Origin of the sequence: Pseudomonas sp. FSL R10-1350 (genome assembly GCF_009600525.1) — a bacterium.
Taxonomy (GTDB): Bacteria; Pseudomonadota; Gammaproteobacteria; order Pseudomonadales; family Pseudomonadaceae; genus Aquipseudomonas; species Aquipseudomonas helleri.
Window position 1 is genome coordinate 1 of sequence record NZ_WIVR01000029.1, and the last position, 56912, is coordinate 56912.

A 56912-nucleotide genomic window follows, 5' to 3' on the forward strand; every position below is an offset into this window, starting at 1 on the left:
GTGCTTGAGTTGCGGCAGGGGCGAGCCGTGGCCGGTAGACTCTGCCGCCGATTCACGATCAAGCACCAGTAAACGGCCGTGCCAGGCTGCCGCCACCGGGATGGCCTTGGCCGCAATGTGCGGGTCTTTGGTGATCAAACTGGCCACCAGGCTGCCTTTGCCGCGTGCGGCCAGTGCCAGTGCTTCGTCGAGATCGTCGTAGGCCATCAAGGTGCTGACCGGGCCGAACGCTTCGATGTCATGGGCGCCGCCTTCGGCATGCGGATCACGGGCTTGCAGCAAGGTTGGAGCAAAGAACGCACCCTGGCTGACGTTTGTACCGCGTGGCTCAAAACCGTCGCGGGCACCGAACAGCAGGTCGCTGCTTTGCAGCAGGCTTTCAAGGCGTTCGCTGACGTCTTTATGTTGATCGTGGGAAGCCAGTGCGCCCATGCGCACGCCTTCGACCGACGGGTCGCCGACCACGACTTTACGCAATCGATCACGCAAGCGGCAGGCTACCGCATCGATGTGCTTGGCCGGGACGATGGCGCGGCGGATGGCGGTGCATTTTTGCCCGGCCTTGGTGGTCATCTCGCGGGCTACTTCTTTGATGAACAGTTCGAACTCTTCATCGTCCGGGCTCACGTCCGGGGCCAAAATTGCGCAGTTCAGCGAGTCAGCTTCGGCGTTGAACGGCACCGAGTGGCGGATCAGGTTGGGGTTGACCCGCAGCTTGGCGGCGGTGTCGGCAGAGCCGGTAAAGGTCACCACATCCTGGCCTTGCAGGCGGTCGAGCAAGTCACCGGTGCTGCCAATGATCAGTTGCAGGCTGCCCGCAGGCAGCAAGCCCGATTCGTCCATCAGACGTACCACGGCTTCGGTCAGGTAGCTGGTGGCGCTGGCCGGCTTGACGATGCACGGCATGCCCGCCAGAAAGCTGGGGGCAAATTTTTCCAACATGCCCCAGATCGGGAAGTTGAAGGCGTTGATGTGCACCACAAGGCCGCCACGGGGCACCAGAATGTGCGTGCCCGCGAACGTGCCCAGCTTGCTCAGTGGCATCGCCGGGCCCTCGTGCACGATGTTGCCCGACGGCAGTTCGCGCGAGCCGAGGCTGGCATAGGTGAACAGCGTGCTGTTGCCGCCCTCGATATCAATCCAGCTGTCGGCTCGGGTCGCGCCACTGTGGTGGGACAGCGCGTAGAGCTGCTCTTTGCGCTCGCTCAGGTACAGCGCCAATGCCTTGAGACGCTGGGCGCGCTGTTGAAAATCGAGGGCCTGCAGGGCGCTGATGCCTTGATGGCGACCGTGCTCGATGGCTTCGGCAAAGTCCAGGCGCTCCTCGTGGGTGCGCGCCAATTCGTGGCCGTCGATGGCACTGCGCAGCACTTGAGCGCCGTGTTGGCCGATCCAGCGGCCAGCGATAAAACTTTGCAGGGTAGGGGCGTGAGGTATCACGGTTCCTCCGGGTTTAAAAGATGGGATTAGTGTTTGCTGGCGCCCGCAGCGCCAATGCCGGTCATGGAACGAATGAACTGCGCCAGGTATCGGCCGCGCTCAAGGACCGCGCGGGGCGAACGGTCGGTCACGGAAAAGAACCACGCGCTGAAAAACGCCAAGCTCATGGAAAACAACGCGGGGTTGGAATACGGGAACAGCGCCTTGTCGTGCTGCAACACGTTGACCCACACCGCCGGGCTGAGCACCAGCAGCACAATCGCCGAGACCAGTCCCGACAGGCTGCCGAGTACGGCGCCGCGGGTGGTCAAACCCTTCCAGTACATGGAAAGGAACAGCACCGGGAAATTCACCGAAGCGGCAATTGCCAGCACCAGGCCGGAAAGGAAGGCAATGTTCTGAGATTCAAACAACAGGCCGAGGATGATCGCCAGCACGCCAATGCACAGGGTGGCGATGCGCGACACGCGAATTTCCTGTTGTTCGCTGACCTGGCCCTTGCGGATGACGCAGGCATACACGTCATGGGACACCGCTGAGGCACCCGACAGTGCGAGCCCGGCCACCACCGCCAGGATCGTGGCGAAGGCCACCGCCGAAATGAACCCCAGAAACAGATTGCCACCCACCGCCTGCGCCAGGTGCACGGCGATCATGTTGCTGCCGCCGATGATTGCGCCGCTGGCGTCACGGAACTCCGGGGCCGTGCCGACCATGACGATGGCGCCAAAGCCGACGATGATCAGCAGCAGGTAGAAGTAGCCGATAAAGCCGGTGGCGTAGAACACGCTCTTGCGGGCTTCCTTGGCATCGCTGACGGTGAAAAAACGCATAAGAATATGCGGCAGGCCAGCGGTGCCGAAAATCAAGCCAAGGCCCAGGGAAATGGCCTCGACAGGGTTGGCCAGCAAGCCGCCCGGCGCCATGATCGCGGTGCCCTTGGCATGGACTGCACTCGCCTGGGCGAACATCGCTTCGGTGCTGAAACCAAAGTGCTTGAGCACCATAAAGGCCATGAAACTAGTGCCGAACAGCAGCATCACGGCCTTGATGATCTGTACCCACGTGGTGGCCAGCATGCCGCCAAAGGTCACGTAGAACACCATCAGCACGCCAACCAGGATCACCGCGTAGAGGTAGTCGATGCCAAACAGCAGCTCAATGAGTTTGCCCGCCCCGACCATCTGCGCAACCAGGTACATCAATGCCACGGTCAGGGTGCCGAACGCTGAAGTCAGGCGTACCGGCGTTTGTTCAAGGCGATACGAGACCACGTCGGCAAACGTGTATTTGCCCAGGTTGCGCAGGCGCTCGGCAATCAGGAACAGGATGATCGGCCAGCCGGCCAATACGCCCAACGCGTACAAAAGCCCGTCATAGCCGTTGAGAAACATCATCGCCGAGATGCCCAGAAACGACGCCGCCGAGATCATGTCACCGGCAATCGCCAGGCCGTTTTGAAAACCGCTCATGCCACCGCCAGCGGTGTAGAAGTCACTGGCCGAGCGTGTGCGCAGGGCGGCCCAGCGCGTGACGCCGAGGGTAAACAGCACAAACACCATGAACATGCCGATGGCGTTCCAGTTCAATGGCCGTGATGTTTCCTCGGCGGCAAGCGCCAGGTCCGCGACCATCACCAAAGGCAAAACATATCCAGCATTGAGGCGGCTCACAGGGCGCACTCCTGCTTGAGTTTATCGTTGAGCGGGTCGATGACCCGGTTGGCCCGGTATACGTAAAAGCCGGTCAGGGCGAAGGCCGCTAACACCACCAGGACACCGACCAGCATGCCCACCGAGGTCACGCCGTCACTCAGGGGCCGGCCCAGGGTGGCCGGGGAGAACGCCACCAGCAGCACAAAGCCGAAATAGATCACCAGCATGATCAGCGACAGCGACCAATAGAGGTTTTTCTTGCGGCGTACCAACTGAATGAAATCGGGGTTTTGGCAAATACGTTGGATGTCGTCGGGGGACATGGTGGTGTGCTCCTTCTTATTGTTGTAGTGGGGCGAGACGGTGTTACAGCTGGTCGAAGTCCAATACCACCTTGTCGCTGACCGGGAATGCCTGGCACGACAGCACATATCCGGCAGCCACTTCGTAGTCTTCGAGGGCGTGGTTGCTGTCCATCTCCACTTCGCCTTCGATCACCTTGCACTTGCAGGTCGAGCACACCCCGGCCTTGCACGAATACGGCAGCTCGGCACCCTGCGCGTTGCCTGCATCGAGGATGCTCTGGCTGTTACGCGGCAGGTCGAATGCCAGAGCGCGACCGTCGCTGATCACGGTGATCTGGCTGATCGCCGCGTCTACTTGGCGGGCCGCTTCGCGGGCCTCGCGTTTTTGCTGGCTGCCAGCCGCGGCAAAGAGTTCGAAATGAATGTTCTCAGGCGCCATGCCCTCAGCCTTGAGGCAGTCGCGCACGGTTTCGGTCATCTCTTGCGGGCCGCAGATAAACGCGGCGTCGAGTTGCTTGACATCGAGCCAGCGGGTGAACAGCTGGGTGCATTTTTCGGCGTTGATCCGGCCGTTATAAAGGTCGACGTCCTGCTGCTCACGGCTGAACACGAAGATCAGGTTCAAGCGCTGCAAATAGCGGTTTTTCAAGTCCTCGAGCTGCTCGCGAAACAGCGCGCCGGAGCTGGAACGGTTGCCGTACAGCAACGTCACGCGGCTGTGCGGTTCAGTCTGCAAGGTGGTCTTGATGATCGAGAGAATCGGCGTAATGCCGCTGCCTGCCGCCACCCCCAGGTAATTGCCATGGCGCGCCGGGTCCAGCTCTACGTGAAAATGCCCGGCGGGCGGCATCACCTCCAGGCTGTGCCCGGCCTTTAACTGCTCGTTGGCAAAGGCCGAAAAACGCCCGCCTGCGACACGTTTGACGGCAATTCGCAGCTCGCCGTCATTGACCCCGGTGCAGATCGAATAAGAGCGGCGCACTTCTTCGCCGTCCAGCAGGGTGCGCATGACCAGATGCTGGCCTTGGGTGAAGTGAAAACTGTCTTGCAGGTGCTGTGGAATGTCGAAGGCGATGGACACCGCATCACGGGTCTCGGTGCGCACATCCTTGATGGTCAGGCTGTGAAACTTACTCATGGTTATTCTCCAACCAAGACGTCCGAGGGCGCCTCAGATGCATTTGAAATAATCGAACGGTTCCAGGCAGTCGCGGCAGCGGTACAGTGCCTTGCAGGCGGTGGAGCCGAATTCGCTGAGCACTTCGGTGTGGGTGCTGGCGCATTGCGGGCAGGCGATCACCGGGCTTTCGCCGAGCAACGTGCGCTTGCTCGCGCTGCCCTGTGGCGGTGCGATGCCATAGGCGCGCAGGCGCTCGCGGCCACTGTGGGTGATCCAGTCGGTGGACCAGGCCGGGGTCAACTTGCGCTCCAGTTGCGGTGCGCGAAAACCGGCCAGCTCCAATGCCTCACGAATGTCGCTCTCGATCACTTCTGTGGCGGGGCAACCGGAATAGGTGGGCGTGACCACCACATGCAAGTGCCCGGCTTGCCAGGCCAGATCGCGGACAATACCCAGGTTGACCACGCTGACCACCGGCACTTCCGGGTCCATGACCTGCGCAAGGATGGCCCACGCCGCCGCCAGGTCCGTGGGTTGCGCCGGGCGCGCGCCGAGGTCGCTGGCGATCAGCTCACCAGGTTGCATCGGGGTACGCTCGGGGCAAAAACTGCATTTCGGCCAGCAATATGCCCAAGTGTTCGGTGTGCAGGCCGCGTCGCGCATTCAGGTAGAAATAGCTCGGTGCCGCGGGCACGGGCAGGGTGGCGCGGGTAAACGTGTCGCTGACGGTGGCCTGCCATATGGCGGCGACTTGGGCTGCATCTGGCGTGATGGCGGCCTCGCACAGGCGCTGTTCGCTGTCATCAGCGCTGGTCAGTTCCACGGTAAAGCGCCACACCTCGGGGAGGGCGGCGAGCATGCGCGCGTGGCTTTCGTCGGTGCCGTCACCGAGCCGCTCCACCCATTCGCTGGAGCGGCGCAGGTGGTAGGTGACTTCTTTGACCGCTTTGGCGGCGATACCGGCGATGCGCTCGTCGCTGGACTGGCTCAATCCTTCGAGGATCGGCAGGTGCCAGGCGTCATACAAAAATTGCTTCAGAATGGTGACCGCGTAGTCGCCATTGGGTTGCTCCACCAACAGCAAATTACGATAGGCCCGCTCATCCCGGCGAAAGGCCAGGTGGTCTGCATCGCGGCCGTCATCCAACAGTTCGGCGGCGTATTCCAGCCAGTTGCGCGCCTGGCCGACCAGGTCGAGGCCGACGTTCATTAGCGCCAGTTCTTCTTCCAGTGCGGGCGCATGGCCGCACCATTGGCACAGGCGCTGGCCCTGGATCAGGGCGCTGTCGCCGAGGCGCAGGAGGTATTCGATCAGATCAGTGTTTGGCTTCATGGTTGACCTCACATGTGCCCGACTTCGGCCGGCAACTCGTAGAAGCTGGCGTGGCGGTAGACCTTGTCGTCTGCCGGGTCAAACAACGGGTCTTTTTCATCCGGCGACGAGGCGGTAATCAACATGGAGGGCACCACCCACAGGCTGACGCCTTCGCTGCGGCGGGTGTACAGCTCGCGGGCGTTCTCGATGGCCATGGTGGTGTCGGCGGCGTGAACGCTGCCAACGTGTTTGTGGTTGAGGCCGTGCTTGCTGCGCACAAAGACTTCAAAGAGGGTCCATTCAGACATAACGGTAACTCCGGATCAGGCAGCGTTCTTATTGTGTTTTTTACGGGCATGGGCGACGGCGGCTTCGCGCACCCAGGCGCCGTCTTCAATGGCTTTGCGGCGGGTGGCGACGCGCTCCTGGTTGCATGGGCCGTTGCCCTTGAGCACTTCGTAGAATTCGTTCCACTGGATTTCGCCAAAGTCGTAATGACCGCGTTCGGCGTTCCACTTCAGGTCCGGGTCGGGGCAGCTGCAGCCCAGCAGTTCAAGCTGTGGAATGGTTTGGTCGATGAAACGCTGGCGCAATTCGTCGTTGCTCTGGCGCTTGATCTTCCAGGCCATGGACTGGGCGCTGTTGGGGGAGTGTTCATCGCTGGGGCCGAACATCATCAGCGACGGCCACCAGAGGCGGTTGATCGCGTCCTGGACCATGTCTTTTTGTGCCTGATTGCCTTCGCGCATCATGGTCAGGAGGATTTCGTAGCCCTGGCGCTGATGAAAGCTCTCTTCCTTGCAGATACGCACCATGGCCCGTGAATAAGGCCCGTAAGAGGTGCGCTGCAGCACCACCTGGTTGACGATGGCCGCGCCATCCACCAGCCAGCCGACGGCGCCCATGTCGGCCCAGTTCAGGGTCGGGTAATTGAAGATGCTCGAGTACTTGGCCTTGCCGCTGTGCAGCTTGGCGATTTCTTCGTCGCGGTCGGCACCCAGGGTTTCCATCGCGCTGTACAGGTATAGGCCGTGGCCGGCTTCATCCTGGATCTTGGCCATCAATTGCAGTTTGCGTTTGAGCGATGGCGCGCGGGTGACCCAGTTGCCTTCCGGCAGCATGCCGACGATTTCCGAGTGGGCGTGTTGAGAGATCTGGCGGATCAGGGTTTGCCGATAGGCATCGGGCATCCAGTTTTTCGCTTCGATCTTGATTTCGGCGTCGATTTTTTCCTGGAAGGCGCGTTCCTGATCGGACATCTCGGCCAGGTCCTTGATGCGCTTAACGCCGGTTTCTACAAGCTGTGCGTACATGGGGCTCTCCCGCCTTGCATGTGTTCATAGGCATGGAGAACTTTATAAGCGATACAAAAATTAATATCAAACACAAAATACTGTGTTCTATTTATTTGTGTATCGCTTTCGGCGAATTCGGGTTTTTGCCAGGCGAAAAAAAAGCCCCGCAAAAGCGGGGCTGTACGTCAATCATCTGTAGGAGCGAGCTTGCCTCGCGATCTTTTGATGCTGAAAAGATCGCGAGACAAGCTCGCTCCTACGGGCCGGTGGTCAGGCTTTAGGGCGTTTGTCGATCACGTGGCAGGCTTTGCCTTCCGAGCGCTTGAGCGAATGCAGCGGCTGCAAAACGATACGCGAGCTGATGCCGATATGGGTTTTGATATGTCGGCTCAGCTCGTTGGTCACGGCGCTCTGTTGTTCGCTGCTGAGGTGTTGATGCTCGGCTTTAAGCTCTACATGTACGTCCACGCTGTCGAGATTGCCGTTGCGATACAAATGGATCTCATAGCTCTCGCAAAGTTGTTTTACTTTTAGTACTTGCTCCTCGACCTGGGTCGGGAACACGTTGACCCCGCGAATGATCAGCATGTCATCGCTGCGCCCGGTGATTTTGTCGATGCGCCGCATGGGCCGTGCCGTGCCTGGCAGCAGGCGCGTGAGGTCGCGGGTGCGGTAGCGGATCATGGGCAGCGCCTCCTTGCTCAGGGAGGTGAACACCAGTTCGCCCATTTGCCCGTCTGGCAGCACCTCGCCGGTGACCGGGTCGATGATTTCGGGGTAGAAGTGGTCTTCCCAAATGGTCGGGCCGTCTTTGCTTTCTGCGCACTCCATGGCAACGCCGGGGCCCATGATTTCCGAGAGGCCGTAGATGTCCAGTGCGGTGATGCCCAGTCGCGCTTCGATGGCGCTGCGCAGTTCGCCGGTCCACGGCTCGGCGCCGAAGATCCCCAGGCGCAAGGCCAGCTTGTGCGGGTCGATGCCCTGGCGTTCCAGCTCATCGGCAATATTGAGCATGTACGAGGGGGTGACCATGATGATGTCCGGCTGGAAATCCTTGATCAGTTGCACTTGCTTTTCGGTTTGTCCGCCGGACATCGGGATCACCGTGCAACCCAGACGTTCAGCTCCGTAGTGGGCGCCCAGACCGCCGGTAAACAGGCCGTAACCATAGGAAATATGCACCTTGTCGCCTCGTTGGCCGCCAGCGGCGCGAATCGAGCGGGCAACCACATTGGCCCAGGTGTCGATGTCGTTCTGGGTATAGCCCACCACCGTTGGTTTGCCGGTGGTGCCGCTGGAGGCGTGCAGGCGTACGACCTCATTCATGGGCACGGCAAACATGCCGTACGGGTAACTGTCGCGCAGGTCGTTCTTGGTGGTGAAGGGGAACTTGGCCAGATCCGCCAGAGACGTGACGTCGTTGGGGTGAATGCCCAGTGCATCGAAGCGCTGACGGTACAGCGGCACGTTGTTGTAGGCGTGGCCCAGGCTCCAGCGCAGGCGTTCGAGCTGGTGTTCACGCAATTGATCGACGCTGGCAGTTTCCATCGGGTCCAGCAGCGGGTTAAGCACGGTCGTTGACATTGGCATGTTCATGAGTTCACTCGAATTATTTTTGTCTATCAGCCCGGCTTACATGCCGGGCCTTGAGTGCATGCCCCAAGGATACCGCTCGGCTCCCCGGGAATCGCGAATCTTTTAGTCGCCCAAGCGTTCGATGATCAGCGCTATGCCCTGGCCGACGCCAATACACATGGTGCACAGGGCGTAGCGGCCACGACGTTCTTCCAGTTCATGCAGGGCGGTGGTGACCAGTCGCGCGCCACTCATGCCCAGCGGGTGGCCCAGGGCAATGGCGCCGCCATTGGGGTTTACCCGTGGGTCGTTGTCGGCCAGGCCCAGCTCGCGTAGAACCGCCAGGCCTTGTGCGGCAAAGGCTTCGTTGAGTTCGATTACATCCATGTCGGCCAGGCTCAGGTTGGCCAGCTCCAGCACCTTGTGGGTGGCGGGTACCGGACCAATGCCCATGATGCGCGGTTCGACACCGGCGGCGGCCATTGCCACCACCCGGCCGCGGGCGACCAAACCGAAGCGCTTGGCCACTGCGGGGCTGGCCAGCAACAGCGCGCAAGCACCGTCATTGACCCCCGAGGCGTTGCCTGCGGTGATGCTGCCGCCTGCACGGAATGGCGTGCCGAGTTTTTGCAGTTGTTCGAGGGTGGTATCACCGCGGGGGTGTTCGTCGTGCTCGACCACTTTGGCCGGGCCTTTGCGCTGGGCAATCTGTACCGCGACGATTTCTTTGGCCAGGCGCCCGCTGGCTTGGGCAGCCGCGGCGCGTTGCTGGCTGCGTAAAGCAAAGGCGTCCTGATCGGCTCGGGAGATAGCAAACTGCTCTGCGACGTTTTCAGCGGTTTCGGGCATCGAATCGACGCCGTGAGCCTGCTTCATCAGCGGGTTGATAAAGCGCCAGCCGATGGTGGTGTCGTACAGCTGTGCCTCGCGTGAAAACGCCTGCTCGGCCTTGCCCATGACCATGGGCGCGCGGGACATCGACTCAACGCCACCGGCCAGCAGCAAACCGGCTTCACCACAGCGAATGGCGCGGGCGGCGTTGCCGATGGCGTCCAGCCCGGAACCACACAAACGATTGAGGGTGGTGCCCGGCACACTCACTGGCAGCCCGGCGAGCAAGGCCGACATGCGCGCGACGTTGCGGTTGTCTTCGCCGGCCTGGTTGGCGCAGCCGTAGATCACGTCGTCGACGCTGTTCCAGTCTACTTGCGGGTGACGGCGCAGCAGCTCACGCAGCGGCACCGCGCCAAGGTCGTCGGTGCGCACGCTGCTCAAGGCACCGGCATAACGGCCAATCGGGGTGCGTACCGCGTCGATGATCAAGGCGTCATTCATTGGGGGTCTCCTGCGCCAGCACCGTGCCGCGCACTTTGTAGGATTTGCCATGGAACAGCGCAATCAGCTGGCCCAGTTGGTTGGTAATGCGCACGTCGTAGTTGCCGGTACGCCCGGCGCGGCTTTGCTCGCGGCATTCGGCGCTCAAGGTGTCACCCAGGTGGGCCGGAGCAACGTAGTCGATGCTGCAACCGAGGCCGACGGTGGCGTCGTTGTAACTGTTGCAGGCCAGGGCGAATGCCGAGTCAGCCAAAGCAAACAGGTAGCCGCCGTGGCAGGTGCCGTGCCCCTGGATCATGTCTGCGCGCACGCTCATGCTCACGTGCGCGCAACCGGGTGCTGCTGCCAATAAATGCATGCCCATGGCCTGGCTGGCCGCGTCACGCATGAGCATTGCCTGGGCGCATTGATTGGCCAGGTTCATGGCTTGAAGGTCAGTCATGCAGTGTTCTCCCTTCAGCGACCCGGCGGCGCAGCAGTAACGACGGCCGATAGCGGTCTTCTCCGTACGTGGCTTGCAGGTTGTGCAGCACCCGCAGCACATAGGCCGGGCCGATGGCGTCAGCCCAGGCCAGCGGACCTTGGGGGTAGTTGACGCCAGCGCGCATCGCCAGATCGATGTCAGCGGCTGAGGCCACACCTTGCAGCAGCGCGTCGGCGGCCTCGTTGGCCAGCATGGCCACGGTGCGCAACACCGCCAGCGCAGGGCTGTCACTGAGCAGGCTGACGTGCAGCCCGGCCCGTTGCAGCAGCCCCACGCCTTGTTCAAAAGCCTGCGGATCGATACCGGCGGCGCAACTGATACCAATGCGTGTGGCCTGGCGGTAATCGGAGGCGAGGTCGAGCAGTATCAGATTGCGCAGGCTGTCTTCCTGCGCCCGTTGGCACGCCATGCGCCCGTCACTCAGGGCCAGCACCGCATCGCCAACTCGCAGCAGGCCGCTCCCGTCACGGCGGATGACCTTTACGCCGTGGTCTTGCAAACGGCTGAGCAGCGGTTGCGCAGCGCCCAGGTCGCCTTCGACCACGCAGGTTTGCGGAGCTGGAGCATCGGGCAGGGTGCTGGGGCCGGGGCGTTCGGCCTGCTCGCTGTAGCAGTAGAAACCCTGACCGCTTTTGCGCCCCAAGCGGCCTGCGTCGACCAGCGCTTTTTGCACCAGTGATGGCTGAAAGCGCGGGTCGCCGTAATAGGCGTCGAACACCGAGCAGGTGACTGCGTAGTTGACGTCATGGCCGATCAGGTCGGTCAATTCAAAAGCGCCCATGGCGAAGCCACCGGTCTCACGCAGCAGCGCATCAAGCGTTGGGCAATCGGCTGCGCCTTCTTGCAGCAGGCGCAGGCTTTCGGCGTAAAACGGCCGGGCGACACGGTTAACAATAAATCCGGGCGTGGAGCGCGTGTGCACCGGTTTTTTGCCCCAGGCCTTGGCGGTGTCGTACAAGCAGTCGGCGAGCGCCGGGTCGCTGGCCACGCCACACACCACTTCCACCAGCGGCATGACCGGCGCCGGGTTGAAAAAATGCAGGCCGAGCAGGCGTTGCGGGTGCTTGAGTGGCGCGGCGATGGCGGTGATCGACAGTGACGAGGTGTTACTGGCGAACACGCACTGCGCACTGCACACGCTCTCCAGCTGCACAAACAGCGCGCGCTTGGCCTCGAGGTTCTCGGCAATGGCTTCGATGACCAATGCGCAGTCAGCCAGCGCTTGTGCGCTTTCGACCGGGTGCAGGCGGGCGAGGGTGGCATCTCGGACTTCGGCGGCGAGCTTGCCGTTTTCGACGCGTTTGCCCAGTTGCCGATCGATGTTGTCAATGGCCTGGGCAGCAGCGCCCGCACGGTTGTCCAGTAACAGCACCTGATGGCCGGCCTGCGCTGCGACCTGGGCGATCCCGGCGCCCATGGCCCCGGCGCCAATCACGCCGATGCGGGCAGTGAGGTTGAGTGCGCTCATGGCTAGCACCCCTTGAAACGCGGGCTGCGTTTTTCCATGAAGGCGCTGACGCCTTCACGGTAATCGTCGCTGCGCCCGGCCAGGCGTTGCAGGTCTTTTTCCAGCTCCAATTGTTCATCGAAAGTGTTGCTCAGGCTGGCATTGAGGCTGCGCTTGATCAGTGCCAGGCCGTAGGTCGGTTGCGTGGCCAGGTGGCGGGCGAGGATCAGGGCTTCGTTGCGCAGTTCAGCATCGTCTACACAGCGGTAAATCAGGCCCCATTGTTCCGCTTGTTCGGCGCTCAGTTTATTGCCCAGCAGGGCCAGGGCCTTGGCCCGGGCCATGCCGACCAGACGAGGTAAGGTCCAGGTGCCGCCGGAATCCGGGATCAGGCCGATTTTGCAGAAGGCTTGGATAAAGCTGGCCGAGCGCGCCGCCAGCACCAGGTCGCAGGCCAGCGGGATATTGGCCCCGGCCCCGGCCGCCACGCCATTTACGGCGCAAATCACCGGCATGGGCAGGTCGCGCAGTTGGCGGATCAACGGATTGTAGAATTTCTCGATGGACAGCCCCAGGTCCGGCACTTCGCTGCCGGGCGCCACATTGCGGTCGCTGAGGTCTTGCCCGGCGCAAAAGCCGCGGCCTTCACCGGTCAGCAGCAATACCCGTACTTCGGGGTTTTGCCGCACCTGTTTCAGGGCTTCCTTGACCTCGCCGTGCATCTGCGTGTTGAAGCTGTTGAGCTGCTCGGGGCGGTTGAGGCTGAGCAGCGCAACGCCGGCCTCAATGGAAAACACAATGTGTTCGAAAGTCATGGTCTTGATGCTCGCTTGAGAAGTCGTTCGAGTGCGCGGTTTATTCGCCGGTGAAGGCCGGTCGGCGCTTTTCCTGAAAGGCGCGGATGCCTTCGTCGCGGTCACGGGTGCCGGCCAGCAGGGTGAAAGCATGGCGCTCCAGGCGCAGGCCGCTGGCAAGGTCAGTGTCCATTGCCTTGAGCAGCGCCTCTTTGGCCAGACGCACGGCCAGCGGCGCCTTGGTGGCGATGCTGTGGGCGATGTGCAGGGCGCGTTCAACAGTGAATTCGGGTTGGGTCACTTCACTCACCAATCCTGAACGCAGGGCCTGGCGGGCGTTGATCGGCTCGCCCGTGAGGACCATTTGCATGGCCATCGACTTGCCCACGGCGCGCAGCAGACGCTGGGTGCCACCCGCGCCGGGCATGATCCCCAGGTTGATTTCCGGCTGGCCGAAGCGTGCGTCTTCACCCGCGATGATGATGTCGGCATGCATTGCCAGCTCGCAGCCACCGCCCAGGGCAAACCCGTTAACCGCTGCAATCAACGGCTTGCTGAAACGAGTGAGGGTCTGCCAGGACGCCTGGCGCGGGTCGTCGAGGATGCCGACCAGATTGCGTTCGGCCATTTCGTTGATATCGGCGCCTGCGGCAAAGGCCTTGGCGCTGCCGGTGATGACCACCGCGTGGGTGTTGTGGTCGCTTTGCGCAGCGTTCAGTTCGTCGGCCAGTTCGCCAAGCAATTGGGTGGTCAGGGCGTTCAAGGCTTGCGGGCGCTGCAAGGTAATCAAACGCACGCCGGGCTCGATGAACTCGACGGCAAGGGTTAGTGGCATGGCGGATGCCCTCACGGTGCACGCTCGGCGGTCAGCCGGCTCATTATTGGATCGGCCTGAGGGGCCGGTTTTGCCCAAGTATAGCTTTGACGTGATACACAAATGCAACGATAAAATTAATTTAACGTGTCTTATTCTGTTGGTTTGAGTTTTTGTGTAGCGCTTTTTAATGAGGGTTTATGACCTGAGAGCCGCGATTTTATGCGCTTTAAAGGCGTTATATGGCCGATTTTACGGGGTTGCTGGTGAGAGGTTTTTAAGTGATACGCTTTTTTGTAAATTGTGATTACAAAAGTGATGTGATACAAAATGCCCGAACATTGGCATCGCTTTGCGAATACGCCAGGCACTGAGTCAAAAGGAAGCGTTCATGACCTGTTACAGCCTCGATGGCCTGACCCCGGTGGTCGATCCCACCGCCTATGTCCACCCTTCAGCGGTGCTGATCGGCGATGTGATCATTGGCCCGCATTGCTACGTGGGCCCGCTGGCGAGTTTGCGCGGTGATTTCGGGCGGATCGTGCTCGAAGAGGGCGCCAATCTTCAGGACACCTGCGTCATGCATGGTTTTCCGGACAGCGACACAGTCGTGGAGCGCAACGGCCACATCGGCCATGGCGCGGTTTTGCACGGCTGTCGGGTGGGCGCTGATGCGCTGGTGGGGATGAATGCCGTGGTGATGGACCATGCGCGCATCGGTGAGCGCTCATTTGTGTCGGCGGCGGCGTTCGTTAAAGCCGGTTTCGAGTGCCCGCCGCAGTCATTGGTCATGGGCACACCGGCCAGCGTCAAACGCACACTCAGTGATGAAGAAGTGGCCTGGAAGCGCACGGGCACCCTTGAATATCAGCGCCTGGCCCAGCGTTGCCTGACGCAGATGCAAGAATGCGCGCCGCTTGGCGAAGCGGAGCCCGACCGGCCGCGTATCAGCGACAGCGGTTTGCGCCCCAAGCGCAGCGCCCAGTGAACTCTGGCGCCGAATTTTTCGGTATATTCCTTTCTTTTTTCAGCCCGGTACGTCCATGTCGTCCCTGACCCCCTTGAATCAACTGATTACGCGCTTTCAGGAGCAAACGCCGATTCGCGCCAGCTCCCTGATCATCACCTTGTACGGGGATGCCATTGAGCCCCATGGCGGAACGGTCTGGTTGGGGAGTTTGATTCAACTGCTCGAGCCTGTCGGGATCAATGAACGGCTGATCCGCACGTCGATCTTCCGCCTGACCAAGGAAGGCTGGCTGAGCGCCGAAAAAGTCGGCCGACGCAGTTACTACAGCCTCACCGGTGCCGGGCGTCGGCGTTTCGACAAGGCGTTCAAGCGGGTCTACAGCTCAACCGTTCCCGCTTGGGATGGCTCGTGGTGCCTGGTGATGCTCACGCAACTGGCTCAGGACAAGCGCAAACAAGTGCGCGAAGAGCTGGAGTGGCAAGGTTTTGGTGCAATTTCTCCGGTGCTGCTGGCCTGCCCGCGCAGTGATCGTGCCGACGTTAACGCGACCTTGGCCGACCTTGATGCCCAGGAAGACACCATTGTCTTCGAGACCACCGCGCAGGATGTAATGGCCTCCAAGGCCTTGCGTCTGCAGGTGCGTGAAAGCTGGAATATCGAGGAGCTGGCAACCCATTACAGCGAGTTCATCAAGTTGTTCCGACCGCTCTGGCAAGCCCTGCGCGAGCAGGACAATTTGCTGCCATGCGACTGCTTCCTGGCACGTCTTCTGCTAGTGCATGAGTACCGTAAATTGCTGCTGCGTGACCCGCAGTTGCCAGACGAACTGCTGCCCGGCGACTGGGAGGGCCGGGCTGCACGACAGCTGTGCCGAAATATCTACCGTTTGATCTTCGCCAAGGCGGAGGAGTGGTTGAACAGTGCACTGGAAACGGCCGATGGGCCGTTGCCGGATGTCGGAGAGAGTTTCTATCGGCGTTTTGGCGGGCTTAAATAAGCCGCCAACATCCCAGGAGAGTCGCTGTTCGTTTTAGCGTGGATCAACGTAGATAAAAACAATAAACCTGCGTGAGGCCTCACATGAATTCTTCAATTGCACAGCGCCGTGACGGCTTCGATCAATGGATCCATCAGGTCAACCGCATCTGCGGCGCCTTCAGTGCGCAAACCTTGGGCGATGAGTTTTCCGGTCACATCCGTGAATACCAGAGCGGTGCACTCAAACTCAGCTTTGTCGATGCTTGTCAGGCGCGGCTGTACCGCACGCCGAAGGAAGTCGCAGCGAGCGAAGGCGGCAAGTACTTTGCGGTGTTCCAGCTTGACGGCAGCGCCTGCATGGCGCAGGGCGACAACCGGGTGTCGCTGTGCGCCGGTGACATCACCTTGATCGATGCCTCCCAGCCCAGCGATTTCACCTATCACGAAAACTCCCGCCAGTTGTCATTGATCCTGCCGCACCGGCTGATCGAGCAGTCCTTGCGTTATACCCCGGTCAAGTGCGGCCACTTGATCGGCGCGAAGTCACCCATTGCCACGTTGTCGCACCACTTAATACTGGACGCTGCGCGCCAGACCAACTTGAGCCAGCAGGAAAGCGAAGCGACCCTGGATGCCGTGATCAGCCTGCTGCGCCCGGCCATCAGCCAGAGTGAAGGCGTCGACGATGTGCATGAGCGTATTTTTCGCAAGACCCTCGGCTATATCGATGAGCATATTCGCTCGGAAGACCTCTGCCCCGAACTGCTGGCGCGGGAGGTGGGGGTGTCGATGCGCGGGTTGTACCGGATGTTTGCCCGCAAGGGCCTGGTGGTGGCGCGCTATATCAAAAATCGCCGCCTTGACCTGTGTGCCGAATCCCTTCGTCAGTCGCGTACCGAACAGAAGTTGTCGGCACTGGGTTACTCGTGGGGGTTTTCCGATTCGAGCTACTTCTCTACCGCGTTCAAGTCGCGCTTTGGTATTTCGCCTGGTGAATACCGCAAGCAGTACGCCTGAAACAACAATGCCCCCGTCACCACGGTGACAGGGGCATGGCTTATACAGGTTATTTTGCCGTGTTGAGGTTCAGCGTCGGAGTCTCATCGAAGAAGTTCCACGGTTTCAACAGCACGTGTACCCACTCGGTCGGCATGATCGGCCATTCCTCGGCCCTGGCGATGTGGGTTGTACCGGTGGTGAGCCACACCACATTGTCGGTGTTGTCGATGGACTGGTTATCATGGGTGAACTGCCCCAGCCCAGTGTCGGTTTGCGAGCGGTTCGGGTATTTGCCTTCCGGGTACTTTTCGTCCGGGTTGTAGCGCGTCACCCAGAGTTGTTTGTCCATGAAGCTCAAGCGGTGGTAGAGCCATTCGTCCTTGCCGAAGTTGGCGCCCTTGGCCACCGGGTGAGTGCCACCGGCATACGGGATCAGTTGGTAGGACACGGGGTTGCCGACTTTGTTTTCCTTATTAAGGTTGCTCAGCAGGCGCACGGTCGACGGGTCGAATTTTTGTGCAGCTTGCTGTTCGGTGCTGACCACACGCTGTTCGGTCTGCATGGTGCTGGTGCGTGGGCCGCCACGGTCGTTTGGCGCGATGACCGGGTTTATTTCGACCAGTGAGTTGTTTTCCCCGTCTATGTCCATGTCCAGGCGAAAGTTATAGATGTGCTGGTGGGTGGTGCCGACGATGTTGTGGTCGATCAGGGTGCCGTAGCGAGTGTCTTCCTTGGCGGTTGCTTCATGCATGGTTTTACTTTTCACGCCCTTGACCGCTTCGATACCCGTAGCGCCTACGTCGATGCCAATGGTGCCGTTCTGCTGCAAGACCCAGTCGAAGATGTAGTCGTAGTTGCCCACGGTGCTGATCCAGCGGATCACCAATTCACGCCGCTCGGCGCTCAGGTTGGGCTGGCCCATTTCCTGGTGTTTGTATTCTGGACCGGCGTAGCGTTCGAACACAGCGAGGGCGTGAGGGATTGTGGTGGGTGCACCGGTGTAATCAGCAATGGTTGCATCCAGCAGCACGGCATTTTGCGGAGCGTCTTTACCACGGGCAATCGGCGAGGTGAGCGTGCCCATGCCGTAGTCGCCCGAATCCAGATACGCCTTGAAATACCAGCCTGCGTCCGGGTCCCCGTACGGCACGATCATGCCGCCCAGGTTGCCCTCGTACATGATCTTGCGTTTATTGCCTTTGTCGTCATAAGTGACGGTAGACAGGATCGGCCCGACCCGTGAGTCGAGACGCACGTGCAAGTCCCAGTTCTGCCAGTGAATGCTGTTGCCGGTAATGGTGTAGTTCTTGCCCTCCGGCTCGATGATCTCCAGCGGCTTTAGCGCGACGCTCTTGCGATCGCGACCATCGTAGGGGGTGGCTTTTATGGGGACCGGAATCACTCCTCCATCCTCGACCTTGATGAGTTTCTTTTGCTCCAGGTCGACCACCGCGACCAGCCCCTCGATCGGATGGGCCCAGTAGTTGCCGTCACCAACATCGAGGTAGCTGACGATTTTCAGCAGGCGCTTGTCTTGGGTCAGACCGTCCTTGCCGTCGAAATAGCCCACGGTGAGGGGTGTCGTCACCACTTTTTTAATGTCAGTGATGCCACGTTTAGCCAGCGCCTGGGCGTATTCGGGGCTGGTATCGATCACGGATTGCACGGTGGCAAAGTCGTCCAGCAGCACCATGCCGTGAGCGCCTTCAACGGGCTTCCACGACAGCAGGGTTTTGCTGTCCAGATCGACCTGGCCTTCAATCACGTGCTTTCCGTCCAGCACCACGATATTGGCCTGACGCGGCTGCGCAGGTTTTTGCCCGGTGTAGATGAAATTCCACACCTGGTCCTTGGGCGGGGTATGCACCGAGATTTCGGTGAATCGCAAACCCGGTTTGTAGTGCCCGGATGTCTTGATGATCTCGACCGCAGTGTTGATCTCATCCGCGCTCAGCGGGTTGAGCGGGCTGGGGCGGGTTTCGATGACAAATGTTTTGTCCAGACCGGACTGGAACACCTGGTTGATGAAGTCTTTGGACATGAACGCCGTCTTGCCCTTGAACACCACCGGCACCGTCAACTCCATGCGCTTGCCATTGAGCACGGCGACTTTGCTGTCGGGTTTCACCTTGAGGTAGGCGCCGTCCTTGGCAATCACAAACACATCGGCGTAATCGTCCCATTTGACGGTGGCGCCAAACGCTTCGAGGGTTGACTGCAACGGCACCATTTCGGCGGCGCCGCCATGGGCGTGGGCGTTGGACTGCAAGCCGGGCAGGCCTAATGTGCCCAGGGCAATGGCCAGTGCGAATCGGGCCAGGGGCGTTCGTTTGAGCAAAGCGGCGGGCGAAAGCATTTCTGATTTCCTTGAGGTAAACCGAGGACAGTGTCAGGCAGCACTTTGCTACAGCGCGTGGAGGGATGCTTTTGGATTCTCGCCAAAATCCTTGTGCTGCGTGCCTGAATTGTCAGGCCGCCTTATTCGCAACCGTTGTTATGCCTGCGATCCAGGTTGCGCAACGTTTGGCAAATCAGCCAATACAACTGGCACGCAGGGAAAACCCGGCTTGGCGTCGAGCATCGACAATCGCGTCAACCTTGCCGGTCACAGTGAGCGGCTTGCAACTCAATTGAAAGAAAGGTGCTTTATGAGCAACGTTGAAATCCTGCCACAGGTTGCTGCATTCCTCGATCGTCGCCATGGCTGCTTTATTGACGGCCAATGGGTATTGGCAGATGGGCAAACCATTGCAGTGCTCAACCCGGCGACCGGCCAAGTGCTGTGCGAAACCCTGGATGCACCGCCGCACCTGGTTGAACAGGCTGTACAGTCGTCTCGCGCTGCTTTCAAGTCGGGTGTGTGGTCCGGTTTGCGTCCGGCCGATCGGGAACGGATCCTGCTGAATTTCACTCGCCTGGTTGAAGAACACGCTGAAGAACTGGCGCAGCTTGAAACGCTGAGTCAGGGCAAGTCGATCAATATGGCGCGGGCGCTGGACCTCAATGCCACCGTTGAATTCATGCGTTACATGTCCGGTTGGGCGACGAAAATTGAAGGCCAGACCTTTGATGTGTCGATTCCGCTTCCGCAGGGGGCGAAGTTCACCACGTTCACCAAGCGTGAGCCGGTCGGTGTGGTGGTGGGTATCGTGCCGTGGAACTTCCCGCTGATGATCGCCGCCTGGAAACTGATGCCAGCGCTGGCCAGCGGTTGCACGGTGATCATTAAACCGGCGATGGAAACCCCGCTGACCGCCATGCGCCTCGCTGAACTGGCGGTTGAGGCGGGTATTCCGGCTGGCGTATTCAACGTGGTGACCGGCGGTGGCGCCTCAGTCGGCGGTAGGTTGACCAGCCATCCACTGGTGAGCAAGGTGTCGTTCACCGGCTCCACCCTTGTGGGCAAAAGTGTCGGCGTGGCTTGCATGGAGAATATGACGCGGTTTGCCCTGGAACTGGGCGGCAAGAACCCGATGATCATCCTGGCCGATGCTGACGTCGAAAAAGCCATCCAGGGCGCGATCCTCGGCGGTCTGTTGAACAATGGCCAGGTGTGTGCTGCGGCATCGCGCTTCTATGTGCACCGCTCGATTCACGATCGTTTTGTCGAAGGGCTCGCCGCTGCAGTCTCGGCCCTGCCGATGGGCGCGGGCATGAACTGCGATGCGGCGATCAATCCTTTGGTGTCGCGTAAACAGCAACAGAGCGTGCTCAAGCACATCGAACTGGCGCGCGAGCAAGGTGCGCGCGTGGTGTTGGGGGGTGAATCGCAGGAAGGTGAGGGGTTCTATGTGCAGCCGACCATCCTCGCAGACATTGACCACAGCATGGCGGTGGCCCGCGAGGAAGTGTTTGGTCCAGTGCTGGCTGTCATGCCGTTTGACGATGAGGACACCGCTATTGAGCTGGCCAACGACAACCGCTATGGCCTGGCTGCCAGCCTCTGGACCAACGACCTGACCAAAGCGCTTAACCTGGTACCACGCATCGAAGCTGGCACCGTGTGGGTCAACGCCCATGTCCTGCTGGACCCGGCGATGCCATTTGGGGGTGTTAAACAATCGGGCATGGGGCGTGAATTTGGCCGTTCGGTGATTGAGGCGTGTACTGAGCTTAAATCGGTGTGCATTGCCCACTGATTGCTCGTCGCCCAATTTGATTGCCTTCTCACGCTTCACTGCAAACGGCGCAGGCATGGCTGCGCCGCCGGGTAATCAGGACTCCAGTGGCCACCACCAAAATGCCCACGTAGGTGGTCCAGTGCAGGGCGTCGCCAAACATCAGGGCGGCCCACAGCAAGGTGACCGGCGGCTCCAGATAGACCAGCGCCGACACGCGAGTAGCGGACATTCGCTTGAGCAGGGTCCACAGGCTGAGGTAAGCAATAAACGTTGAGAACAGCGTCAACCAGCCGACGGCCACCCAGACATTGGCCTGGGTGGGCACCTGGAGGTCATTCAGTGCCAAACCGGCAGCAAACAGCAGGACCAGCGTGGTGGCCGATTGTAGAAACAGTGGCATTAGCTGGCCGTCCTTGCTGTGTCCGGTTGCCAATACCGATTGCTGGCGCTGATACAACGTGGCGATAGACAGGGTGATCGCCGCGATCAATGGCAGGGCATACAGGCCAATGCCGATGTTGTTGTCGGACAGGGCATACTCGCCGCAGATCACGATGCCGACCCCGCTGAATCCGATCACCAGCCCAAGCCATTCCTGCAAGCCGCTGCGCTCATGGTTGCCCCGTGCGGCCAGGGCGGCGGTGATCAGTGGTTGCAGTGCGCAGATAATCGCCGCTATCCCGGCGGGCAGGCCGCCACGTATGGCGATATAGACACTGACCAGGTAAGCGAACTGAGACAGGAAGCCAATAATGGCGTTATAGCGCAACTGTGCCCGGGACAATGCCCACAGTCGCTGCCAGACAAACGGTAGCAAACACGCAGTGACCAGCAGGAACCGCCAGAACAGCAGGTTGATGGCGCCAGCATCTTCAGTGCCCAAGCGCGCGCCGATAAAGCCCGAACTCCAGGACAGGACGAAGACGGCTTGCAGTGAAAACAGATACAGCGTGCTGCGTGACATAGTCAATTCTCTGGATAGCGCAGTTCTTCGAAGGTAATGGGGGCGATACCGATACGTGCGAATTGTCTGGCGGCTGAGCGCTGTAAGGCCCAGCGCAGTTTTAACCAGTTGGGAATGGTCGCGGGGATGCCATCGTCTGAGGCGAGGTGCCAGAACTGGTTGGAATCTTCACGGGCGTAAGGGCAGTGGAAGGACAGCACCAACGACATGCGTCGGCCGGTGCTTACTGGCCGAACGCCATGAAACAATCGACTGCCATAAATGAATAGCGCATCACCGGGTTCGATCAGCGGGGCGGTTTCGAACGTACGGTGATTAAGGGCGTCGAAAGACTCGACAGTGCTGTTATGAAAGACGAATTCTCCGCCGGTGTAGTCGGACGAGCGCGTCAGCACAATGTTCAGCACATAGTTGGTGCCGTCGGTATGCCACATACCGAGTTGCTGCTGTTCATGCTCAGGCTTGGGATAGAAATAATTGATCTGCGACCGGGCATTGAGCATGGGGTAGGGCACCAAGGGGACGCCCGCAATGCGCGAGATGGCTAACAGGAAGCGGCGACTGTTCATCATGGCGTTGATGAACGGCGATAGCGTGGTGACTGCACGTGTGCGCCGGGAAATGATCCAGTCGCTGTTATCTGCACATTCTTCCAGACGCGTGCAGATGTCTTGAAGAATCGCCACGGCTTCGGGCGTGAACAACCGGTGTGCGCAAGCCACTGCGGTGATGGTTTCGGCCGGTATGTCGGGGTGCGGGCTCAAGGCGTAGCCCAGGTCGGCAAGTGTTCGCGCATCGCTGATCGTAAGGTTTGCCTGGCAGAGCAGGTCGTCACGCCAGGGCGCTTGCTCGTCGGCAGCGGGCGAGGCACTGCGCGAGCTTTTTCTCAACGTGGATTTCAGCGCCAGTTTTACTCGCCCGACGCCGCGTTCAAACAGGGGTAGCGGGTCTGTGTGATCCATGGTTCATGGCTCCCTGTGGTGTTGCTATTGGAGGTATTTGGCAATCTGATAGCGCACCGAGCCATCACCGCTGGCGAATTCATCCAGCACGCTGCAGTTGCAGTGTCGGGCCCTGATGCGACGGAACTGTTCTGGGGTGTATTTGAGGCAGATATTGGTCAGCAGGCAGCCTTGTTGGCGTCCCTTCTCAACGGGTTGCAGGGTGACTGCCACATGGATCAGCTCATCCAGCAGTTTGAATCTCACGAGGGTGACAGCATGCTCATCCAGCGGGATGAAGCCTTGCTGCATTGCAACGACCTGCGAAAACCTGATCATGTGCGGGTTGGCATAAAAAGCGTGGATGTTGCTTTGCAGCCCTTCTTCGTAGATCTGCATCTCCGAAATGATGTATGTGGCGTCGCTCGCGAGGCTACGAATGAGTCGTCCGGTGGTCACCGGCAACTCGTTGCCTTCTTGAAAGCCAAGCAAGGTAATCAGGGTAATGTCCTGCTCATGATGCAGGTCGGCACGTTCAACGGTTCGATAGTCGGCGGCGATGTAATTGAAGCTTCCATGCTGTTCCACGATTGGAAACACCGCGTCACGCATTACGCTTTCTGAGGTCTGATTGATGTCGATGGCGGTATAGCGCAGGGAGGTGCAAGCCTCAGTGATCCGCCCCAGCAAGTGCGCGGTCTTGATCGGTTCAGGGCCTAATTCAACATAGTGCACATGGCGATTCTCGCTCAGCAGGGCCAGACGCTCGGCAAGCGTGCCGAGAATGTCTTTGAGTGCGCCCTGGCCTTGGGCGTCGGCACATAGCCCATCCTCGGCCATGCCTTGCTGATTCAAGGCGCACATGAGCTGAAATATTTGCAAGTTGAAGCGCGAAGGGTTGCCAGAACTGGCCAGGGGGGCGGTCAGGGTCGAGTATTTGGCGTGGTTCTCAACGGTCCATAGTCGGGTGTTCTTATAGCGTTCGGTGCGTATGAGGGCATCTACAACAAAGTCATTCAGGCTCATCGGTGTCACTCCATACGGTGGTTTGAGTGGTCTTGTTTGCTCCGGTTGAGGTTACGCGTGCAGTGGCTGGCATGTGTTGACCCCACCATAGGAGTGGGTGTAAACCCTGTACAGTTGAATAAATCGAATCGCTGGTTCGACATAACGAAATCAGGTGACCTCATGGGCAGAGCCCTCGACATTGATGTGCTCAGAACCTTCCAGGCCGTGGCCAGGTTCAGGCGCTTCAAGGATGCGGCCGATTACGTCCATCGCAGCCCTTCGGCAGTGACAACGCAGATCCAGAAACTTGAGGCAAAGGTTGGGCATCTACTTTTGGTCCGCAACAATCAACTCGTTGAGTTGACGCCTGCGGGGCGGCAACTGTTGGGCGAAACCACGCGCTTTTTGATGGCCCATGACCGGCTGTTGGCAACGTTGTCGCCACAACTAATGACGGGCAAGGTTCGTATGGGAGTGCCGGATGGTTATGCCGAGCAATTGATGGCGGACTTTTTACCGCTGTTCGTCGCGGGCAATCCGGCTCTGGAGCTTGAAGTGGTGGTCAAATCCAGTACTGAACTGCTCGACCTGTTTGCACGCAAGCAACTGGACCTGACCATCGCTGTCAGTCATGAGCAGTTGAGCCATGCTGAGCGGCTGCGTTCTACACAGCCGTGCTGGGCGGCGGCTGCTGGCTTCAAGTACTATCCAGATCAGCCTTTGCCCATTGCCCTGCAATTGAGTGGCTGCCCGTACCGGGAGTCAGCGCTGGCGATCTTGAAAGCCGCCGGGATCCGTTACCGGATCCTGCTGGAGAGTGCAAATTCCCACGCTGTATTGGCGTGTGTGAGAAGCGGTTTGGCGTTGGGCATTGTGGAGGCCCAGGGGGCGGCCGATGACGGTTCGCTGATTCTTCAGATGGCGTTGCCTGGCTTGCCTGAGCATCACGTTTATCTGCTGACGGATACGTCCCATCATGCGGCAGTGCATCTGCACGAAATGCTCAGGTCATCCTTTCTGATTCAGTGATGAAACGCAGGCCCGTTGGGCTTTAAGCGGATGCCTTCACGCAACCTTGTCCACGGGATGTCCGCCGGGTCTGCGGTCATCGGACCGGGTGCTTTGGCCACCAGGATGTGCTCGGCGATGGGTTGGAAGTCGGCGCGAAAATGCACGGAGCTTTTGTTGACCAGTACGCTCATTTTTTCAGGGTCGATGCCGGCCAGCCGGTACAGGGTACGGTCCAGCATCTGGCATTTGCTTGAACTGACGGCAATGCTCACATCGTCGATTTTCAGACCCGCCACCGGGCCGACATCAACGTCCATGCCATTCATCATGGGGCCTTCGAAGCGGCAGCGGCCGTCAGACAGGTGGGTGACTTCAAAGCGGCCTTTTAATGGCTCATCCCCCGGCACGCCGGATTGCCCGCCCAGCGCGATGTCAATAAAACCACCCAGCCCGGCGGCAATCGCGGCCTGAACGGCCGCAGGATCATAGATCAAACCGATGGCAGCGTTACGCGCCTGGTGGCTTAACAGGGCTTTGAGCATGCCCATGGTATTGCCGTCGCCACCTGCGCCGGGGTTGTCCTGGGTGTCTGCAATCACGATGGGGCGTTGGGCCGACGCTGCCAATGCCATGGCCTGGCGCACGGCATCGTCTGGAAGCAGAAGCGGCACTTCCCACTGATCTTCTTCGCTGACCAGCTTGTCATACAGGGCGCCGACGGCGGCTTGCAGCGCCTGCGGATCCAGCCCATAGCCCCAGATGACCGGCCCGCACTCTTCGAAATCGGCGGCCGGAAAGCCGGGGGTGAAGGACAGCGACAGGCTTTCTGATTCAAGGTGCTCCAGTTGCTGGTAAAGGCTGCGCGCGGGCTCCAGCAGGGTGCACATGCCATTGACCGGAATCAGGAAGGGCAGTCGCAGACTGGCGTGCTGCAGTTTCCCGCAACGCAGTCGCAGATCAAGCAGTTGCGCGGCTTTTATGCCGGTTTCAGCCATGTCCACGTGGGGATAGGTTCGAAAGGCAACCATGGCATCGGCCTGTTCGAGCATCAAATCGGTCACGTTGGCGTGCAGGTCCAGTGAGACCACGATCGGTATGTCCGGCCCCACCACGGCACGCAGCCGGCTCAGCAGTGTGCCTTCACCGTCATGGGTATGTTCGGCAACCATGGCGCCATGCAGGTCCAGATAGAGGCCGTCCAGTGTCTGGCTGGCAGCCGCCTGGATGATTTCGTTGGCAATGCGTTCGTAGGCCGCTTGGGTGACATGGGCTGACGGGCTGGCCCCGGCCCAGATCACTGGAACCACCTCATAGCCCAGTCGTTCGGCCTCAATCAGAAAGCCGCCTGCGGGGATGTTGACCTCGCGTAATTTCAGCACGTCCGCGCCCCTGACCATTTGCGGGAAACCTTCGCCTCTGACGAAGTTTTCGTATTCTGCTTTGGAGGGCGCGAAGGTATTGGTTTCATGCTGGAAACCAGCCACCAGGATTCGATAGGCCATGACAGTAAACACACCTTTTTATTATGGGTTTAAACGGTTTGGGTAGACGTTGCTCTTTGCTGAGCGTGTTCAGGTTTATTCGCGGCCAGCAGCACGGCCCCCAGCAGCAGAATCACCGAGATGAACACCAGGCCCGAGTCAGAGTTGCCCGTGGCCGTTTTGACATAGCCCATCAGCGTCGGGCTGAGGAAACCACCGGTAAGCCCGATGGTGTTGATGACGGCAATGCCGCCTGCGGCCGCGTCACCTTTTAAGTGCTGCGAAGGGATGGCCCAAAACACTGTGTAGGCTGACCACATCATGGTGGTGGCCAAGGTCAGGAACAGCAGTGATAACCCGAAGTGAGTCTTGTAGATCACCGACGCGGTCAGGCAGATCGCACCTATCAATGCCGGAAGAGCTGTGTGCCAGCGCCGTTCATAGAAACTGTCGGAGGTCCGGGCAAAGATCAGCATGCCCGCCATCGCGCCTATATAAGGAATGGCCGAGTACCAGCCGATCTGCATGGTGTCGTGGATACCTGACTCTTTGATGATGGTCGGCAGCCAGAAACTCATGGCATAGATGCCGCAGATCAAGCAGAAATACCCCGCAGCCATCAGGTAAACCCGTGGGTCTTTCAATACCTGTTTGAACGAATGGTGGTCGCCCCGACCTGTGCCGATGTGCGCCGCCAGTACCTGTTTTTCAGGTTCACTCAACCAGGGCGCGGTGGCCGGTTTGTCACTCAGCACTTTTAGCGCAAGCACGCCCAGCAGCACAGCGGGGATGGCTTCCAGAAAGAACATCCATTGCCAGCCGGACAAACCGTGTACGCCTTCGAACGCAGTCATTAGCCATACCGAGAGCGGCGCGCCAAAGATCCCGCCCAGCGGCGCTGCCAGCATGACGATTGCCAGCACTTGCCCCAGCCGTTCGCGGCCGTACCAATAGGTTAAATAGAACAACATGCCCGGCGCGAAACCAGCCTCAAACACCCCGAGGAAAAAGCGCAAGACGTAAAACGCCCGCTCCGTTTCGACGAACATCATGCAGGCCGATGTGGTGCCCCATAAGATCATCACTCGACTGAGGGTCTTGCGAGCGCCGATCTTGGGCAGCAGCAGGTTGCTCGGTGTCTCGAACAAGGCGTAGCCGATAAAAAAGATACCGGCGCCCAGCCCATAAGCGGCATCGGACAAGTTCAGGTCGCTTTGCATTTGCAACTTGGCAAAGCCCACATTGACCCGGTCCAGATACGCCACGAAGTAACACACGAGCAAAAAAGGTAATAACCGCCAGTCAATCTTTCGATAGATGGCTGAAAGCTCACTCGCTGGCTTGCTGCTGTGCATACGGCTCTCCACGGGATCTTTTTATTGTTCGATCGATATTCAAGTGGAAACCTTGCGTGAGCAAGAGCAACTTTTTAATGCTAGCGTTGCTCTGTAAGCAACAGTCATTGAGCAGCAGGTTTATCGTGAGAGATCTGAATCAACGTCGAATGCGCTATTTCTATGAAGTCCTCTCCAGCGGCTCTATTCGCGGGGCGGCGGAGAATCTGAACACCGCGCCTTCTGTGATTACCCGGCAAATTCAATTGCTGGAGGAAGAGGTCGGCAGCGTCTTGTTTGAACGCCAGGCCCGCGGTGTGGTGCCGACCGAAGCGGCGCAGTTTCTTCTGGAGTTCTGGCGTGGCTGCCAGGCGCAGCAAGAACACCTCGAAGACCGCTTGCGCGGGCTCAAAGGCTTGAGGGAAGGGGATATCCGGATTGTTATCAGTGAGGGCTTTATCGACTTGCTGATCGATAAGGTCTTGAGTGAATTCACCGACACCTATCCCGGCATTCGCATCACGCTAGACGTGTTGCCGGTCAACAGCGTGCTTGAAGAAGTCGCGCAAAGCGCCGCGAGCATTGGCTTGGCCTACAACCCCCCGGCGCACCCTGACGTGACCTATCGCGCGTCGTCCTTGCAGCCGGTTCGTTTACTCATGCGCTCGGGCCATCCGTTGGCGCAGCTCAGCGAGCCGTTGAAGCTGGAAGACATCTTGCGTTACCCGCTGGCAGTGATGCCGTCGGAATACGGCCTGGGGCAAATCATTCAGCTCGTGCTGCATACCGAAAACCTGTCCATTCGCCCGGCAATGGTCACCAACTCCCTGACGGCCCTCAGGCGGTATGTGATGAGCGGTGATGCGGTGACCATGATGAGCGAGTTCTCGGCCTTCAACGACCGGGTCAGCGGCGCGCTGGTGACCCGCTCAATCGATCACCCGCTGTTTCAGAATGTGCATGCCCGGCTGTTGGTCAAGCTCAACAAGCCGCAATCGGTGGGGGCCGAAGAGTTGCTCAAGTGGATCGAGCATCGAACGTCTATTTTCGGTCAGTGAGCGTGTGGCTCAGGCGTAGACGAGCCCAGCCGTTCGCTGATGAACCTGACAAAGGCATTGAGCTTGGGCAGTGATTTTTTTGAGCGCAAATAGACCATTTGCACCGGCTTGGGCTCCGGTGCACAGGCACTCATCAGCGGCACCAACTCACCACTGGCCAATGCCGCGGCTACCAGAAAATCGGGCTGCATCAAGATCCCGCAACCGGCAATGGCCGCTTCAAGCAGCACCTTGCCATCGTTACTTTTGAGGACCGCCCGCTCGGGCCACGGAACGTCTTTGTTGCCTTGGCGTAAGGGCCAGGCAAAGCGATTGTTCCACGAGGTGTGGGTCAAAATCCGGTGTGTAGAAAGGTCCTCCGGGGTCTGCGGCGCCTGCCAGGTGGCGAGGTATTTGGGTGCCGCGCAGATCACCATCCGGTAGGGCGGCAGTGGCCGGCAGACGAGGTTGACGTCCACCCGCTCGGAAATCCTGAAGCCCAGATCAAATGAGCTTTCGTAGAGGTCCACGACCTTATTGCTCAAGATCAGCTCAATCTGAATCTCGGGATACAGCTGCATGAACTCGGTGACGAGTGGACCAATCAACGCACTGCCCAGGGTCATCGGCGCGGTCACCCGCAGCAGGCCGCTGGGTCTGTCGGTGGAGGCTTCGACGCGCTTGAAGGCGTACTCGATCTGCTCAAGGGCGGTTTTGGCTTCGGCGTAAAACAACCGGCCTTCACCGGTGACGGACTGGCGGCGCGTTGTTCGCTGAATCAGCCGGGTGTTCAAGGCCGTTTCAAGGCTCTGAATATGCCGCCCGACCATGACCGCCGACATGCCCACCTGAACCGCAGCCTCAGCAAAACTTCCCGCCTCGACGACCGCCACAAAGACTTCCATTTGCCTGAGCTTGCTCATAAAAAATGCCTTCTGGCTGTACAGATAAAAACTCAAAAACCCTTATAGCGCAGTTTGCGGCCTGAACAGCAGGCAACATTGATTGCGAACCTCAGGTTGTACAAGTACTAACTTTCAGTGCGTTTATTACCCGCTGGTTTGTTCCTATATTAATTAAGAATAAACATCAGCGATGAGGTCACAGAACATGCAAACCAGACTGGACAAGGCTTTGGCGGCCTTTCCCCGGGCAGATGTGTTGCAGGGCGCCACCCGCATTCAACGCGCCGAGCGGCTTGAACAGCAGTTGGGCTTGCGCGAGCAAGGCGTCGGCCTTTACCTCAAGCGTGATGATCACATGCACATCGGCGGTGGTGGCAACAAGCTGCGCAAGCTTGAGTTTCATCTCGGTGCCGCGCTGAAAAACGGTGTTGATACGCTGATTACGGTTGGTGGTATTCAGTCCAACCATGCGCGTTTGACGGCGGCGGTGTGTGCGCGACTGGGCATGGCCTGCGAGCTGATTCTGACCCGCTCGGTGCCCAAGGCCGACACCGATTACGAATTCAACGGCAACGTCCTGCTGGATCAGCTTTTTGGTGCCCGGATACAGGTGCTGGCCAAGGGGGCCGACTCTCTGGCCGCCGCCGAGCACCGGGCCAATGAATTGAGAGCAGCGGGGCGCAACGTCATGGTTATTCCTACTGGCGGCTCGACGCCATTGGGTAGCCTGGGCTACGCCCGTTGCGCGGCAGAAATCGCGCAGCAAGAGATCGAGTTGGGCGTTCATTTCAGCGAAGTGGTGATCCCCAATGGCAGTGCGGGCACCCATGCCGGGCTCGCGGCGGGCTTTGAGCTGCTGGGGCGTGGGGCCTCGACCGTGAAGTCCTGGTCGGTGCTGGCCGATCAGCAAACCTCTGCAAGCAGGACGCGGCAGCTGACTCAAGAGGCGCTGGCGCTGCTCGGTCATGCAGCCACCCTTGCGCCGCAGGCTATCCATATCGATGGCAGCCAACTGGGGGAAGGCTACGGGCTGCCGACACCGGCGATGATCGAAGCCGTGCACCTGATGGCCCGTTGCGAAGGGCTGCTGGTTGACCCGGTGTACTCCGGTAAAGCCTTCGCGGGCCTGCTGGCCGACCTTCGCCAAGGCCGCTACCGCGCTGGCGATAACGTGTTGTTCGCTATGACCGGCGGCACCCCGGGCCTTTACGCCTACCGCGACACCTTCACCCAAAGCCTGTAGTCGCTGAAAGGCACGAGGCTACGAGAGATTAATCGGCGGTCCTGCGGCCCGCATCGCAGCCTTCGTCCCTCGACAGCGACTACAGCTGCGCCCTCAAATAATAATCAAGGAGGCCACCATGGGTGTGCCAAACGAACGTGTGCCGGTTGACAGTGATCGCGATGAAACCCTGGAGTGGCTGGAGTCGCTGGAGGCCGTGGTTCGGGAGGCTGGCTGCGAGCGCGGCCAGTTTTTACTCAAACAACTGGAGCAACACGCAAGAGCACTTGGCATCACCGCGCAGGTGCATCCGTACTCGGCCTATCGAAATACCCTTTCGATTGAACGCCAAGGGCCTTACCCGGGCGACCTGGCCGTCGAGGAACGGATTACCGCAATCATTCGCTGGAATGCATTGGCCATGGTGGTGCGCGCCAATCAGGCCTACGGCGAACTGGGCGGGCATATCGCCAGTTACGCCTCTGCCGCTGAAATTTTCGAGGTGGGGTTCAACCATTTTTTCCGTGCCCGTGATGAGCAGCATGGAGGCGATCTGGTGTTTTTCCAGCCGCACTCGGCGCCTGGGGTCTATGCCCGTGCGTTCCTTGAGGGGCGCTTGTCTGAAGAACAACTGGCGAACTATCGTCAGGAAGTCGGCGGCAACGGCCTGAGTTCATATCCGCACCCATGGTTGATGCCGGACTTCTGGCAATTCCCGACCGGCTCGATGGGCATCGGTCCGATCAGTGCGATCTATCAGGCGCGTTACATGCGTTACCTCGAACACCGCCACTTGGCCGACACCGCCGAGCGTCATGTCTGGGGCGTTTTTGGTGACGGTGAAATGGATGAGCCCGAGTCGATTGCCGGGCTCACGCTTGCGGCGCGGGAGAAGCTCGACAACCTGACCTTTATCGTCAACTGCAACTTGCAGCGTCTGGATGGCCCGGTGCGCGGTAACGGCCAGGTCATTCAAGAACTTGAAGCGCTGTTTACCGGTGCTGGCTGGAATGTGATCAAGGTGATCTGGGGCTCGGACTGGGACCCGCTGTTTGCCCGGGACACCCACAACGCCTTGTTGCAACGCTTCGCCCAGACGGTCGATGGCCAGTACCAGACGTTGGGTTCCAAGGATGGCGCCTACAATTTGCTGCACTTCTTCCAGCAGGATCCGGAGATCCAGGCACTGGTCTCGCATATGTCGGATGCCGAGATTGATGCCCTCAAGCGTGGCGGGCATGACTTGCGCAAGCTGTACGCCGCGTTTGCCGCCGCCAAGGCGCACAAAGGCCAGCCGACGGTCATCCTCGCCAAGACCAAAAAAGGCTACGGCATGGGCGGCGCGGGGGAGTCACGCATGACCTCGCACCAGGCCAAGAAGCTGGATATCGATGCGCTCAAGGCGTTTCGGGATCGCTTCGCCTTGCCGCTGTCGGATGATGATGTAGCGCAGTTGCGCTTTTATCGCCCGGCTGAAGACAGCCAGGAAATGCGCTATTTGCGCGAACGCCGCAGTGCATTGGGCGGGTATCTGCCTGCGCGTAACAAGGGGAGTGAGCACATCGCCATACCGGCCATGGCGGACTACGCGCGTTTCGCCTTTGAAGCCGATGGCAAAGAAATGTCCACCACCATGGCCGTGGTCCGCATGCTGGGCGGTTTGCTCAAGGACAAAGAACTGGGGCCGCGAATCGTGCCGATTGTGGCGGATGAAGCGCGCACCTTTGGCATGGCCAATCTGTTTCGCCAGATCGGCATTTACTCGCCGCTGGGCCAGCTGTACGAGCCAGAAGACGCGGGTTCCATGCTCTATTACCGCGAAGCCCGAGATGGTCAGTTGCTGGAGGAGGGCATCACCGAAGCCGGGGCGATTTCTTCGTGGGTGGCGGCTGCGACCTCGTACAGTGCCCATGGCAAGCCGATGCTGGCGTTCTACATCTATTACTCCATGTTTGGTTTTCAGCGGGTTGCGGACTTGATTTGGGCTGCGGCGGACCAACGTGCACGGGGCTTTTTACTCGGCGCCACCGCCGGGCGAACCACCTTGGGCGGTGAAGGGCTGCAGCATCAGGACGGCAGTAGCCACGTGGTGGCGGCCACCGTACCCAACTGCCGCGCCTACGACCCGGCGTTCGCAGGTGAACTGGCGGTGATTGTCGACCATGGCATGCGCCAGATGATGGAGCGCGATGTCGATGAGTTCTATTACATCACCGTGATGAACGAAAACTACGCCCAGCCGTCATTGCCGAGTGGCGTTGAAGCCCAGGTTATCCGCGGTATGTATCGCTATGCACAAACAGAGGCTGATGCGCCCCGTGGTTCGGTTCGGCTGCTGGGCAGCGGGACTATTTTGCGCGAAGTGATCGCCGCGTCTGAAATGCTCGCAACCGACTGGCAGGTTGCGAGTGAGGTGTGGAGTGTCACCAGTTTCAGCGAGCTGGCGCGTGAAGCCCGTGAGGTCGAGCGGCACAACCGCCTCAACCCGGCCGAGCCTGAGCAGGTCAGCCATCTGTGCGCGTCGCTGGCTGGCGACGCGCCGGTGATTGCCGCCTCTGACTATGTTCGCGCCTGGCCGCAACTGATCGCCAGTTATGTCGATGCGCGCTTTATTGCGCTGGGCACCGATGGCTTTGGCCGCAGTGATACCCGCGCCGCCTTGCGTGACTTCTTTGAAGTGGACCGTCAGCAGATCGTTTTGGCGGCATTGGACGGCCTGGTGCGCGACGGCCGTTTACCGCGACAGGTGTTGGCTGAGGCCGTTGAGCGTTATGGGCTGGGCGTTAATCGTCCCGCGCCCTGGACGCGCTAACGGTTGTCTTCCCTTTTTTATGCGGCGGTAAGTCATGAGTGAAATCAGAGAGATTCATGTCCCGGACATTGGGGACTTCAAAGACCTCCCGGTGATTGAGGTGTTGGTCAAACCGGGCGACACAGTGGCAATCGATGAGCCCTTGCTGACCCTGGAGTCGGACAAGGCCTCGATGGATGTACCCAGCCCCGAGGCCGGGGTTGTGGTGGCGGTGACGGTCAAAGAGGGGGATCGGGTTTCCAGGGGCAGCCCCATGCTGACCTTGCAGGTGGCGGTGAGTGCCGAGCCTGCGCCCGAACCGGTAGTCAGCAGCCCTGCGCAGGTCAGTGTTGCGCCTGTGGCTGTCACTGCGCCGTCGGCTCCTGCGGCTGTTGCGGCGGTGAACCCATCGGCGGCCAAGCCGCACGCCAGCCCCTGCGTGCGCAGTTATGCGCGCAAATTGGGGGTGGATGTTTCGCGCGTGGTGCCCACCGGCAAGGGCGGACGCATGCTGCGCGAGGATGTCGAGCGCTTCGTCAAGGACGCCATGGTGCGTCTGGATAGCCCTGGGCAAAGCGCCGGGCTCAATCTGCTGCCGTGGCCGGAGGTGGATTTTGCCCGGTTCGGTCCGGTTGAAAAAGTGGCGCTGTCACGCATCAAGAAAATCTCGGGGGCCAACCTGTCGCGAAACTGGGTGATGATTCCCCATGTCACCAATAACGAGGAGGTAGACATCACCGACCTGGAGGCATTCAGGGTTCAACTCAATCAGGAGGGCAACAAGGAGGCGATCAAGTACACCTTGCTGGCATTTCTGATCAAGGCGGCGGCAGCGACGCTGAAGGCTTTCCCGGCGTTCAACAGTTCACTGGGCCACGAAGATGGCGAGCCGATCCTGATTATGAAGCAGTACTGCCACATCGGTTTTGCTGCGGACACGCCTAATGGGCTGGTGGTACCGGTGATTCGCGATGTCGAGCACAAAGGCATCGGCCAGATCGCCACAGAGTGCGCAGAACTCGCGAAGAAGGCCCGGGACGGCAAATTGGGGCCTGCTGACATGAGCGGAGGGACCTTCACCGTTTCCAGTCTGGGCGGGATTGGCGGTACCGGCTTTAACCCGATTATCAACGCCCCGGAAGTAGCCATTCTGGGGGTGACCCGGGCACAGATCAGGCCCCTGTGGGATGGCCAGGCGTTTGCCCCGCGCCTGGTTCTGCCGTTGGCGCTTTCGTGGGATCACCGCGTGGTCGATGGCGCGGCTGCGGCGCGTTTCCTTCAGCATCTGGCAGCGCTGTTGGCTGACTTTCGTCGAATTACCCTGTGAGGAGGGCGCACATGAGTCAGGTGAACGATGTGAGTGTTGAGTGCGATGTGCTGGTGCTGGGTGGTGGCCCCGGCGGCTATTCGGCGGCCTTTCGCTCGGCCGATCTGGGCCAGAAAACCCTGTTGGTTGAGCGCTACGCCACCTTGGGCGGCGTGTGCCTGAATGTCGGCTGCATCCCCTCCAAAGCGTTGCTGCATATCGCTGCGGTGATGGAGGAAGTGCCGCACTTGGCCGCCATGGGCATTGAGTTTGGTGTTGGTCAGGTTGATCTGGGTGCGTTGCGCCGACATAAAGAGGCGGTGGTCAACACACTGACCAGCGGGCTGGCGGGGATGGCCAAGGGGCGAAAGGTTGAGGTTGTACGCGGGGTCGGGCGTTTTCTGGACGCGCATCACCTTGAGGTCTCGCTGTGCTCGGGCACAGGTCTTGAGCTGACGGGTGAAAAGCAGGTGATCCGGTTCAAGCAGTGCGTGATTGCTGCCGGTAGCCAACCGGTGATGTTGCCGTTCATGCCGGATGATCCACGCATCGTGGACTCCACCGGCGCCCTTGAACTCAAGACGGTGCCCAAGCGCATGCTGGTGGTGGGCGGCGGGATTATCGGCCTGGAAATGGCCACCGTCTATTCGGCCCTTGGTGCACGCATCGACGTGGTCGAAAGGCTGGATGGCCTGATGCAGGGGCCTGATCGCGACTTGGTCAAGGTCTGGGAGCAGTACAACCACCCGCGTTTTGATCGGGTGATGGTCAATACCCGCACGGTGAGCGCCGAGGCCAGCGAGCAGGGCATCCGGGTGACCTTTGACGGTGAGCAAGCACCTGCCGAGCCGCAGTGTTATGACCTGGTGCTGGTTGCGGTCGGGCGCAAACCCAATGGCGACCGGATCGGCGCTGACAAGGCCGGTGTCCATGTGGATGAGCGCGGGTTTATCCGCGTCGACAAGCAGATGCGCAGCACTGTGCCGCACATCTTCGCGATCGGTGACATTGTTGGCCAGCCCATGCTGGCGCACAAAGCCGTGCACGAAGGCCATGTCGCCGCCGAAGTGGCGGCGGGTGAGGCCCTGAATAACCCTGAGCTGGCGTGCAGCCATTTTGATGCGTTGCAGATCCCCGGGGTTGCCTACACCAACCCGGAGGTGGCGTGGGCCGGGCTGACTCAGCAAGAAGCCAAAGCCCAAGGCATCAAGGTAGAGGTGGCGGTGTTCCCGTGGGCCGCATCAGGCCGCGCGATTGCCAACGGCCGCGATGAAGGCCTGACCAAACTGGTGTTCGATGCCGACACGCGGCGTGTGATCGGCGGCGGCATTGTCGGCACCGGGGCGGGTGATTTGATCAGTGAAGTCTGCCTGGCCATCGAAATGGGGGCCGACGTTCTGGACATCGGCAAGACCATTCACCCGCACCCCACCTTGGGTGAGACGGTCGGCATGGCTGCCGAGGTTGCCCTCGGCAGTTGCACCGACTTGCCTGCGCGCAGGCGTTAGAGCGCCGCCTCAGGCTTGCCTCCTGCTACCAGCCAAGGAGGCAAGCGTGTCGCGATGACTGTTGCATGTTTAACCCTTGGGCCAGCCACCGCCCAACGCCCGGTACAGGTGTACACGGTCAATGGCGGCATCGGTCGCGCTGTCTACCAGATCGTTTTGAGTTGCCAGCAAGGCCTGCTGTACGGTCAAAACGTTCAGGAAGTCTGCGGCGCCCTGGGCATAACGTTCTTTGGCAGTACGCAAGGCAAGGGTATTTTCGTTGACGGCTTTTTCCAGCGCGGCGTGGTGTTTCTGCTCGGCCGCGTAATCGGTCATGGCATTGTCGACTTCATGCCAGGCGCTCAATACCACGCGCTGGTAGTTCAATGCGGCTTCCTGCTCCTGACGTTTACGCAATTGCAGTGTGCCGGTAAGGCGACCGCCCTGAAAAATTGGCAGGTACACAGTGGGCCCATACGACCACTCCCGCGAGCCCCATGTTCCCAGATTTGAGCCATTGAGGGCTTGATAGCCCATGCTTGCGCCCAGGCTGACACGCGGGTAGAAATCCGCTTGTGCAACGCCAATGGCTGCAGTAGCCCGGTGTAATGCGGCTTCGCTTTGCAAGATGTCGGGACGCCGACGGGCCAGCTCCGAGGGCAGGCCCAGCGGCACATCGGGAGCTGGATGGGGGATGGCTTTGGGCTCAATCAGTTCTGCATGCAGCGTGCGTGGCGGGGTGGCGAGTAAAAAGCTGAGAGCGTTGATCAAGCGGCTTTGCGCCGCTTCAAGCGATGGCAATACGGCTTCAATCGTTGCCACCTGTGCGGCCGAGTTGGCGGTGTCCAGGTTTGTAGTCACACCATTGTCATAGCGTGCGCGGGTCAGTTGTTGGCTTTGCCGGGCAATGTCCAGGTTCAATCGCGCGACCGCCAGTTTGGCTTGCACACCCCGCAAACGAATGTAATCAGTGGCGGTTTCAGCCGCGATACTCAAGCGTATACCTTCGCGTTGCGCCTGGTTGAGTTCGACGTCGGCATCTGCGGCCTCGATACTGCGGCGCACATGCCCCCAGAGATCAATTTCCCAACTGGCGTCGAGGGCACTGGTCCACAGTTCAAAAGGTGCCTTGCCATTGAGGTTGGACTCGTCCAGCACCCCTTCGGAACTGTTTCGCGCTCGTTTATAAGCAGCGTTGGCACTGACCTCGGGCAGCCTTTCACTGCCGGTGACCTGACGCAGCAAGCGGCTTTGCTCCAGGCGAATACTGGCCGTGCGCACATCAAAATTGGCGCTGGCAGAACGATCGATTAACTGTGTCAGCAGCGGGTCGCCCAAGCGCTGCCACCACAGGTTATCTACCTTGGTGTCCAGGCTTGATCCGGAAGTAACAGCGGTTTGCCAAGTTGCCGGTAGTTGAGCTTCAGGCTTTTGGAAGTCCGGCCCTACGGTGCAAGCGCCAAGGCTTGCTATGGATATAAACAGAAGCGTGCGTTTCATTTCAGCGCTCCTGGGTGACATCGACGCTGGCAACCACCGACATCCCAACGCGCAGTCGATCCAGATCCGGTTGGTGCTCATCAAACATGATTTTCACCGGGATTCTCTGCACGACTTTGGTGAAGTTGCCTGTCGCGTTGTCCGGAGCGATAGCCGAAAAGGACAGGCCGGTTGCCGGTGCCAAACTCTCTATCCAGCCTTTGAAACTGTGCTCCGGAAAACTGTCGACACGCAGTTCCACGGCTTGGCGGGTATGCATTTGCGCCAGTTGTGTCTCGCGAAAATTAGCGATCACGAAGGCTTTGTCCACCGGGACCACCGCCATGAGGGGTTGCCCTTGGCCTACATACGCGCCGACGCGCACGGAGCGCTGGCCGATCATGCCATCCTGAGGCGCGGTTATTTTGCTGTAAGACAGGTTGAGGTCCGCCTGTTCCAGGGCCGCGTTAGCCTTGGCCAATGCAGCTTTGGCAACATCCACCCGGGCTTTCAGGACGCTCAGGGTTTTGACCGCTGCAATGCGGATTGCTTCATCTCGGTCGCGGGTGGCTTGCCAGCCCAGCAACTCGGCCTCGGCCTTTTGTTGTTCTTGCTGAGTACCGGCACCGGCGTTGGAGAGGTTCAGGTAGCGCTGTGCATTGGCCTGGGAGAACTTGAGCGACGCGGCCGTGGCCCTGGTCGTCGCGGTGGCCTGATCAATGATTGCCGATTGGCGTTCAATGCTGGCGCTCAGGTTCTCCAATTCAGCCTTGGCTGCTTGCACGCTGGAGGCTGCGGCAGCCTGGGCAACCAGAAGGTCCCGGTCATCCAGTTCGGCCAGCAGCTGGCCGGCCTTCACTTGCTGGTTATCTTCGACCGCAACCCTGGCAATTTGTCCAGACAGGCGCGGTGATACGAAAACAGAGTCGGCCCTGATGTAAGCGTCGTCTGTACTTTGGACGGAGCTTCCACCCACCAGTCTGTAGCCGATGTAGACGACGCAAATGACGACGGCGGTAGTGACTAAGCCAATAGCAGTTCTGTGTTGTTTCATGGTGATACCGGAGGTTGCGGTGGAAAGGCGCGTTTAGGCAGGGTCAGCAGCACGACAAACATCACCGCGATAATGACCAGCAAGGCGAGGTAGGCATCGCTGAAGCTCAAGACGAAGGCTTGTTCTCGTACCCGCTCGGCCAATGCGTGGGCAGAGGGGGCATGCAGCAGGTCGGGCAAGGACGGTTGTGCTGAGGCCAGCCCGTCCAGAAGCGTATTTGAATGCACATGTTCGCGATGAGTTATGAAGTTTTCGACGGTGCAAGCGGCCACCACCGAGAACAGGCCGCGCATCGTGTTGACCATCGAAGACGCAAAGGGGCCTTCCATGGGATGAATCACCCCCGTTGCATTCATCAGCAAGGGCACGACTACCATCGGTTGGCCGAAGGTGTGCAGTATCTGCAGCACATAGAAATCGTCACGAATCCATTCGCTGGTGATCAGCGAACCGCCTGCGCAGGCGATGGCAATTAGCGCCAGACCGGTTGCCATCACATAACGTGAGTCAACCCAGTTTCGATTGATGACGGTCGCGACCAGCGGTGCGAGCAACAATTGAGGCAGCGCAATCAACAGGGCCGTTGGCATGGTTTGCAGCGGTCGATAGCCTTTGACTTCAGTCAGGTAGGCGGCGGGGATGAAGCCACTGGCCATGGTCAGGAACAAAAACAGGCACAGGGTGATAATCCCGTAGGCAAAATTGCGCCGTTCCAGCAGTTGCAGCTTGAACAGCGGCAGCGGGTGGAACCATTCGTTCAGCAAAAACAGTGGCAGGCAAATGATCGCGCCTGCGATCAGCGTGCTGATCAGCGATGAATTGAACCAGTCGAGCCGCTCGCCCTGAGTCAAGGCAATTACCAGCATTGAAATGCCCGCGACACCCAGCAGTGCACCTCTCCAGTCGAGTTGCTTGAACCGCTCCAGCCGCAGCGGATCTTGCGGCAGGCCGTAAGCAATAAGCGCTGCCCCCATCAGGCACGTAGGTACGATCTGCCAGAAGACCATTCGCCAGTCACCGCCTTCGGTCCAGAGCGCCGCCAGTGGCATGGCCAGGTTAGGGCCGAAGGTAGCGGTGAGCGCGTACGCCGAGAGCCCGTAAAGCTTTACGTGCCAAGGTAAAAAACGCAGTGCTGCGGTCATTAGCAGGGGAGGTAATGCGCCGCCGGCCAAGCCTTGTAGTACGCGCAGCAGCACCAGGCTTTCAACGTTGGGTGCAAACGGGATAATGACGGCCAGGACAGCAAAGGAAAATGTCACCACAATGGCAAAACGGCGAAGTGAAAAGGTGGCTGCCAGCCACGGCGACAGCAGCATGGCACTCACTTCGGCAGCGGCGTATGCGGAGCTGATCCAGGTCCCTTCATCATGACCAAGGCCGTAAATACCGAGAATGTCGACCAACGTGATATCGGTGACGCGGTCATTGATGCCTGACGTGAGTGCGGCAACGAGCACGCCGATAAGCCCAAGGGCAATTCGCCAGCCAAATGGAGCCGGCGCCGAGGGGGGAAGGGGAGCGGACAAGGGGAAGGTTCCTGCTGTTGAAATCATTTAACCTGACATGCGGTGCAATGTACCACTAGGCAATACTAAGGACAATCTTATGACTATTCAGGAAACTGACCGTGGCGGTGTTCAGGTCATCTCACGTGCGGCAGCGATCCTTCGCTGTCTGGAGGATGAGCCTTCGGGCCTGAGCCTGGGTGCCATCGCCAAGCGTAGCGGCCTGCCGCGCTCAACCGTCCAGCGGCTGGTAGACGCACTTGCACAGGAAGAACTGCTGGAGGTGCACGGTCGTGGTGGCGTTTGCCTGGGGCCGGCGTTGATGCGTTTGGCCTCCCACAGCCACGTTGATATCACCCAAAAAGCCAGGCCCTACCTTGAGGAGCTGTCTCGTGTGACGGGTGAGACAGCAAGCCTGGTCAGTGCCAGTGGTGCGCAAATGATGATTCTTCAATCTGTGGTCTCTCCTCATGCACTGCGGGTTGCGCCGGTCGCCGGTAGTTTTCTGAGCATTTACGCTACGGCCGGAGGGAAAATCCTGTTGTCCACGATGCCTGATCAAGCCATTGGGCAATTGCTAGGCAAGGCACTCAAACCGCTCACCGAGAAAACCCCGTCGCTGTCTCAGTTGCTGGAGCAACTTGAGACGATCCGCGAGGATGGATTCGCTCTGGATTTTGATGAACATACGCTGGGTGTGGGTGCAATAGCTGTAGGGCTGCAAACACCGCAGGGCCGCTATGCGATCGATGTGGTTGGCCCGGTATGGCGTATTGATCAGGCCAAAGACGCGGTGAAAGCAGCTCTCCTGAAATGCCGGGACGATATGGTCAATGGGCTGCGCAGCATTGACTAGCCTGTTCCCGGCTCTTGGGTTTACTGGACATACGCTTGGCCGGGGAATAATGCGTCGTAGTATTTTTTGCCGTCATGCAGGTGCTGGCCGAACCCAAAGCCGTGCTCCAGCATTGTTTGCATATCGGCTTCGGTGATGCGCATCACGTAACTGTTCTCTGTAGTGACCAGGGCACACTTGCGGCCTTTTGCTTCGCGGATGCTGAACCATTTGCCAGGGTCGGCATGTTGGCTGGGGTAGACCTGGCCGTCATGCTCGACTTGCCATGCGCCATCGAGCAGGATCCAGTAATCCGCGGCTGAAGTTGCTTGCTGATCGGCTTTGGCGATCACGGCACCCGGCTCGGCCGCCCACTCCATTGAGTGATCGATCACCCACTGCAGTTGTTCCGTCGACAGTGCGGTGAAAAAAGGCGTATGCCGCAGTAAATGCAAATAGGTAATAGAGGGTTTCATCGTCATCTCTTGCATGGCATCGGGTGTGCGCTTGCCTGTACACAGGCTCAGTCCCCACGCGACCAACAGCGCAAGGAGGGTGCCGTACAGATAATTGAGTCGCCGCGGATGCGCTGTATTGACCGGAAAATTCATCGTGGTCTTGGTTGCAGGTGGTTGGCGTGAGCAGTGAAAAAAAGGTCGGCCTTTTGGCCGACCTGACCGTCATCAATGGCTCAAATAATCCCGCCGTTGGCGCGCAGGGTCTGGCCGTTTATCCAGGCACCGTCCGGGCCCGAGAGGAACGACACAACTGCTGCGATATCCGCAGGTTCGCCCAGGCGTTCCAGCGGCGCCAGTTTGGCCAGGCGGTCGATTACCTCCTGAGGTTTGCCGTTAAGGAACAGGTCGGTTGCCGTCGGGCCTGGAGCCACGGCGTTGATGGTGATATTGCGACCGCGCAGCTCTTTGGCCAGGACGCTGGTCATGGCTTCTACTGCGGCTTTGGTGGCGGCATAGATTGAGTATGTCGGTTGCAGCAGGGCGGTCACGCTGGACGAAAAGTTGACGATCCGCCCGCCATCACGCAGGTGCTTGGTGGCTTCGCGCAGGGTATTGAAGGTGCCTTTGAAGTTGATCGCCAGCAGTCGGTCGAAGGTCGCGTCGTCGGTATCGCCCAAGGGGGCCAGCGCCATGATCCCGGCATTGTTGACCAGCACATCGACACCGCCAAAGGTTGTGATGGTGGTTTCGAACAGTTGCTTGACCGCTGCACTGTCGCTGATATCGGCCTGGACCGCGATTGCGCTGCCCCCTTGCTGGGTGATTTTATTGACCAGGGCGTGGGCCGGTTCAGCGCTTCCCGAATAATTGACCACGACTGCGAAACCATCGTGGGCGAGGCGCTCAGCGATGGCTGCGCCGATTCCACGTGAGGACCCGGTAACAATGGCGACTTTTTTGCTGGACGTGTTCATGAGTTAAAACCCTTAAGAAAATAACTTGGCCCCCGGCACGTCTGCACAGTCGTGCGGGTGAGCTTAATCGTGCTCTGTCTAAAGGTTTGCATGTTCGGTTGCGGTGAATAAAGATGGGTTTTCTGCAATCTCTATTCGTAAAATCACAATAATGTTGCGCGCTGCTCAGATCGAAAATGAAGAATAAGTCATGTTTTTTAATTTGCTGAACAACGGTAGCTCAATTACTTTCCGCTGACTTTGAATCCGACTGCGCGTTAGCGCGTGGCCGGTTCAAACGGCGCAACACCCCAGCACAACTGCTGCTCGACACGGTTGATAAACCGCCTGTGTATGGGCGCCCAGGCCTTGGCCATCTGATCCGCTGTATTGACCCCGAATTCATCGCCCCCGTGTGCAACGTTCGGTAGCCGCAGTTACCGGCTGTGATGCCGCCTGCCGAACGTGTCGGGATCACACTCCAGAGATAAAAATAAAGTCGAGGATTCAAGAAGTGTTAGACAGGATAGTAGGGCCTCTTTTGCCTGTTGCATGCGTCATCTTCCTCGGCTTCATCGCCGGTAAGCGCGGGAAGTTAACCCACTCGGACAGCTTGTTGATCAGCAGCCTGGTACTTGGCTGGATCATGCCGGCCTTGCTCTTCGTGGGCATGGCGAACACGCCGCGAGCGCAACTTTTGGACTTCAAGTACATTTTCGCGACGGTGATTGGCATTATCGGCATGTTCCTGCTGGCGCTGGGCATTGGCTGGCTGCGCCTTCGCGACCTCAAGGCGGCGACCCTCAAAGGGCTGGTCAACGGTTTTCCGGATGCCGAGTTTATGGGGATCCCCATCCTGGGTGCCATGTACGGGCCGCAGAGCATCTATTCGGTGCTGGTCTTAAACCTTGTCGCAACCTTGATCATGATCCCCCTGACCATCACGTTGCTGACTATCGCCGATGGCAAAGACAGCGGTATTCAGACGTTTGTGTCGAGCCTGTCAACGGCAGTGCGCCGACCTCTGGTATGGGCGCCTGCGCTGGGTATTCTGCTGTCCATGCTGGAGTTCAAATTGCCCGCCGTGGCCGCCGAGTCGTTCAACCTTCTGGGCAAGGCGACGCCAGGGGTTTCGCTGTTCTGTCTGGGTTTGATCATGTCTACCGACACATTGAAGATGTCGGGTGAGGTGTGGACCAATCTGGGGCTCAAGCTGTTTGTTCAGCCGGCCTTGATGTTTGGGGCGATGGTGGTACTGGGCAGGCACGGCTTATTTGCCCAGCAAATGATCCTGTTGAGTGCGCTGCCCTCGGCGACGATACCGGCCATGTTCGCCAACCAGGCCGGTGTTTATCAGAGCGAGGCCGCGACCTCCATCTTGATCAGTACCGTGTTGTCGATCGTCACGTTTTCTGCCGCCGCTGGCTGCCTGAGCAATACGTCTTGCCGGGGCGCGTTTTCAATAATCGCCCTGGGTCAGGGTAGAGCGGTCGATCTGGTCAATCGACGTAACACCTGTGAGTGTCATGGCGACGCGCATTTCCTTGCTGAAGATATCCAGCAGGTTTTCAACCCCGTGTTGCCCGTCAGCCGCCAGTGCATAAGCGCTGGAGCGCCCCAGCAAGCATCCTTTTGCGCCCAGTGCCAGCATGCGCACTACGTCCAGCCCGGAACGAATGCCGGAGTCGACGAGGACGGTCAGGTCGTCGCCTACGCTGTCGGCAATCGCGGGCAAGGCTTTGGCGGTGGACAGCACGCCATCGAGTTGGCGGCCGCCATGGTTGGAGACAACGATGCCGTCGGCGCCGAAACTCACCGCATCCTTGGCGTCTTGCGGGTCCAGGATGCCCTTGATGATCATCGGGCCTTTCCAGAACTCACGGATCCATTCCAGGTCTTTCCAACTGATGGACGCGTCGAAGTTGTTGGCCAGCCAGCCAATGTAGTCCTCCAGCGTGGTTGGTTTGCCCCGGTATTTAGTGATATTGCCCAAGTCGTGGGGGCGACCCAACAGGCCCACATCGAGCGCCCAGCTTGGCTTGGTCATGGCTTGCAGGATGCGCCGCGAGGAGGCGTACGGCCCGGACATCCCGGAGTGGGCATCGCGGTAACGTGCGCCTGGGGTGGGCATGTCAACGGTAAACACCAGGGTGGTGACACCTGCTGCCTGGGCACGCTCCAGCGCGTTACGCATAAAGCCGCGGTCTTTGAGCACGTAGAGCTGAAACCAGATCGCCTGCGGGCTCTGCGACGCCACCTCTTCAATGGAGCACACCGACACCGTCGACAGGCAATAAGGGATGCCTTTGTTGGCGGCAGCCTTGGCCACCTGCACTTCACCGCGACGGGCGAACATGCCGGTCAGGCCGACCGGGCTGAGGATGACCGGCATTGCGTGTTCCTGGCCAAACAGCGTGGTCTTGAGGCTCAGGCTCTCGACGTTTCGCAGGATGCGTTGGCGCAAGCTGATGGACGAGAGGTCGGCGCTGTTGGCGCGCAGGGTGTGCTCGGCGTAGGCACCACCGTCGATGTAGTCGAACAGAAAGCGCGGCAACTTGCGTTTAGCGGCTTCACGATAATCGGAAGCGGATGAAATAATCATGTCAATCATTCCTCAAAAACCAGATGAGCTCAGTGACCGCGCCGTGTCGCCGAGGTGGGCTAAAGATAGGCAAAAACCAATTCTGCGTCAGCAAGGCGTTCAAGTCCCTTGAAGACGAGTTGGGCATGCCCTTGTTTAACCGTGCCGGTCACAAAGTTTAGCTGACGGCTGCCGGTGAGATCGCCTGCCGGCGTGCACTTGTTTTGCTCTCTGAGCGTAGTGACATGCTCGCTGAAATCAACGAACTGCTCGACCTCAAGCGTGGCAGGTTGCGCATCGGCCTGCCACCGGTGGGTTGTAGGGTGTTGTTTGCGGCCATGTTTGGCACCTACCGTAAAGCGCTACGCAACTGTAGTCGCTGTCGAGGTACGAAGGCTGCGATCTTTTAACCTCAAAAGATCGCGAGGCAAGCTCGCTCCTACGGTTTTGTGGTGCCCCGCAAGCTGCGTTCCATCCGCGCCAGACCTTCTTCCAGGGTCGAGCGCGGGCAACCGAAATTGAGCCGTACAAATTGCTGACAGGCTGCGCCGAACTCAGTCCCGGCGCTCAGGGCAACCTTGGCCTCTTCGAGGAAAAAGCGTTGCGGGTCTTCCAGGCCCAGTGCAGAGCAGTCCAGCCAGGCCAGGTAAGTGCTTTGCGGCGTGTGCAGGGTAATGCCCGGCAGCCGCGAGCGCACGGCCTCAAGCAGATAGTCACGGTTACCCTGCAGGTAAGCCAGCAGCTCGATCAACCACGGTCTGGCATCGGCGTAGGCGGCGCGAGTGGCTTCCAGACCCAAGGCATTTACACTGTCGACCATGCCGGCGCGGGCGTTATCAAAGCGCTCACGTAGCTGCGGGTTCTGGATCACCGCAAACGCGGTCTTCAGACCGGCAATGTTATAGGCCTTGCTGGCCGACATCAGAGTCACCGTGCGGTGCGCGAACTGCGGATCAAGTGACGCAATAGGCACATGGCGCAGACCATCGAATTGCAGATCGGCGTGAATTTCGTCGCTGATGATCAGCGCATTGTGCTCGACACAGGCATGACCAATATCTGTCAGTTCGCTGGCAGAAAAGCTCTTGCCCAACGGATTGTGCGGGTTGCTCAACAGCAGCGCACCGGCGCTGGCCAACGCCTCGTGCAGTGCCGGGATATCGGTATAGCAGTGGCCTTGGAGATCGGCCTGGAACGGCAACTCAATGCTTGGCAACTGCCAATGGCTGGCGGCATTACGCAGCGGCGAATAGTTTGGTGTCTGCACAACCACCCCCGCACCCAGTTCGATCAATGAGCGCAGCGCCATACTGACGCCGGGTTCGATACCCGGTAGAAACACCAGATCCTGAGGTTCGATCCGCCAGGCATAGTTATGCCAAAGGTAATCAACCAGCGTGTGGCGCAACGCGTCGGTAGCCAGGCAATACCCGAAAGCAGGGTGTGCGATGCGCTGTTGCAAGGCCTGCTGAATGACCGGCGCAACGGCAAAATCCATGTCCGCGACCCACATCGGCAGAACCTCATCCGGATAGCGGCCCCATTTTTTACTGCCGCTGCCGGCACGATCCAGCAGCGTATCGAAGTCAAAAGTCATGCTGTTCTCAAAGAAGTCAAAAGGTGTCAGCGCAAGGCAAACACCGCCGTGTGGGGCGCTTGGATCGCGATATTGAAACGGGCGTCATAGTACGCACCGTTGGCACCAAACGGCCACTGTCTGGTGTTAAAAGACGCTGGGTTATGCGGGGTGGGGGTGTTGATCGGTTTGAGTAGTGCATCAGACGTCGTTCGCCGGGGTTGTCGCTGTAACGCGTTTCGTAGGCGAGGGTGTCGCCGTCCCAGCCGTAGATGTTTTGGCCGCAGACGTATTGGGTGTTGAGCGTGCGCTGCTGTTGCTCGATCCACGCCTGGCCGGTGCCGGACGTGCAGTGGGCTTTGGAGTATTTGGCTACCCGTCGTCCGAGTGCGTCGTAGGCGAAATCGGCGGTGAGGTGGTCGTCTTCGTAGCGGGTCAGGCGGTCGTAGAGGTCCCAGGTGAAGCGAGCTTTTTTGCCGTTGTCGAGGCGTTCAAGCAGGTTGCCGCGGGCGTCGTAGGTGTAGTGCTGGCCGACGTAGTCGCGCAGCAGGTTGTCGAGGAGCTTGGGCGGCGGGTGGTGGATAGGCCGGCGCGGAGCCTTGGGGTCGAGCAGGTTGCTGGCCGGGTCGAAGGCGAAGGTTTCTTCTTTGTACTGGCTGCTGGCGCCGAGCAAACGGCCGAGCGGGTCGTAACGGTAGTTGATGTCGCCACGGCGGTTGTCGTGCAGGTCGGTCAACTGCCCGGCGTCGTCATAGCGGTAATTGCGTACCAACAGGCGCGTGCTTGAGCCGGTAAGGGCTACGGTTTGTTCCTGTAACTGGCCGTTGGGCGTCCAACTCTGGCGCTGTTGTAGGCCGTTGCCTTGATGGCGGGCGATTTCGCGATGCAGGTCGTCGCGCTGGTAGCTGAGCAGTTCGATGTCGTCGACTTTCATCGTCAGCAAGTGGCCGCTGCCGTAGGTCAGCCAACTGACCCGGTGGCCGTCGGGGCGGGTGGTGGCGATGCGTTGGTTGAGGGCGTCGTACGCGTGCTGCCAGATGGCAACGTGGCAGGGTTTATAGAGGTGCAGGTGCTGATGTTCGCGGGTGTTGTTGCCCGCCGCATCGTAAAACCACTGCAGTTTGCAGGTCGGGTTGGTGACCAGCAGCAGGTTGCCGTTGCCATCGTAGGCAAAGGTTTCGGTTTGCCACTCGAAGCCGTCCTTGTGCCCGGTGTGGCGGGCTAATAAAGCATTAGCGACGCTACGCCAATGCTAATGCCAATGGTTTTTTAATTAAAGAACGGTTGATAATTAATTATGCGCTAGGTGCTGGTAATTGAATCTTGTTTTTTTCCAGTATGGTCATTGCTCGATCTAGGAACTCTATGGGAAGGTTTGTTCTTCCTCCATATAGATCTACAATTCCGATTTCTACTACGCTATCAACTAGGGCAGTAAAATCGGTAGCTTTATTTTTTATTAAAATTTCTTCTAGATCTGCTGGTATCTCATCTCCTCTTCCATTTAGTTCTAATAAAGCCCCTTGACGATCCCATTCAGGTAGATTTTGGCTGAAATGCATGTACTCAAGATGATCGAGTAGATCAATGATTGCTGGGTGTGAAATTTTTTTCTCTGCGCAAAATGCTCTTAGGCACGACGAGCCGTATCGCTGGATTTCCGACACGGGGAGGTTTTTGAATTCCGATAAAATTTTTGTTCTATCCATTATCATGGCATCTCTCTAATAGGTTCATGTCAAATTTATTTAAAAGTGGATTGCAAACTGAGCAGGGGGGCTTGCTAGTTCCGTGAATGCCACTGCTACTTTTCTTTCCACGAACATTTGCGACTGAAATTGAGGAATCTTTTAACTCTATCCCTTTGTTCTTTGCTCTTGAGATTGCGTTTACTTCTGCGCACTGGGCGGAAAACTCGTTGGGAGATAGTCCGTCTAGGGTATTTTGCACTTCGGGGTTGGTCACTCCCCCTTGATTTTTTCCAATAGTAATTTTTCCATCAGCAGATGTGATTACGGCTACTGTGTTCGGACGTTTGGAGGCAGGTAAATTTTGGGCTTTGTTCGCAAGCCGTTCTGCGAGAGTTACGCTCAACCCAAACGGATCAACCCACCCCACAGGATTCGGCGCATACGCATAGACATTCAGCCCACCCGCAAACCCTATCGGATCCTTGCTGATAAACCTCCCGACCTGCGGATCATAGTACCGATAGCGGTTGTAGTGCAGCCCGGTTTCGGTGTCGAAGTACTGCCCTAGAAAGCGCAGCGGGTTGCGGATGTTTTCGCGTATTGCGCTGTCGGTACGCTTTTCTTTGGCCAACCCCCACGCTTGGTAGGTCGCACTCCAGGCAATCTCGCCACGTTGGTCGGTGAGTTCCATCGGCGTGCCGAGGTGGTCGCATTGGTACCAGGCCATGGCGTTGAACGGTTTTGCCACGGGTTGGTGTTGCAACAGCGGGTCGCGGTCGATGTGGTAGCCGTTTTCATGGCTTGGCTCGCGCACTAGCGACAGGCTGCGGTTTTCGACGGTTTGGGCGACGGGGATGAAGCTGCCCGGTTCGTAGAAGTAGTGGATCAGACGTCGTTCGCCAGGGTTGTCGCTGTAGCGTGTTTCATAAGCGAGGGTGTCGCCGTCCCAGCCGTAGATGTTTCGGCCGCAGTCGTATTGGGCGTTGAGCGTGCGCTGTTGCTGCTCGATCCACGCCGGGCCGGCGCCCGGGCTGGGCGGGCAGTGGGCTTTGGAGTATTTGGCTACCCGTCGCCCCAGTGCGTCGTAGGCGAAGTCGTCGGTCAGACGATCGTCTTCGTAGCGGGTCAGGCGGTCGTAGAGGTCCCAGGTGAAACGGGCTTTTTTGCCGTTGTCGAGGCGTTCAAGCAGGTTGCCGCGGGCGTCGTAGGTGTAGTGCTGGCCAGCGTAGTCGCGCAGGCTGCTGGCAGGGTGGAGGGCGAAGGTTTGTCTTAATACTTGCAGGCATTGACAGCGGAAGGCCAATGCCGGTGTTTCCCGACTGTTAAAGAGCTATGAACTTTATGGTCAGCGCTGCAACCATACTTGTGAGTCACTGGTGATCAGTCCGGTACCGCGAAGGTCTTCATAACTTGCAGTGCTCCCCTTACGTCGCTGACGGAATAGGTACTTTTTTATAAGTATTGGATATGACCTCTTGTGCAAGTGATATGCATCACTAGGTAACCTTAGTCTGTTATTGTCTTCACATTGAAGCCTGCATGTGAGGATGGATTCGTTCACTGAACTATCCGAATGCCATCAGTAATAAGTTCAAAAATGCAGTGTAAATATCAATTTGTCCAGAGCGGATCGTTGATAGTGAGTGGCTTCCCTCGATCTGAAGGTATGTTTATTTTTTTGTAAACTGTTCAATGTCATCTAAAGCATCTTCGGCCCTGCCTGAGAATTCTTTGTCCTTCAGGAGTTTTTTTAGCAGGGGGATGGTGGTGTTTTCATTGATTACGCCATGAAGTCGTGCTATGTGCCCTAAGCATGTAATTGCTAGCCCTGTTATGTTTGAACTTTTTTTCAGATTAATTTGTTCGATGCATTTTTTTTGAATCCACTCGGGGTCATTTACGTTGAAAGTCATGTGCATGATTGAGTCTAGGATGGTTTGCTCATCATTAGATTTGAGTAGTAGTTCTATATCTGATTTTTGATGTGGCTCTATCATGGCTGTCTCCTTATTTTTCCTTTGCTAGTTACTTGTTGTGCTCTTCTTAGCGTGTTTTGCTGATCGGTGTGCAAATCACACCAGCATCTAACATGACTATGATATTCCTCATCTGAGTTGGGGGTTACTTGGGTTCTGTCAAGAATTATTAACTCGTTATTTTCAATGTCAACTCCAACCCTTCGAGGCGATGAATCTTTGACTTGAGAAGAGTTATCCAATGCAGCTTGTCCATTTGATGGCGCTCTACTCTTAATTGGATTGTCTGTAGCTCCATGATAAGGAGCGTTTCTATAAACTCGAGCCAACCCAAACGAATCAACCCACCCCACCGGATTCGGCGCATACGCATATACATTCAGCCCACCCGAAAACCCTATCGGGTCTTTGCTGATAAATCGTCCGACTTGCGGATCGATAGTATCGATAGCGGTTTTATTGCAGGCTACTTATAGTCTTAAGTTATATCCTTGTTTTTTGGTTGGAGTTGTAATAATTTTTCACTATCGTATGTTGGCCGATATCCGGGATTTATATTCTTGTGTTTGTACTCGCCCGATCCGATGAATCTGTGCCAATTTTTGCCAGAGGCTAGGGCAGAATCAGTCCAATAGTGATTCTTTATGATGTCTCCATTTGTGTTTTTAACATTTGCGTGCGCATATTTTTTGAGTATTTTGTGTAATTCTTTTTTTGCGATCTTTGCCGTAAGTGAAGTATCTGCACCGTAGTGTGAGGCTCCAATTGCATATTCATCTTCGCCACCATATTTAATGTCTATAAAACCAATACGTTGGATTCGGGGGATGTTGATTTGTTTTTTATTTAGGATTGGCCCTTCATCTTCGTGTTTTCCAGCAAGCAGGGAAAGCGTTTTTGAGGTGCCCGGACTCCACGATGAGGGAGAGTTGATATCTACTTTTATATATGGATGATCGTAACTTTCTGAGCGATAGAGATTTAGGTTGGATATTTCAAGCAGTTTTATGTTGATGAGTATGAAGTCATTAAGGGTCATGAATACATTAATATCCATTTTATTTTCTTTTCCTTGTTGGGCATGGGCAGTATGGCCTGAATTGAACCTGGGCAGCCATATCGTTGTCTGCGGTTTTATTTTGTAAGTCGTCCATTGCAAGTGTTTCGCGAGGTACGGGTGTTCCGTCTGCTTTTGTTCTTCCAACATTGCCGTAAATTATTTTCCCGTCCTTTTGTTCAATAATTATATCCGGCCTGCGACCCTGTTTTTGTCCACCTGGTGTGGGAATTAGTACCTCTTTTTGGAGCCCACCTCCCGCTTTTACTAAACCTCCGGCCTCGGTGGCCTCACGCCCCCATTGGGCGATAACTTCATTGTGTGGTCCTTGACCACCAGGTACCGGACCGCGTTTAGCCAACCCAAACGGATCAACCCACCCCACCGGATTCGGCGCATACGCATAGACATTCAGCCCGCCCGCAAACCCTATCGGGTCTTTGCTGATAAACCGTCCGACCTGCGGATCATAGTACCGATAGCGGTTGTAGTGCAGCCCGGTTTCGGTGTCGAAGTACTGCCCTTGAAAGCGCAGCGGGTTGCGGATGTTTTCGCGTATTGCGCTGCCGGTACGCTTCTCTTTGGCCAACCCCCACGCTTGATACGTCCCACTCCAGGCAATCTCGCCGCGTTGGTCGGTGAGTTCCATGGGCGTGCCGAGGTGGTCGCATTGGTACCAGGCTATGGCGTTGAACGGTTTCGCCACGGGCTGGTGTTGCCACAACGGGTCGCGGTCGATGTGGTAGCCGTTTTCATGGCTTGGCTCGCGCACTAGCGACAGGCTGCGGTTTTCGACGGTTTGGGCGACGGGGATGAAGCTGCCCGGTTCGTAGAAGTAGTGGATCAGACGTCGTTCGCCAGGGTTGTCGCTGTAGCGTGTTTCGTAGGCGAGGGTGTCGCCGTCCCAGCCGTAGATGTTTTGGCCGCAGTCGTATTGGGCGTTGAGCGTGCGCTGCTGTTGCTCGATCCACGCCGGGCCTGCGCCGGGGCTGGGCGGGCAGTGGGCTTTGGAGTATTTGGCTACCCTTCGCCCCAGTGCGTCGTAGGCGAAGTCGGCGGTGAGGCGGTCGTCTTCGTAGCGGGTCAGGCGGTCGTAGAGGTCCCAGGTTAAACGGGCTTTTTTGCCGTTGTCGAGGCGTTCAAGCAGGTTGCCGCGGGCGTCGTAGGTGTAGTGCTGGCCGACGTAGTCGCGCAGCAGGTTGTCGAGAAGCTTGGGCGGCGGGTGGTGGATGGGCCGGCGCGGGGCCTTGGGGTCGAGCAGGTTGCTGGCCGGGTCGAAGGCGAAGGTTTCTTCTTTGTGCTGGCTGCTGGCCCCGAGCAAACGGCCGAGCGGGTCGTAACGGTAGTTGATGTCGCCACGGCGGTTGTCGTGCAGGTCGGTCAACTGACCGGCGTCGTCATAGCGGTAGTTGCGCACCAGCAGGCGCGTGCTTGAGCCGCTAAGGGCTACGGTCTGTTCCTGTAACTGGCCGTTGGGCGTCCAGCTCTGGCGTTGTTGTAGGCCGTTGCCTTGGTGGCGGACGATTTCACGATGCAGGTCGTCGCGCTGGTAGCTGAGCAGTTCGATGTCGTCGACTTTCATTGCCAACAAATGGCCACTGCCGTAGGTCAGCCAACTGACCCGGTGGCCGTCGGGGCGGGTGGTGGCAATGCGTTGGTTGAGGGCGTCGTACTCGTGCTGCCAGATGGCGACGTGGCAGGGTTCGTAGAGGTGCAGGTGCTGATGTTCGCGGGTGTTGTTGCCCGCCGCATCGTAAAACCACTGCAGTTTGCAGGTCGGGTTGGTGGCCAGCAGCAGGTTGCCGTTGCCGTCGTAGGCAAAGGTTTCGGTCTGCCATTGCTTGCCACCCTGGTAGGCGGCGTGGCGGGCGCTCAGGCGGCCGAGCGGATCGTAGTCGTATCGCCAGACCCGGTCGCCGTCGGATCGATGGGTCGGCTGTTGGCTACCGTTTTCGTACTGGTAGTGAATGGTTTGCCGGTCGAAGCCGGTTTCGCTCAGCAGTTTGCCTGCCGGGTCGTAGGCGAAGGTAGCTGTGCTGTTGTTCTCGTTACGCAGTTCCAGTAATTGGCCGAGCTTGTCCCAGCGGTAGGCCAGGGTGCTGCCGTCGGCCTGCTGGCGTTGCTGGATTAATCCGGCTTCGTTGTAGTGCCACACGGTGCGCTGGCGCAGGGCGTCAGTGTGGCTGAGCAGGCGGCCTTCGGCGTTGCGCTCGAAATGCTCTTCGGTGTTGTCTGGCAGGGTCAGGCGCACCAGTTGCCCGGCGCTGTAATGGTAGGTGGTGATGTTGCCCGCAGCGTCGGTAAAACGGCTGAGCTGGCCGAGGGCGTTGTACTGCCACTGGCTGACTTTGCCCGAGCAGTCGGTGTAGCGGGTCAGTTGGCCGTCGGCGTTGTAGGCCAGGTGTTTGCTGCCGCCAAGGGCGTCGGTGATGAGCACCGGCAGGTTGTCGCTGTTGTAGGCGTAGCAGGTTGTGTTCTCCAGCGGGTCGAGGGTTTCGATGATGTTGCCGCGCGGGTCGTAGTCGTATTTCCACAGGCCGCCTTCGGCATCGCGGGTCTTGAAGCGCTGGTCCTGGTCGTCGTAGGCGTGGTGAATGCTGCTGCCGTCGGCGCGGGTGTGTTGCAGCAGGTTGCCGCGCTCATCGTAGGCATATGAATCGGTGCTGCCGTCGGTGTGGATATGACGAGTGACGTTTTTGGCGGCGTCGCGAAACAGCCATTCTTCGTTGCCGTCGGGGTAAATGATGCGATAGGTGTAGCCGAGGATGTCGTAGTAGTGCCAGGTCTCTTGACCCAGGGCGTCGGTGACGTAGGTGAGACGGATATTGGCGTCCCATTCCAGGCGGGTGTCGTAGCTGCCGTCGTCGGCCCATTCGCGCACGGCTTTGGCGTCCGGACCGTCGCCTTGCCATTGCAGGTTCATGCCACGCCCGGTGCGGTCGGTGTAGCGGGTGATCAGGTGATGTTGGTATTGATACGCCCACTGCGCGGCGTTTTCGTCGCGGGCTGCGCGCAGATCGCCATGTTCGTCATAGTCGTAGCCCGCCAGTTGGCGCAAGGGCGCGCCTTCGTGCATCAGCCACAGGGCGTTGATGCGGCCGTGGTCGTCGAGCTGGGTGTGAATGTGCTGGTGCGGGGTGTCGCCCTGGTGGGTGATCAGGTCCGACAGCACCGCCTGGCCTGCGTGCAGGTGGTCATAGTGCAGGGTGACGCGGGCGCCGCCGCGCAGGGTGATGGCGGTGAGGCAGAAGTGTTTGCCGATGCGCTGGTAGTGTTCCTGGCTTTGATGCCCTCGGGCCAACGACAGTTCATGCTCGCTGGTGCGCACCAGCACGACATTTTCTATCGGGTCGTGGTGAAACTTGCCCGGTTTGGGCAATGGGTAGTCATGACTGCGCCCATCGTCGGCGTGGTACACCAGCCCTTTGTGACGAACCTCAAAAAACATGGAATAAGGGGTTGTCCAGCGTGCACCGAATATCCCGCTGTCAAGCGCTGACTGGCTTGAGCGATAGGCCCGCGACCACTCGATCGGGAAAGGTCCCGCAAGCGTAAAGTCGGTGTGGGCGAGGTATTCGCTGCCACGGGCGAAGCTGATGCTGTGGCCAGTGACCGGGCAGACGACATTTTTAGCGCAATTGGCATCTTTGCGCGCAGGGGCCTGGCGGCCAGTGGCGCCAAGGTTCCCTTGACCGCTGATGCTTTTGGCGTGTGCCGAGTGAGAGACCGGAACGTTTGCGTTGAGGTCTCTGCGTTTCTTTTTGGTGGCCTTGCTAAGTACTGAGAGCAAGTAGCCAACACTGTGTTCGGTGTTGACGTCTGCCAGTGCGGCCAACTGGCTGTTCACTTCCTTGGCGAGCTGACGCAGAAGCCCGGTATTGAAGAGAGCAAGTCTTTTAATGTCTTCAGGGATATAGCCGCTGGCACTGTTCAGGGCGCTTACAGCTGCTTTACCCGGCGCATGGGTAATGGCGCTACCGATCAGTTTAAGCAGTGAAGTTGAGTCGCTGGTGGGCGGCTCCTTGTAGTGAAGGGTGCCGCTGACGAGATCTTCGATGCCCTGCGCGAAGCTGAGCAGTATTTCTTGGCCCTTGGCACCGGCTCTGTTCAGCATGTCGTCGAGCTGGGCTTGGGCTTTTTCGACAAAGTCTTCAAGCGAGCCAAGGATGGTGGCGTTCAAGTGGCTGACCAGAACGCTGATAAGTGCGTCACCGAGCACGGCTTTGGGGTTCTGGTTAACTTTCTGTCGTACGAGAAAAAGCGTTGGGCGCAAACTGGTGCGCGCGCCTGCCATGAAGGGCGGGGCCGGTATGATTCCGATGAGATTGATGGCCAGGCTGACCCAGTCGAGCAGATGGCGTTTTTCGCTGCGGGCAAGGGTGATGATGTCGTTGACCGCATCAATAGCGGCCATGATGTTGTTGATGATCGGGATGTTGTTGGCGACCGTTTTCAGCCCTTGCAGGGTGATCCGGTCGCCGCTGATTTCTCGCAGCCAGGTATCAACACTATTTGCGCCTTTTTTCAGGTCTTCGACACCAATTGTGTCGAGTGGCGCAACAGCGACTTGGCCTTGGCGAGTACTCATTGGCCTTGCTCCCGGGTGGCGTGCGCTGCCAGCAGGGTGTGCGCAATCTGAGTGGCGGCTTTGCCGGGCAATGCCGGGGATGTCGAGTCGAAGTCCGGGGTATGGGGCTTACCGATATAACTGCTTAACGCCCAGGTGTCCGAGGGATCTTTGCCCAACTGTACTTTGGCCGGGCCGGGGGCGAGGCCTGCCACGGCAGCGTGGCCCTGCGCGTCGAGCGTGCCCGTGAAGATTTGGCCTGATGCGTCCTCTACTTGATAAGCCGCGCCTTTAAAGGCGTGCTGGCTTGCATAGTGCTGAAACAATTCCAGATTGCCCTGGCCGCTCTTCGGCTCACCGGGAAACGCCGCGGCCTGGCTTTGCGCGTTTTTATAGGCAAAGTTGCTGGCATGGGCGATGTATTGGCCGCTAGTGGTGTGGGTGATACCACCGGCGTTATAGGTGGTGGTGCTGCCTGCGGCCTTGATCACCAGTTCTTCTTTGGCGCTGAGGGTGATGCGTTCGGCGGTGGCGGTGATGTTGAGCTTGGCCAGCAGGTTGATGTTGTCTTTGAGAGCGCGAATGTCGATGTCGCCAGAGGCCGCGACCAGTCGCCAGCCCATACTTTGGACGAAAGTGCGCACGCCGCGGCTGGCGCTGATCAGCAGACGTTTGCCGATGGCCAGGCTGGTGTGGCCGCCACTGGTCAGGGCCAGGTGCTCGCCGCTGGTCAAGTGGGTGGATTGCGGTGTGCTGCTGGCTATTCCGGCAGGGCTGTGCAGCACCAGATAGGGTTCGTTCAGCTCCGGGAACTGGTTGGCGCTCGGATTGCCGCCTGTGCCGCGAATGGCTGCATGCTGATCGCTGAGTGCTTGTGCGACTTCATCTTGATCGCCGCTTTCCTGGGCCAGATGGTCGCGGGCCAGTTGGGAAAAGGTAGCGTGATGTTGCTGCGTAATGCTGAGTTGCTCGGCGCATTCGGGCAGGTCGGTGTGATGGGCGACGGCGCGGGCGCGAAGCTGGGTTGTCAGCAACAAGCCGCCGCC

48 protein-coding genes and 2 pseudogenes are annotated in these 56912 nt (G+C 58.8%); 14 read left to right on the plus strand and 36 right to left on the minus strand.

The features are described from left to right. The 14 genes from paaZ to paaF all read right to left on the minus strand — a co-directional run. On the minus strand, positions 1 to 1437 hold a 1437-nt coding region (gene paaZ / locus GHO25_RS14345; RefSeq protein WP_178110094.1), incomplete at its 3' end, for a phenylacetic acid degradation bifunctional protein PaaZ. Between the two features lie 29 nt (positions 1438 to 1466). Continuing rightward, complete coding sequence (locus tag GHO25_RS14350; RefSeq protein ID WP_153391081.1) at positions 1467 to 3074, minus strand: cation acetate symporter; 1608 nt, start codon at positions 3072 to 3074, stop codon at positions 1467 to 1469. 35 nt (positions 3075 to 3109) lie between these two features. Next, positions 3110 to 3418: a DUF485 domain-containing protein gene (locus GHO25_RS14355; protein WP_153391048.1), complete on the minus strand. Its 309-nt coding sequence runs from the start codon at positions 3416 to 3418 to the stop codon at positions 3110 to 3112. Between the two features lie 43 nt (positions 3419 to 3461). Then, positions 3462 to 4538, minus strand: a complete 1077-nt coding sequence (paaE, locus tag GHO25_RS14360) for a 1,2-phenylacetyl-CoA epoxidase subunit PaaE (protein ID WP_153391049.1) — start codon at positions 4536 to 4538, stop codon at positions 3462 to 3464. Positions 4539 to 4571: 33 nt separating this feature from the next. Further along, on the minus strand, positions 4572 to 5105 hold the full coding sequence (gene paaD, locus GHO25_RS14365) for a 1,2-phenylacetyl-CoA epoxidase subunit PaaD (RefSeq protein ID WP_153391050.1): 534 nt from the start codon (positions 5103 to 5105) through the stop codon (positions 4572 to 4574). Next, positions 5092 to 5853 (minus strand): 1,2-phenylacetyl-CoA epoxidase subunit PaaC, encoded by a 762-nt coding sequence (gene paaC, locus GHO25_RS14370; RefSeq protein ID WP_153391051.1) that lies wholly within the window; start codon positions 5851 to 5853, stop codon positions 5092 to 5094. The genes paaD and paaC overlap by 14 nt, the downstream gene beginning before the upstream one ends. An 8-nt stretch (positions 5854 to 5861) precedes the next feature. Next, positions 5862 to 6143 carry a 1,2-phenylacetyl-CoA epoxidase subunit PaaB gene (gene paaB / locus GHO25_RS14375; protein ID WP_048372742.1) on the minus strand — a complete coding sequence of 94 codons (282 nt, stop codon included), beginning with the start codon at positions 6141 to 6143 and terminating at the stop codon, positions 5862 to 5864. Positions 6144 to 6158: 15 nt separating this feature from the next. Beyond that, entirely contained in the window at positions 6159 to 7148 is a 990-nt protein-coding gene (paaA, locus tag GHO25_RS14380) for a 1,2-phenylacetyl-CoA epoxidase subunit PaaA (protein ID WP_153391052.1), read from the minus strand. Between the two features lie 252 nt (positions 7149 to 7400). After that, entirely contained in the window at positions 7401 to 8726 is a 1326-nt protein-coding gene (gene paaK, locus GHO25_RS14385; protein ID WP_153391053.1) for a phenylacetate--CoA ligase PaaK, read from the minus strand. Positions 8727 to 8828: 102 nt separating this feature from the next. Continuing rightward, the gene (gene pcaF, locus GHO25_RS14390; protein WP_153391054.1) at positions 8829 to 10040 is read right to left on the minus strand and encodes a 3-oxoadipyl-CoA thiolase; all 1212 of its coding nucleotides are present in this window, start codon (positions 10038 to 10040) and stop codon (positions 8829 to 8831) included. Beyond that, a complete protein-coding gene (gene paaI, locus GHO25_RS14395) occupies positions 10033 to 10482 on the minus strand; it encodes a hydroxyphenylacetyl-CoA thioesterase PaaI (protein WP_153391055.1) in 450 nt (149 codons plus the stop codon). Before paaI ends, pcaF begins: the two co-directional genes overlap by 8 nt. Further along, complete coding sequence (gene paaH / locus GHO25_RS14400) at positions 10475 to 11992, minus strand: 3-hydroxyacyl-CoA dehydrogenase PaaH (RefSeq protein ID WP_153391056.1); 1518 nt, start codon at positions 11990 to 11992, stop codon at positions 10475 to 10477. Before paaH ends, paaI begins: the two co-directional genes overlap by 8 nt. 2 nt (positions 11993 to 11994) lie before the next feature. Beyond that, a complete protein-coding gene (gene paaG / locus GHO25_RS14405) occupies positions 11995 to 12786 on the minus strand; it encodes a 2-(1,2-epoxy-1,2-dihydrophenyl)acetyl-CoA isomerase PaaG (RefSeq protein ID WP_048372756.1) in 792 nt (263 codons plus the stop codon). 40 nt (positions 12787 to 12826) lie between these two features. Continuing rightward, positions 12827 to 13600 carry a 2,3-dehydroadipyl-CoA hydratase PaaF gene (gene paaF / locus GHO25_RS14410; RefSeq protein WP_153391057.1) on the minus strand — a complete coding sequence of 258 codons (774 nt, stop codon included), beginning with the start codon at positions 13598 to 13600 and terminating at the stop codon, positions 12827 to 12829. Positions 13601 to 13970: 370 nt separating this feature from the next. Here paaF and paaY point away from each other — a divergent pair, with 370 nt between their 5' ends. The 3 genes from paaY (at position 13971) to feaR (ending at position 16544) form a co-directional block, all read left to right on the plus strand. Continuing rightward, entirely contained in the window at positions 13971 to 14567 is a 597-nt protein-coding gene (paaY, locus tag GHO25_RS14415) for a phenylacetic acid degradation protein PaaY (RefSeq protein ID WP_153332072.1), read from the plus strand. Between the two features lie 55 nt (positions 14568 to 14622). Next, positions 14623 to 15546 (plus strand): phenylacetic acid degradation operon negative regulatory protein PaaX, encoded by a 924-nt coding sequence (gene paaX, locus GHO25_RS14420; protein ID WP_048372762.1) that lies wholly within the window; start codon positions 14623 to 14625, stop codon positions 15544 to 15546. An 83-nt stretch (positions 15547 to 15629) separates the two neighbouring features. Further along, a complete protein-coding gene (gene feaR / locus GHO25_RS14425; RefSeq protein ID WP_048372766.1) occupies positions 15630 to 16544 on the plus strand; it encodes a transcriptional regulator FeaR in 915 nt (304 codons plus the stop codon). Between the two features lie 49 nt (positions 16545 to 16593). Here the strand turns inward: feaR and tynA are convergent, their stop codons facing one another. After that, positions 16594 to 18882: a primary-amine oxidase gene (gene tynA / locus GHO25_RS14430; RefSeq protein ID WP_153391058.1), complete on the minus strand. Its 2289-nt coding sequence runs from the start codon at positions 18880 to 18882 to the stop codon at positions 16594 to 16596. Between the two features lie 292 nt (positions 18883 to 19174). Between tynA and GHO25_RS14435 the strand changes: the two genes are divergently transcribed. Beyond that, the gene (locus GHO25_RS14435) at positions 19175 to 20665 is read left to right on the plus strand and encodes an aldehyde dehydrogenase family protein (RefSeq protein WP_123749384.1); all 1491 of its coding nucleotides are present in this window, start codon (positions 19175 to 19177) and stop codon (positions 20663 to 20665) included. 28 nt (positions 20666 to 20693) lie between these two features. Here the strand turns inward: GHO25_RS14435 and GHO25_RS14440 are convergent, their stop codons facing one another. The 3 genes from GHO25_RS14440 to GHO25_RS14450 are packed head-to-tail and all read right to left on the minus strand — an operon-like array spanning position 20694 to position 23578. Further along, positions 20694 to 21611: a DMT family transporter gene (locus tag GHO25_RS14440; RefSeq protein ID WP_053225502.1), complete on the minus strand. Its 918-nt coding sequence runs from the start codon at positions 21609 to 21611 to the stop codon at positions 20694 to 20696. 2 nt (positions 21612 to 21613) lie between these two features. Next, entirely contained in the window at positions 21614 to 22573 is a 960-nt protein-coding gene (locus GHO25_RS14445) for a 2OG-Fe(II) oxygenase (protein ID WP_048390673.1), read from the minus strand. 24 nt (positions 22574 to 22597) lie between these two features. Next, positions 22598 to 23578 carry a hypothetical protein gene (locus GHO25_RS14450; protein WP_153332066.1) on the minus strand — a complete coding sequence of 327 codons (981 nt, stop codon included), beginning with the start codon at positions 23576 to 23578 and terminating at the stop codon, positions 22598 to 22600. 162 nt (positions 23579 to 23740) lie between these two features. Here GHO25_RS14450 and GHO25_RS14455 point away from each other — a divergent pair, with 162 nt between their 5' ends. After that, the gene (locus GHO25_RS14455) at positions 23741 to 24589 is read left to right on the plus strand and encodes a LysR substrate-binding domain-containing protein (RefSeq protein ID WP_153391059.1); all 849 of its coding nucleotides are present in this window, start codon (positions 23741 to 23743) and stop codon (positions 24587 to 24589) included. On the opposite strand, the gene GHO25_RS14460 is transcribed toward GHO25_RS14455, so the two are convergent. Both GHO25_RS14460 and GHO25_RS14465 read right to left on the minus strand, forming a co-directional pair. Further along, entirely contained in the window at positions 24583 to 26073 is a 1491-nt protein-coding gene (locus GHO25_RS14460; protein WP_153391060.1) for a M81 family metallopeptidase, read from the minus strand. The genes GHO25_RS14455 and GHO25_RS14460 overlap by 7 nt on opposite strands. A gap of 29 nt (positions 26074 to 26102) precedes the next feature. Beyond that, positions 26103 to 27407 (minus strand): MFS transporter, encoded by a 1305-nt coding sequence (locus GHO25_RS14465; protein ID WP_153391061.1) that lies wholly within the window; start codon positions 27405 to 27407, stop codon positions 26103 to 26105. Between the two features lie 125 nt (positions 27408 to 27532). On the opposite strand from GHO25_RS14465, the gene GHO25_RS14470 reads away from it, so the two are divergent. Further along, positions 27533 to 28444 (plus strand): LysR family transcriptional regulator, encoded by a 912-nt coding sequence (locus GHO25_RS14470; RefSeq protein WP_123749554.1) that lies wholly within the window; start codon positions 27533 to 27535, stop codon positions 28442 to 28444. Here the strand turns inward: GHO25_RS14470 and GHO25_RS14475 are convergent. After that, positions 28438 to 29346: a LysR family transcriptional regulator gene (locus tag GHO25_RS14475; protein WP_153391062.1), complete on the minus strand. Its 909-nt coding sequence runs from the start codon at positions 29344 to 29346 to the stop codon at positions 28438 to 28440. The two genes, GHO25_RS14470 and GHO25_RS14475, sit on opposite strands and share 7 nt — an antisense overlap. Before the next feature lie 187 nt (positions 29347 to 29533). Here GHO25_RS14475 and GHO25_RS14480 point away from each other — a divergent pair, with 187 nt between their 5' ends. From GHO25_RS14480 to lpdA, 4 genes are all read left to right on the plus strand, one after another. Then, positions 29534 to 30571 carry a D-cysteine desulfhydrase family protein gene (locus tag GHO25_RS14480; RefSeq protein WP_153391063.1) on the plus strand — a complete coding sequence of 346 codons (1038 nt, stop codon included), beginning with the start codon at positions 29534 to 29536 and terminating at the stop codon, positions 30569 to 30571. Between the two features lie 118 nt (positions 30572 to 30689). Then, positions 30690 to 33362: an alpha-ketoglutarate dehydrogenase gene (gene mdeB, locus GHO25_RS14485; RefSeq protein WP_153391064.1), complete on the plus strand. Its 2673-nt coding sequence runs from the start codon at positions 30690 to 30692 to the stop codon at positions 33360 to 33362. Between the two features lie 34 nt (positions 33363 to 33396). Next, positions 33397 to 34668, plus strand: coding sequence for a dihydrolipoyllysine-residue acetyltransferase (gene aceF / locus GHO25_RS14490; RefSeq protein WP_153391065.1), 1272 nt, complete (start codon positions 33397 to 33399; stop codon positions 34666 to 34668). Positions 34669 to 34679: 11 nt separating this feature from the next. After that, positions 34680 to 36155: a dihydrolipoyl dehydrogenase gene (gene lpdA / locus GHO25_RS14495; protein ID WP_218581080.1), complete on the plus strand. Its 1476-nt coding sequence runs from the start codon at positions 34680 to 34682 to the stop codon at positions 36153 to 36155. A 69-nt stretch (positions 36156 to 36224) separates the two neighbouring features. On the opposite strand, the gene GHO25_RS14500 is transcribed toward lpdA, so the two are convergent. From GHO25_RS14500 to GHO25_RS14510, 3 genes are read right to left on the minus strand one after another with little or no spacing between them, the layout of a single operon-like run. Further along, positions 36225 to 37634 carry an efflux transporter outer membrane subunit gene (locus tag GHO25_RS14500; protein ID WP_153391066.1) on the minus strand — a complete coding sequence of 470 codons (1410 nt, stop codon included), beginning with the start codon at positions 37632 to 37634 and terminating at the stop codon, positions 36225 to 36227. 1 nt (position 37635) lies between these two features. Then, positions 37636 to 38667 (minus strand): HlyD family secretion protein, encoded by a 1032-nt coding sequence (locus tag GHO25_RS14505; RefSeq protein WP_153391067.1) that lies wholly within the window; start codon positions 38665 to 38667, stop codon positions 37636 to 37638. After that, positions 38664 to 40220 (minus strand): MFS transporter, encoded by a 1557-nt coding sequence (locus tag GHO25_RS14510; RefSeq protein ID WP_153391068.1) that lies wholly within the window; start codon positions 40218 to 40220, stop codon positions 38664 to 38666. Before GHO25_RS14510 ends, GHO25_RS14505 begins: the two co-directional genes overlap by 4 nt. 52 nt (positions 40221 to 40272) lie before the next feature. Between GHO25_RS14510 and GHO25_RS14515 the strand changes: the two genes are divergently transcribed. Beyond that, entirely contained in the window at positions 40273 to 41028 is a 756-nt protein-coding gene (locus GHO25_RS14515; RefSeq protein WP_048390651.1) for an IclR family transcriptional regulator, read from the plus strand. Positions 41029 to 41048: 20 nt separating this feature from the next. On the opposite strand, the gene GHO25_RS14520 is transcribed toward GHO25_RS14515, so the two are convergent. Next, entirely contained in the window at positions 41049 to 41618 is a 570-nt protein-coding gene (locus tag GHO25_RS14520; protein ID WP_153391069.1) for a hypothetical protein, read from the minus strand. Positions 41619 to 41698: 80 nt separating this feature from the next. Next, positions 41699 to 42439 (minus strand): SDR family oxidoreductase, encoded by a 741-nt coding sequence (locus GHO25_RS14525; RefSeq protein WP_153391070.1) that lies wholly within the window; start codon positions 42437 to 42439, stop codon positions 41699 to 41701. 493 nt (positions 42440 to 42932) lie between these two features. Here GHO25_RS14525 and GHO25_RS14530 point away from each other — a divergent pair. Then, positions 42933 to 43817: pseudogene (locus GHO25_RS14530) on the plus strand (AEC family transporter); the annotation flags it as partial. A 60-nt stretch (positions 43818 to 43877) separates the two neighbouring features. Here the strand turns inward: GHO25_RS14530 and lldD are convergent. Further along, positions 43878 to 45020 (minus strand): FMN-dependent L-lactate dehydrogenase LldD, encoded by a 1143-nt coding sequence (gene lldD / locus GHO25_RS14535; RefSeq protein WP_153391071.1) that lies wholly within the window; start codon positions 45018 to 45020, stop codon positions 43878 to 43880. Between the two features lie 77 nt (positions 45021 to 45097). On the opposite strand from lldD, the pseudogene GHO25_RS26565 reads away from it, so the two are divergent. Then, positions 45098 to 45358: pseudogene (locus tag GHO25_RS26565) on the plus strand (LysR family transcriptional regulator); the annotation flags it as partial. Between the two features lie 80 nt (positions 45359 to 45438). Here GHO25_RS26565 and GHO25_RS14540 read toward each other — a convergent pair. Continuing rightward, positions 45439 to 46596: a MalY/PatB family protein gene (locus GHO25_RS14540; protein ID WP_153391072.1), complete on the minus strand. Its 1158-nt coding sequence runs from the start codon at positions 46594 to 46596 to the stop codon at positions 45439 to 45441. A gap of 16 nt (positions 46597 to 46612) precedes the next feature. Further along, positions 46613 to 47509 (minus strand): hypothetical protein, encoded by an 897-nt coding sequence (locus tag GHO25_RS14545; protein WP_178110092.1) that lies wholly within the window; start codon positions 47507 to 47509, stop codon positions 46613 to 46615. Here GHO25_RS14545 and GHO25_RS26125 point away from each other — a divergent pair. Beyond that, on the plus strand, positions 47459 to 47800 hold the full coding sequence (locus GHO25_RS26125) for a hypothetical protein (protein WP_178110093.1): 342 nt from the start codon (positions 47459 to 47461) through the stop codon (positions 47798 to 47800). The genes GHO25_RS14545 and GHO25_RS26125 overlap by 51 nt on opposite strands. A gap of 70 nt (positions 47801 to 47870) precedes the next feature. Here GHO25_RS26125 and GHO25_RS14550 read toward each other — a convergent pair whose 3' ends face one another. The 7 genes from GHO25_RS14550 to GHO25_RS14580 form a co-directional block, all read right to left on the minus strand. Beyond that, positions 47871 to 48284, minus strand: coding sequence for a hypothetical protein (locus GHO25_RS14550; RefSeq protein ID WP_153391074.1), 414 nt, complete (start codon positions 48282 to 48284; stop codon positions 47871 to 47873). Beyond that, a complete protein-coding gene (locus GHO25_RS14555; protein WP_153391075.1) occupies positions 48277 to 49569 on the minus strand; it encodes an RHS repeat-associated core domain-containing protein in 1293 nt (430 codons plus the stop codon). Before GHO25_RS14555 ends, GHO25_RS14550 begins: the two co-directional genes overlap by 8 nt. Positions 49570 to 49936: 367 nt before the next feature. Next, the gene (locus GHO25_RS14560; RefSeq protein ID WP_153391076.1) at positions 49937 to 50263 is read right to left on the minus strand and encodes a hypothetical protein; all 327 of its coding nucleotides are present in this window, start codon (positions 50261 to 50263) and stop codon (positions 49937 to 49939) included. Continuing rightward, positions 50260 to 50691 (minus strand): RHS repeat-associated core domain-containing protein, encoded by a 432-nt coding sequence (locus GHO25_RS14565; protein WP_178110096.1) that lies wholly within the window; start codon positions 50689 to 50691, stop codon positions 50260 to 50262. Before GHO25_RS14565 ends, GHO25_RS14560 begins: the two co-directional genes overlap by 4 nt. A gap of 29 nt (positions 50692 to 50720) precedes the next feature. Continuing rightward, entirely contained in the window at positions 50721 to 51299 is a 579-nt protein-coding gene (locus tag GHO25_RS14570) for a hypothetical protein (RefSeq protein ID WP_153391077.1), read from the minus strand. A gap of 1 nt (position 51300) precedes the next feature. Further along, positions 51301 to 55887: an RHS repeat-associated core domain-containing protein gene (locus tag GHO25_RS14575; protein WP_153391078.1), complete on the minus strand. Its 4587-nt coding sequence runs from the start codon at positions 55885 to 55887 to the stop codon at positions 51301 to 51303. Beyond that, positions 55884 to 56912 (minus strand): DUF2345 domain-containing protein (locus tag GHO25_RS14580; RefSeq protein WP_153391079.1); only part of this gene is annotated, 1029 nt, incomplete at its 5' end. The genes GHO25_RS14580 and GHO25_RS14575, both read right to left, overlap by 4 nt.

What these genes read in the sequence shown, in the direction of transcription:
- GHO25_RS14350 (WP_153391081.1), bottom strand. Translation starts at nt 3,074, where the DNA reads ATGGTCGCGGACCTGGCGCTTGCCGCCGAGGAAACATCACGGCCATTG.
- GHO25_RS14355 (WP_153391048.1), bottom strand. Translation starts at nt 3,418, where the DNA reads ATGTCCCCCGACGACATCCAACGTATTTGCCAAAACCCCGATTTCATT.
- paaE (WP_153391049.1), bottom strand. Translation starts at nt 4,538, where the DNA reads ATGAGTAAGTTTCACAGCCTGACCATCAAGGATGTGCGCACCGAGACC.
- paaD (WP_153391050.1), bottom strand. Translation starts at nt 5,105, where the DNA reads ATGCAACCTGGTGAGCTGATCGCCAGCGACCTCGGCGCGCGCCCGGCG.
- paaC (WP_153391051.1), bottom strand. Translation starts at nt 5,853, where the DNA reads ATGAAGCCAAACACTGATCTGATCGAATACCTCCTGCGCCTCGGCGAC.
- paaB (WP_048372742.1), bottom strand. Translation starts at nt 6,143, where the DNA reads ATGTCTGAATGGACCCTCTTTGAAGTCTTTGTGCGCAGCAAGCACGGC.
- paaA (WP_153391052.1), bottom strand. Translation starts at nt 7,148, where the DNA reads ATGTACGCACAGCTTGTAGAAACCGGCGTTAAGCGCATCAAGGACCTG.
- paaK (WP_153391053.1), bottom strand. Translation starts at nt 8,726, where the DNA reads ATGAACATGCCAATGTCAACGACCGTGCTTAACCCGCTGCTGGACCCG.
- pcaF (WP_153391054.1), bottom strand. Translation starts at nt 10,040, where the DNA reads ATGAATGACGCCTTGATCATCGACGCGGTACGCACCCCGATTGGCCGT.
- paaI (WP_153391055.1), bottom strand. Translation starts at nt 10,482, where the DNA reads ATGACTGACCTTCAAGCCATGAACCTGGCCAATCAATGCGCCCAGGCA.
- paaH (WP_153391056.1), bottom strand. Translation starts at nt 11,992, where the DNA reads ATGAGCGCACTCAACCTCACTGCCCGCATCGGCGTGATTGGCGCCGGG.
- paaG (WP_048372756.1), bottom strand. Translation starts at nt 12,786, where the DNA reads ATGACTTTCGAACACATTGTGTTTTCCATTGAGGCCGGCGTTGCGCTG.
- paaF (WP_153391057.1), bottom strand. Translation starts at nt 13,600, where the DNA reads ATGCCACTAACCCTTGCCGTCGAGTTCATCGAGCCCGGCGTGCGTTTG.
- paaY (WP_153332072.1), top strand. Translation starts at nt 13,971, where the DNA reads ATGACCTGTTACAGCCTCGATGGCCTGACCCCGGTGGTCGATCCCACC.
- paaX (WP_048372762.1), top strand. Translation starts at nt 14,623, where the DNA reads ATGTCGTCCCTGACCCCCTTGAATCAACTGATTACGCGCTTTCAGGAG.
- feaR (WP_048372766.1), top strand. Translation starts at nt 15,630, where the DNA reads ATGAATTCTTCAATTGCACAGCGCCGTGACGGCTTCGATCAATGGATC.
- tynA (WP_153391058.1), bottom strand. Translation starts at nt 18,882, where the DNA reads ATGCTTTCGCCCGCCGCTTTGCTCAAACGAACGCCCCTGGCCCGATTC.
- GHO25_RS14435 (WP_123749384.1), top strand. Translation starts at nt 19,175, where the DNA reads ATGAGCAACGTTGAAATCCTGCCACAGGTTGCTGCATTCCTCGATCGT.
- GHO25_RS14440 (WP_053225502.1), bottom strand. Translation starts at nt 21,611, where the DNA reads ATGTCACGCAGCACGCTGTATCTGTTTTCACTGCAAGCCGTCTTCGTC.
- GHO25_RS14445 (WP_048390673.1), bottom strand. Translation starts at nt 22,573, where the DNA reads ATGGATCACACAGACCCGCTACCCCTGTTTGAACGCGGCGTCGGGCGA.
- GHO25_RS14450 (WP_153332066.1), bottom strand. Translation starts at nt 23,578, where the DNA reads ATGAGCCTGAATGACTTTGTTGTAGATGCCCTCATACGCACCGAACGC.
- GHO25_RS14455 (WP_153391059.1), top strand. Translation starts at nt 23,741, where the DNA reads ATGGGCAGAGCCCTCGACATTGATGTGCTCAGAACCTTCCAGGCCGTG.
- GHO25_RS14460 (WP_153391060.1), bottom strand. Translation starts at nt 26,073, where the DNA reads ATGGCCTATCGAATCCTGGTGGCTGGTTTCCAGCATGAAACCAATACC.
- GHO25_RS14465 (WP_153391061.1), bottom strand. Translation starts at nt 27,407, where the DNA reads ATGCACAGCAGCAAGCCAGCGAGTGAGCTTTCAGCCATCTATCGAAAG.
- GHO25_RS14475 (WP_153391062.1), bottom strand. Translation starts at nt 29,346, where the DNA reads ATGAGCAAGCTCAGGCAAATGGAAGTCTTTGTGGCGGTCGTCGAGGCG.
- GHO25_RS14480 (WP_153391063.1), top strand. Translation starts at nt 29,534, where the DNA reads ATGCAAACCAGACTGGACAAGGCTTTGGCGGCCTTTCCCCGGGCAGAT.
- mdeB (WP_153391064.1), top strand. Translation starts at nt 30,690, where the DNA reads ATGGGTGTGCCAAACGAACGTGTGCCGGTTGACAGTGATCGCGATGAA.
- aceF (WP_153391065.1), top strand. Translation starts at nt 33,397, where the DNA reads ATGAGTGAAATCAGAGAGATTCATGTCCCGGACATTGGGGACTTCAAA.
- lpdA (WP_218581080.1), top strand. Translation starts at nt 34,680, where the DNA reads ATGAGTCAGGTGAACGATGTGAGTGTTGAGTGCGATGTGCTGGTGCTG.
- GHO25_RS14500 (WP_153391066.1), bottom strand. Translation starts at nt 37,634, where the DNA reads ATGAAACGCACGCTTCTGTTTATATCCATAGCAAGCCTTGGCGCTTGC.
- GHO25_RS14505 (WP_153391067.1), bottom strand. Translation starts at nt 38,667, where the DNA reads ATGAAACAACACAGAACTGCTATTGGCTTAGTCACTACCGCCGTCGTC.
- GHO25_RS14510 (WP_153391068.1), bottom strand. Translation starts at nt 40,220, where the DNA reads ATGATTTCAACAGCAGGAACCTTCCCCTTGTCCGCTCCCCTTCCCCCC.
- GHO25_RS14515 (WP_048390651.1), top strand. Translation starts at nt 40,273, where the DNA reads ATGACTATTCAGGAAACTGACCGTGGCGGTGTTCAGGTCATCTCACGT.
- GHO25_RS14520 (WP_153391069.1), bottom strand. Translation starts at nt 41,618, where the DNA reads ATGAATTTTCCGGTCAATACAGCGCATCCGCGGCGACTCAATTATCTG.
- GHO25_RS14525 (WP_153391070.1), bottom strand. Translation starts at nt 42,439, where the DNA reads ATGAACACGTCCAGCAAAAAAGTCGCCATTGTTACCGGGTCCTCACGT.
- lldD (WP_153391071.1), bottom strand. Translation starts at nt 45,020, where the DNA reads ATGATTATTTCATCCGCTTCCGATTATCGTGAAGCCGCTAAACGCAAG.
- GHO25_RS14540 (WP_153391072.1), bottom strand. Translation starts at nt 46,596, where the DNA reads ATGACTTTTGACTTCGATACGCTGCTGGATCGTGCCGGCAGCGGCAGT.
- GHO25_RS26125 (WP_178110093.1), top strand. Translation starts at nt 47,459, where the DNA reads ATGCAGGTCGTCGCGCTGGTAGCTGAGCAGTTCGATGTCGTCGACTTT.
- GHO25_RS14545 (WP_178110092.1), bottom strand. Translation starts at nt 47,509, where the DNA reads ATGAAAGTCGACGACATCGAACTGCTCAGCTACCAGCGCGACGACCTG.
- GHO25_RS14550 (WP_153391074.1), bottom strand. Translation starts at nt 48,284, where the DNA reads ATGGATAGAACAAAAATTTTATCGGAATTCAAAAACCTCCCCGTGTCG.
- GHO25_RS14560 (WP_153391076.1), bottom strand. Translation starts at nt 50,263, where the DNA reads ATGATAGAGCCACATCAAAAATCAGATATAGAACTACTACTCAAATCT.
- GHO25_RS14570 (WP_153391077.1), bottom strand. Translation starts at nt 51,299, where the DNA reads ATGGATATTAATGTATTCATGACCCTTAATGACTTCATACTCATCAAC.
- GHO25_RS14575 (WP_153391078.1), bottom strand. Translation starts at nt 55,887, where the DNA reads ATGAGTACTCGCCAAGGCCAAGTCGCTGTTGCGCCACTCGACACAATT.